We start from the raw sequence: 54,943 nt of genomic DNA on the forward strand, positions 1-54,943 counted from the left end.
GCTATGCATCCCTTTCTGGGCGCTTAGCTTCGATGAGCTAATGCGGGTGACGTTCGGAAGCCTCCCGCCCGATGGAAAAGCTCGCAACATCATCCTCGAGCAGATACTCGAGGCCAAGATCGCAAGCCTAACGGTGCAGCCGATCGCCGGTGTCGATTCCGCCAGCATCACCGCCGATAGCCCGGTACCTTTCTCGCTCAACAAGCTCTGGCATGACCTCTATTGCCGCGAGTTCGGAACCTATTTCAGCGCCGGCGGCGCAAATCCGTCAGATCAGGCGACTTGGGCCTACGAATGCGATCATTTGGGCGCGAAGATCGTGGGGGATGCGCAGGCCGCGGTTCCACCGCGCTTTCGCAAGGTCAAGAATGTCGCCTCTGATCCGGAAAAGATCAATTGGCTCCCGGACGTCCTCAACATCCGGGGGGCGCTTGAAGCGCTCGGCGCCCGGCTTCGGGTCGCGCGCTACGACTTCCTGCTGAAGGCTGGCGAATGGCATCCCGAGCTCGACGGCACGACGACCAAGACGCTTGCCGATCTCGTCGGTCAATGGCTCGGCAGTGACAAGCCGATCACGATCCTCGACCTGTCAGGCATTCCCTCGACGGTGACGAACGATATCATCGGCAACATCTTGCGCGTCCTTTACGATGGTCTCTTCTGGGCGCGTAACCTCTCGGAGGGCGGGCGCGAACGCCCGCTGCTCGTCGTGATGGAGGAAGCGCACAGCTATCTTGGCGACAATGGCAGCAGCGCCGCCTCGATCGCCACCCAGCGCATCGTCAAAGAAGGGCGCAAATATGGGATCGGCGCGATGATCGTCAGCCAGCGCCCGGCAGAGATCAATCCCACGATCCTGTCACAATGCGGGACCTTCTTTGCGATGCGGTTGAGCAACGCCACCGATCGCTCACATGTGACCAGCGCGCTCTCCGACAACCTTGAAGGTTTGACGAGCATGTTGCCGGTGCTGCGCACCGGCGAGGCTATCATTCTCGGCGAAGCAGTGAGGCTCCCGATGCGGACAATGATCCAAGCGCCGCCTCGCGATCGTCGCCCCGACAGTCAAGATCCGCTGATCTGTGACGAAACCGCGCCCGAGAACTCGATGACGCCAGGCGGTTGGAACCTGAAAATGCACATCGCCGCAGACTATCGCTATTTTGTCGAAACCTGGCTCCAGCAGAACCCGGTCCCCACCCCACCCAACAAGGAATAACACATATGGCCTGGCACGATTTCGCTCCCTTCACCTCGTCAAACATCGCCGCAATCCGCTACGATGAAGAGCACCTGCTTCTTGAGGTCGAGTTTCTCAATAGCACCCGCTATCATTATTATGAGGTGCCGCCGCAAATTGCCCTGGCCTTCGATCAAGCCGGATCGAAGGGGACTTTCCTCGCGTCGACCATAAAGGGTCATTATCGCTATAGTCGGGTCTGATATGCCACTTGTCGGCCTCGATCAGAAAAATTCTCGCGTTCAGTTTGGTGCCTTCGAGGTCGATAACAAGATATTATTCGAGTTCTTCAACAAGGTTCCAGTAGCCGATCGCGACGAGCAGCTTCACAAAGCTCTCTATATCGGCGTCCTGGCGCTAATGGAGGACCGACTCTCGAGCTTCCTTTCGAGAACCGCGAACGAGCTCGGCACCGAGCTCGAAAGTCTGAAGCTCATCTTCGACATGAAGAAAGAGCTATTCTATCGGTCCGCGGTCAAGGGTGTGCTCGCTGAAACTGAAATCGCCGACTTCCTGTCCGAGTTTTTCGGTCGCCAGAAGATCGCTGACCGGATCGAGCTTACCGGCGATCGTGCGGGTGCGATCCGTCGGAATAAGACGGGCGACATCGTCTGCCATCTGGCCGGTGACAGCGGAAAACGGATCGCGATCGAGTGCAAGTTCGACAAGAGCATCCGCCTTGGCGACATTCAGACCAAGGACATCTTCACGAAGAAAGCGGACACGGCCTGGAGCCAACTCCTCGAAGCTCAGGCGAATCGCGAGAGCCAGGCTGGGATCATCGTGTTCGATGCCTCGCTCGTCGATAACAGCATCCTGGTTGCGGTGCAGGATCTGAAGTTCTTGCCCGGTATCGGGCTGATCGCGATCATCGATTCCCAAAAGGGTGATTATCGCAACCTCGCCATCGCCTACATGCTCGCGCGCGACATCGCTCTCAATGCAAAGACGATCGAGCTCGACACAGATGTCCTCAAGATCATCGTCAATCGGCTGATCAAGGATGCGCGCGACATGGCGCTGGTGAAGCACCTTGTCACCGCCAATATCGACAATATGAAGCAGATCCTCGCGCAGATCGAGAAAGGCATCCTCCTTGCCGAATTCAATCAGCGCTACCTCATCAAGTTTCTCGCCGAGGGGACACTCACAAAGGAGGATATGCTGGCCTTCTATGCGGGCGAAGAGATCAAGGAACGCTTCCGCTTGGTCGAGCGGGAAATAGGAGATCTTTGCTCTTGACGTGGAGAGCTCGCCTTATCGCGGACGCCCTCATCGAGGGGTTTCCGCCCCTCACGTCGATCCGAGGCCGGAAAAGCGGCGCAGTGAATGAACGGCTGCTTTTGCCCGACGCTGCAATCGCGCTGCCGCACATGCATCGGGCGGCTCTCCGCCCATTAATACTTCTTTGGCTTCATCTGCGGCCTCGCCGTCTCAGCTGCGAGGCTTTCCGCCTTGAGGTCCAAGACGAGCTTTTCCAGCGCTGCGATATCAGCCTCGAAATCCTCCGGCTTGGGAACCGGGACAGTATCCGCGGCGGGATTGTCGTGGCTGTGGGTGTTCGCCCGCGTCATGCCCTCATGGAACCGGATCGCGAGCTCATCCGACAAGGTGACGTAACGCAGCAGTTGCGTCTGGATGACGTCGGTGCCTCTACGCACGATGTCCCTGAAGATGACTTCTTCGACCACGCGCTCATAGGTGTCGCGCATCCGGCCATAGAGGTGCTTAACCTTATACTCGTAGTCGGCCGGACTACTCGCGAGCAACTTGGGCAGTGGCGCGAAGTCGCTCCTGATCTTGCCTATGCGCTTGGCGACGTTGAGACCCTTCCAGACCATGCCAGCGGCATCGATTTTTCCGGCTGCGTCTTTATCCCCGAAGAGCGCGATTGTCACCGGTTCGACACCCTGGCTCTCGGCAGCGCAGCACAATTCGTTGAAGAAAATAATATCATGGGTGAACACGATCACCTGCCGCTGGCAAGCCTCCGCGGCGAGCCGTTTTGCAACCCGCGCGCTCCGGTCACGGTCGAGCGATGATACCGGATCGTCGACGATGATCGGCCCGGATCCGTCGGTCAGCGCCACTTCAGTGAGGAAGCCCGCGAGCGCGAGCGCCCGCTGCTCGCCTTCACTGAGAATTTCTGAGGTGACCTTGGTGAGTTTTGTCTGCGGATCGACCTCGAATTCGGCCTTGGTCTGACCACTTTTTCGCGAGAGGCCGACCTTGAGGTGCATGATGTCGAACCCTTCGCGCTCAGCGTCGAAACGCGTCACCACCGCCGATGTGAGATGCGTATCAACCAGTTCATTTGCGCGCTGCGTGATCCCCTTGGTCTGCACTTCGGCGAGCGCTTTTGCATATGCCGCATCGGTTACGAGTAGATCCCGCCGGGTAACTAGCTTGGCACGATTGGAAGCAAGGATCTTCTTGTCTTCGAGTTCGGCCTTCTCACTGGCCAGCTTTTCGCGCTCGTGAGCCTCGCCAGCCTTGGCGAGCGCGTCCTTATCGTCCCTGAGTTTCTTCGCTAGTTCCTTCATCGAAGCATGCGGCGAATCGAGCGCCGGAACTGACGCGCTGTCTTCACCCGCCAACCTAGCAATAGCGTCGTTGCGCCGCTGCGTTGCCGACATTTGGAAACTCAATAAGACGTCGGCGAGCTTCGGGTCGCGCTGTCGAATCTGCTCGCCCCGATCAGCAAATCCTTCCGAGCTCAGCTGTGTCAACGCCGGAAGCGCGTCGAGGGCATCGGCGACCGCCTGCTCGGCCTTCGTCGCGGCGAGATCGAGCGTATCGTCCATGTATTTCTGGAAGCGTTGCATCCGCGCGGCGCCGTCGGGAAGCAGCGGTTGCTGACATAGCACGCAGGCCGCCGGACCGGCTTTGCTCGGCATGACTGGAAAGTCGGCACCGACATACGCCTCGCTCACCGAATAGTCGCGCGCTGCGGCCCATAACGCGCGCCAGCTCTCGCTTCCCACGCCGGGAAGTGGTTCGTCCGTGAACAAAGCGCCTGCCGACAATTGCGCCGTCTGGCGCGCGGTGACGGCACTCTTGCGCAAGGTCGAGAAACCGGACAAGGCGGTGTCCGAAAAGGCAGTCGCAGCGGTTTCGCATTCGCCTGCGATCGACTCGATCCATCCGATAAGTGCGGTCAGGTCGGCGACGACCGCGGCACCTGCCGACAGGATCGCCGTGACCTCGTCGAGGCGTTCCTGATCCGTTGCCGAGAATTTGGCTGCCTCGTCAAGCTTGGCGTCGGTTGTGGCCTTGTCGAGCGCGCGATCAAATAGCTGGGCCTTTGTGGCACGCGGGACTGGGAAGCTGATCGCCGTGAGACTGACCTTGTTCCCCACGGCCATCGCCCGCTCGGCTTCGAGGCTTTCTTTTAGCTTGAGACAGATGGCATTGAGCCGGTAGGGCAGCGCAAGGCCAAAGGGTAGGTAGCGTATTTGGTTACCGCCATCGACATAGAGCTGCGCGGAAAGTGTATCGAATACCGCGATCTGCATGAGTTCTGGTGCGGCTGTCATTCCAGTCGTCCAGGCTACCGGCGTGTCACCTTTGCCCGCATCGATGATGATATCGGCCGACTGCGGCTCTGTGCCGCCGCCATAAACGTCCGAGAGGACCTTTAGCTTGGCGGGATTTTCAATGCGGGTCCGGCACGCGGTGCGCAAGATGCGTACAAAGCCGCTTTTGCCACTGCCGTTGCGGCCATAGATTACGGTCAGCGCCTTGGGGCAAAAATCAAGTCCGGCGTTCGCGACGAGCCGATTAACATTCTGCACATTGGCAATGCCCTTTAGCACGATCGGCTTTTGCTTTCCTCCACCAAAATGCGCCTTGGCGAAAGGCACGGGCGCCGAAGCTGGCGTGGTGAGCTCAAAACCGGCCGCTTGCTTGATCATCGCCAGCAGTTCGTCGATATCTTTACCGGATAGTTCATTGCAGACGGCGAGCCGACGCAGGGCATCCTGCCGCCACGGCGCCAGCTTATTCGACCAAACTTCGACTTCGTCGATCGGTTCTGCTATCATGCTTCCCTCGCATCTTCAGACCGGTTTTTCTACTATTGGGTCGCTCGACGTTACATTGAAATACTAATCTTTCGAAATGGCAGAGTTTCGGTCAGACAGTTGCGCAATTTAGGATCATCAATTTCGCGGAAGATCCGGATCAGCTTTTCATCATGCGCTTAGATAACTGCCAGCCGGGAATCAGCCAAGACCTTACATTCGCAGGCTGAACAGCGAACGTCCACTGTCTGCCCTCTGCTACGGCGCTAGGCTTCGTGCTGCTCCACACACGATCGACAGCAAAGATTTGGGCGCAATCTCCATAGCACGCTCCAACGGCGGTATTGGCGGGGAGTGGTCGCGGCTTTCCGTTGGCCCAGATCACCCCTGCCGATCTGGCATTTCGCGCAGCCCCGGACCTTCGTGACAGCCGAAAGGGAGACGCTGTTACTGTCCCGAAGGGCGATCTTTTTCGACCGCCTCTAGACCCAGCTCTATCAACCGTCGGATTGCCTCGTTCTCAGACTGCAAACGTTGATCGAACCGGAAATCGGATATGCGTTTCGCTTGCTCGTCCGTGAGGTTGACAAGTTTTTTGACGGGGTATGCGGTTTCTCTAGCCATAAAAACCACATAGTCGATATGTCTCATATTGACAATACCGGGAATACCGCATATATCCGATATGCGGATCAAGGAGGCGCTACCAACACCTCCTCAATCCTGACCACAACTGATCTTACGAGGAGATCACTCATGGCTACCCATTTCCCTACCACGGCGCGCGCCGTGATGAAACCCGCAGCTGATCCGTCGCGGATCGCGCGGATGTTCCCCCGCTTCATCGTCGCTCTCGCGGCTTACATCGAGGCGGAGCGCGACGCCGAGAGCGATTGGGCCACCGACCCCGCCTGCCTGGAATGGCTGCGAGATGCCGAACGGGCGCGCAGCACCGTTCTGTGCCAGATCCAGAGTATCACGGATCAGACCCTGCATGGCCACGGGGATTTTGCGCTCAAGGCGATGGCGATGCTGGCGGGCATCCTGATCCGGGCCTCGTCCACCGCGGAATTTTTGCAGGCGTACGAACTGCTTGGCTCTTATCCCGGCGCGTTCGCGGCTCCGACGGGCAGTTCGGCACGGGTGCAACAGATGCTGCAAACCGCCCGCGAGAGGCTCGCCGATCTGGCAACGCTTTCCGCTTGCGTCGATCCCTATGAAGCTGCGTTCGAGGCGGAGATCGCCACGGCGAGCTGAGCGCCAACCCCGAACACATCTCTTCCCGTCTTCGGTTTTTCCGCCATGGCTCCGACGTGATGGCGCAGCGCGCAACCTGCGCGGCCGACAGCGCATGTTTCCCCGGCCTTTGGCCGGGGCCCATCCCATATTGCTGAGGTGACCGATGTCCCAAATGCTCCTTCCCGGGCTTCTGCCCGCCGTCGAACCGCCGCCGCTGCGTGCCTTCAGCGCGCCGACGGAGATGATCGACTATCCCGACATTCCGGGAACCATCCGCGCCACCCATGCAAAAAGGATCGGTGCCGCCGGGGAGCGGCTCACCGACTCCCTTCTGCTCCGCTGGGGATTTCACCCGCTCGAGGCGCCCGAGTCCGAGCCATATGATCGCCTGCTGTTCGTGGGGGATGACCCGATCAAGGTTCAGGTCAAGACCGTGACGCACCCGCGCGGCGGGTTCTTCACCTTCACCCTGGAACAGGGCTATCGGCGCAGTCCGGGCGGACGACACAGGTATCGGCACGGGGCCTATGACATCGCGGCCCTGGTCGTCCTAGCGGAGAACGTGATCTTTTTCAGTGCCGACCTCCGCCGTGTCCAGCGCGTGGCAACCACAGAGATCGCTTATCTCCGGCGAAAACCGCAGGCCAGTTTTCTCGACGCGATAGCGGCCCATCGGGAACGCCGCGCCCTCGGCGCCTGATCTCACGCTCCCAGTTCGCACAGCCATTCCCCGACCGCCGCGGTCGGGGCCAGTTTCCGCATGCCTCGAGGTGCGCCATGACCACCAGCCAGAACCACGCCATCCCGCCCGTCGCCGCTGACAAGATTACGGAATTTCTGAAGGTGTATTTGTCCCTGGATTTTCCTTCAGAAGACGATCTGCCCGAATTTCAACCCGCCGAGAGCGATTATCCGGATTTCACGGGCTCGCAAGGGCTGACAAATCCGGATATCTCGCCCGATCCGTTGCTCGAACTGATGCGCCAGGGCATCGCAGAGGCCGAGGCTGAGATCGCCCTGCGGGAGGCGGCAGAAGCTGGGACGCAACGGCGCCGCCCGAGCCGATCGGAGGCACCCGCGCTCCTGTCTCTCGCCGCGTTCGCCACCGCCCTGCCCGAGGACGCATGCCTGGACCGCCTCTATTGGCCGGGCACCGTGACTGTCCTGCAGACGCCGCCCGGCTATGAAACCGCCGTTGAGCAGGCCCTGTCAAAGCCGGTGTTGCGTCATTTGCGCGCCGCGGCTGCTGTCCGCCCCGATCGGGCCGATCCGAAATTGCGGGTTTTCACGTCAGGGGCCAGCGCATCCAGAGATCGCACGGCGGATCAGCGCAATTTCCGCGCGAAGCTGGAGCCAGCGCTGGAGCACGGCGCGTCGATCCTGCTCGTGACCGCCGACCGTGACGTGATCGACAGCGAGCTTGCCGAAGTTACCGTGCTGACTCTGGTGTTGCCGCGCCCCACGCCCGAGGCCGTGCTTGCCGTGTTGCACCTGACGCACCCCGAGGATTTTGACGCAACCGACCTCGCCACACTTCTGCCGTCGCCCGCCGATCTGGCGCGACTCTCCACCCGGTCGATCGGCGCGGCGTTCCATGCCGACACCGCCGCCGAAGTCGCGCGTCGTCTGACGGATCTCGCGCGGTCGTCCGCCGCGGCGACTGGCGTCACGCTCGATGACGTCTACGGCCAACCCGAGGCCGTGCGAACCCTGCGCCTGCTGGCAACCGATCTTTCGCGCTGGGAGCGGGGCAGCCTCGATTGGTCACAGGTGACGGCCTCGGCATTGCTGTTCGGGCCTCCGGGCACCGGCAAATCGATGATGGCCCAGGCACTTGCGGGCACGGCGGGCATCCCGCTGATCAGCACGTCGTATGCCGATTGCCAGCGCCACGGCCATCAGGGAGATATGCTCGCGGCCCTGAGCGCGAAGGTCACTGAGGCAATCAGGCGAGCGCCAGCCGTCTTTTTCCTTGATGAAATCGACTCGTTCGCGAAGCGCGGCGGCAACGGGCAAACGGATCGCTATCTCCGCGGTGTCGTCAACGGCTTGCTGACTGAACTCACCCGATTGGCGGAGACGCCCGGCGTGATTGTATTGGCGGCCACAAATTACCCAGACCAGGTCGATGACGCGGTCGTGCGCAGCGGCCGTATCGACCTGCGGATCAGCCTCACGGCGCCCGATCTTGCCGGGATTTCCGCACAAATCACAGCCTCGCTGGCAAAGCTGCAGCCGCGCCCCCGGATCTCGGCTCAATCAATTGGGGAGATCTCGCGCCAGATCCTCGGCTGTTCCGGCGCCGACGTCGCCGCCCTGTTGCGGGCCGCCGCAACGCGCGCCCGCGAGGCGGGGCGCAGGCTGTCTGCGGCGGATCTTCAGGCCGCGGCGGACAGAATTTCTCCGAAGCCCGATCTTGAGCAGGAAGAGCGCATCGCAATTCACGAGGCGGGGCATGTCGTGGCCGCCTGGGCGACGCGCCGTCCGGTGCCGCATCTTGTCCGCCTGACCCGGCAGGGCGGGTTCGTCGAGTCGCGGCGTACGCCATTCCACACGCTGCGGAGCGCGAATGACGAACTCGTGGCGCTTTTCGGAGGCAGGGTGGCGGAAAAGTTATTCTTCGGCAACGCATCCAGCGGGGCGGGCGAAGGGCGCCGAAGCGACCTTGCACTTGCAACCCGGCTCGCCCTGCAGATCGAACGGGAGTGGTGCCTGACCGACAGCGGACTCGCCTGGCACGACACCGAAAACACGCCGCTCCTGTTGGCCGATCCGCTTCTGAGAGATCGTGTGGAAGCCCGGCTGCATGCCGCCGAAGCCGAGGCCACGCACCTTCTGTCCCGGCGTCTGCCGTATGTGCAGCGCATTGCGCAAGCCCTGATGCGGGAGCGGGAACTCAATGCTGACGGGATCCTCAAAATGCTGGAGGGGACTGAATATGAGGACGCGCCCGATTCCGGTGCAGAAATCATTCCGTTTCCGATTTTGTCGGGGGAGTAACAGAACATGGTGGAAGGCATCAAAGAGTTTCTGTTGCGTCACGCAACGCACCAAAGCCTGTATGTGAAATTCTTTTTCGCAAACCAAGGAAATATGCGGGAAAATATTACCCGAAAGCCATTCCGGCAAAATAATACCCTCACATCTTTTCAAGAATTTATGGCAGCCGAATTTCCAGCAATACGGTTATCCACATACTTGGCAACCCGCAATTCCGATCGGGCATTTCAAAATTTCAGCTTAAAGATTATGTTTTGCGGGAAGGACGCGGATTTAAAACCCCACCCCTACCGAAAACAAATCGAAGCTGCGAATGATTTTTCGTTCGCGACAACGGAGAAACTCGGCCAATGGCGCGAGAACGAAAAAGGCATGTCAGCAAGGGGGCCGCCGCGGAGCCTCCTGATATCGGCACTGTTTCCGCGCTGCGGGTCGATTTTCTCGCGACAACGGCAACCGGCGCACTGATCACGCGACCGATTTCGCACGCCGAGAGGGAGATGCTGAGAGAACAGTATCTCCACTTCATCCGGATCTTGGCGCGGGAAGCCGCACGGTTGGACCATCAAAGCGCGATGACGGGCAACACATCCCACAGGGGCATTTCCACGAAGCTTGGGAGCCCGAAGCGGAGGCGGTAAGGACCGCGCTCTTCCCTGGCCGTATTTCTTTCTTGCGCGGGGGCCGCAGCCCGCGGATCATCGTGGCGTTCCTATGGGCGCCCTATTTTGGAGGAGACACCCATGACCCAGCCCCAGCGCGTTGCGCTCTATGCGCGGTTTTCAACGGACAAGCAGCGTGACGCCTCGATCGAGGACCAACTGGATTCGTGCCGCGAGCATGCGCTTCGGATGGGCTGGCAGATCGCTGGCGAATACAGCGACAAGGCGGTTTCCGGGGCGTCGATGTTCCGCACCGGCATCAAGGCGTTGCTGCGGGATGCAAAGGCAAGGAAGTTCGATATCGTTTTGTCGGAAGCGCTGGACCGACTGTCGCGCAAGCTGGCCGACATCGCAGGATTTCACGATGACCTCGAGTTCGGCAAGGTCGAACTTCACACCCTGACCGAGGGCAAGATCGACAAGATGCTGATCGGTATGAAGGGGACAATGAACGAGATCCAATTGCGCGACATCGCGCTGAAGACCCGCCGCGGCCAGAAGGGTCGGATCAAGGCGGGCAAGAACGCTGGCGGCAAGAGTTACGGCTACAAGGTGCTGCCCCCTGCAGAGGTGCTGGGGAAAGAGGAACGCGGCGATCTTGAGATCGATCCAATGGAAGCGGTGGTGGTGCGGCGGATCTTTGAGGATTACGCGATCAAAGGGCTCTCGCCGAAGAAGATCGCGGAGACCTTGAACCTAGAGGGGGTCCCTGCCCCGCGCGGCAAGTATTGGAGCGCCTCGACGCTGCACGGCAATCGGGAGCGCGGCACCGGGCTCCTGAACAACCCGCTCTATGCCGGGGTCAGGGTCTGGAACCGGCTCAATTACGCCAAGGATCCGGATACCGGCAAAAGAGTGTCGCGCCAGAACCCGGCAGAGATCGTCGAAAAGATCGACGTGCCGCACCTGCGGATCGTCGATGAGGCGCTTTGGGAAGCCGTCAGAACCCGTCAGGGGTCGCTGAAGTCGAAGGGAACCAATGTGCCGATCTATGATCGTCGTCGGCCGAAGTTTCTGCTTTCTTACCTGCTCAAATGCGGCTGCTGCGGCTCGGGATTTTCGAAGGTTGGTCAAGATGGGTTCGGCTGCACGTCGGCGCGCACGAAGGGCAAGGCAGTCTGCACGAACATGACGGTGATCAAGAAGGACGACATCGAGGGACGGGTTCTGCATGCGCTGGAGCATCATCTGATGGACGACGAGGCGGTGCGGGTCTTCTGCGAGGAATATGCGGCAGAACGGAACCGGCTGGAGAAGGCGGCGGACACCTTTCGGTCAACCAGAGAGGCGGAACTGCGCCAGGTGCAGCGCGACCACGACAAGCTGGTCGATGCTCTTCTGGAAGGCGTTCCTGCCGCACGGGTGAAGTCGAAGATGGATGCGCTTGCGGTGCGTCAGGCGGAGCTTGAGGCGTTGCTTGCGGCCTCCCCTGCCCCGTCGGTGGTGCGGTTTCACCCGTCGATGGCAGGGACGTATCGGAGGCGGATCCGGGAGCTGATCGCGGCGCTGACGGAGCCTGCGCATGCGAGCGAGGCGAAGGATGCGATCCGAGGCCTGATCGAGAAGATCGTGCTGCATCCTGTGCCGTCAGCGACGGCGAAGGGGGGCGTGGAACTTGTGGCAGATCTTCACGGGTCTCTGGCAGGGCTGTTGCGTCTGGCGACGGGTCAGCCCGTGCATGTGGTGACGCGCGTTGCCGCGGGAACTGGGGCCACGGAGATGCAACTTCTGTCGAACGGCGCGGCGGTGCGTTCGCAAGTTACTGATATTATGGAAGAATTAGTGTTGGTTGCGGGGGCAGGATTTGAACCTGCGGCCTTCAGGTTATGAGCCGAAATCGCAGCGATTCCAATAACTTAGAAAAACCAAGGCATTGCGCCGCAAGCGTTTGTTTTGGCGCAATTTTCATCTGCGCACACATCAACGTTCACACGGATTCACAAGCAAAAGCAGCGTCATGCGCGCAGTCGCAGGTTGATGTGGTGTTGACGTAGCCCACGCGCCTCTCCCGCAGATCATCATCGCAGACCGTCTTGTCGGCCTTCATTTCCGATGATCCTGGAGCCCGAGCTCAACCCACATCCAGCCAAAATCGTACTCGGCGATGGGCCCCTCGCCATGCCCGGCGCTGCGGTTTTCCAGCATCTTCAGCCAGTCGATCACCTTCTCGCGCCCAGCAGTCGTCCGGACAGCCTGACGTGGTGACTTTCCGCCCAGCGCCGGGATCGGCGCATCCAGCGTTTCGCGATAATGCTTGTCGAGATGATCCCGCATCAGTTGGCGCGCGATCTCTGGCGGGATTTCGTCGGCGGCTTCGCGTGGCCCGTCACGCCGTTGGTCGGCCCGCATCTGCTCCACCGTCCGGATCGTGGTCAACGGTGCCCTCAGCAGATCCCCGGCGGCCGCGCCGATCAACGTCTGGACCTTCGCCGCCCGCTCGGCCGAGTTGACGGTCACGAGCAGCGTCTTTCCCTTCAGTTCCACGGAGCCCAGAACCGTGGCCCCCTCCATCTGCGCGTCCAGCATGATGCCACCGCCTGCCTTGCCGCCGCGCCCCTTCCGCGCAGCCAGCCAGTTCCAGAACTTCGGTCCCTCAGGCATGAAGCCCTTCACCCGGTCAAGCCGCTCGGCCACCGCCTTCTGCGTGACGCCGCTGGCAAGCGGGTAGCGCAGGTCGTGGAACAGCACATCATCGCCGTCCGAATTGGTGAACTGCGGTTGCGCCGGGGTGAGGGCGCGGTCGATCTCGATGAATAGCCAGGCGGAGGTAAAGATGGGTGCGCAACCCAGAAGCTGGTCGCGGGTGAGCCGCAGCGCATCTCGCTTCTTCAGCTTCAAGGCATCCCGCAGCCCGGCAAACAGGAAATCCACCGCTTCGGTGCGGAAGGGCAGCAGCGCGCCGGAGATTACATGGTGATCGTGTTCGGGCACCACCCGCACAGCGATCCGGTCCCATTGTTTCAGCGTGCGCGTGGCGGATTTCTCGCGCACCGTGACCGGTGCGGCATCCGACAACATATCACGCAGCACCATCGATATGCCCGGCTGGACATCGCTGACCTCGTACAGGCTGACCGGCGCATCCCGCAGCGCGCTGAAGTAGGCCCGGTTCAAGGCCGTTTCCTTCCAACCGCGCCGCTTCAGATAGAGATCGACGATGTTGCCGTCCTCATAGTGCTGGCCAAGGAAATCCTCGAACCCGCACCCCCAGAGGACGCCCGACCACTGGTCGCCCAGCAGATCAGCCAAGCTGTCCTGGTCGATCTCGAATTCCTCCAGCGCGGGCATCAGGTGTTCGGCGACCACATCCTGCAGCCGGTCGCGCCAGCCCCCTTCCCGGCTGACGAAGGCCAGAAGGCCGGAAATATCGTTGCGTTCGGCCATTGCCCTTCACTCACCTGATCGCCCGGAACTAAGCCGCGGGACTCTGCCTAAGACGGGAATCCCGCAGCTTGGCATCCATGTCTAGGAAATACGCCGCTGGAGCGCCACACGGTAACTATCCACAGCTTCCTTTGTGCCCCCCTCTTGCGCCGAATCGGAAGTCCATGCAGCTTGCCTGTCCGAGGTGAGCAGCCCTCAGCCAAAAGCAAAAGAAACCATCGATACGGCATTCATGACACACCACCCAGCAGGGGCACGATCGGCTTGATTCCGCCGTATTGGTGACCCTCTCGCCCAGAACGAAGGTTGCCAGACGGTTTGGAGCTGATCCCCTCCCTTGATCTGATCGAGGATGGTGCATCATGGCCTTGCCGCCGCGTGTCTATTTTACCCTGCACGAAGTTTCAGCCCGCTGGGGCTGCAACATCGCGGACATTGCAGGCTGGTCAGACGCAGGCCGGTTCCGGATTCTGACAGGCATCTTCCCGGTGCGCTGCGGTCAGGACATCATCGCGGGCAAGGTCGCGCTGTCGCCCATGGACCTGCTCCCCTTGTTCCGCCGTTGCGGGACCGGGCCGACAGAGGGCATTGTCCGGCGCATTCTGCCCCTCGAAAAGAGCGATTGGCTGCTGATCACCGATCCCGCCGGTGGTATCCCGGTCGCGATTGCCGACATGATGATCCTCGCCGAGGAGGTGCACGCCTTCGAGGAAGAAAACGACATGGTGCGGCGCGTCGCAACAACTGCGGGCGCCTCGACCAATTACGACTGGGAGGGCATGACCATCGCCCTGATCGTGCGCATCCATGATCGCGGCCTGCCTGCCACGCAAGCCGAGTTGGTCGCCGAGATGCAGGACTGGTTCGCGGATCGGTCGGACGGCAAGAAGATGCCCGATGAGCGCAGCATTCGTCGAAAGGTTACGCCGATCTGGCGGGCGCTGCGGCGGGAGGACGCCTGAACTCGTTGCGCACGGGGAGGTGTCAGGCCGATTTCCACTCGGCCTGGTCTTCGGCATCATGAACCAGCCGGGGCTTCGGCCGGAAGGCGCTGGCCACGGCATCGACCCCGGCGCGCAGCGGCGAATCCATCAGGTGGGCATAGCGCAGGGTCGTCTGCATCTGGCTGTGGCCCAAGAGCTTGCCGATCATTTCGAGCGAGGCGCCGCCGCTGACTAGGAGCGAGGCGAAGGTGTGGCGCAGGTCATGGATGCGGACATCCTGCAGCCCGCATTGCTTCTGCACCCGCGCCCAGAACCGGCGCACCTCCTGCACGGGCTGGCCCGGCGTGTCGCCCGGAAACAGCCACGGCGAGCCCTTCGGCACGAGCAGCAGCCGCTGGCGCACGATCGCAGCAGTCTCATCCGAAATCGGCACGCGGTGGGCACGGCGCTGTTTCGTCATGGTGGGCGGCTTAGACCAGCTCAGGTGTTCGAGGTTGAACTGTTCAAACCGGGCCTGACGCACCTCGCCCAGCCGAGCGCCCGTCAGCATGCACATCCGGATGACATCGGCCGCGCGCCGATCCTCGGCCGCATCCAGCGCCGCAGCGAGGCTCGCGATCTCTTCCTTCGACAGGAAGCGCTCGCGCGGGGTTTCGGTGCGGCGGTAGAAGCGCTGGGCAGGATTGTCCTCGCACCAGCCCCACTGGACCGCCAGCGTGAACATCTTGCGCAGCATCTCCCCGATCCGGTTGGCGCGCACCGGGGTGGGTTTGGCGCCCTGCAACTTGCGCGCACGGTTGTTGGGCTTTTCCTTGTGCGGCCGCGCTCGACCTTCGGCAATTTGCGCCAGCAGCTTGTCGACGTCGCTCGGCGTGATTTCAGTTACAAGCTTGCGCGCCCAGACCGGTGCCACCAACTTCGTCAGCGACGACCGCTGATCCGCCGCATTGTGCGCCGAGAGTTTCGGCAGATGCTCGGCGCAGTAGCGTTCGACCAGATCGGCCACGCGCGGGGCTTCGCGCTTTGCGACGCGCTGGCCCAAGGGATCGCCCCCGGCGTCGATTTCGCGCCGGAGCTCCTTGGCCCGTTCCCGGGCGGCGGCCACCGACCATTCCGGCCAGCGGCCAAAGGTCATACGCCGTTGCCGCCCGGCATGGCGGTAGTCGATGGTGAAGGCCCGCCCCCCACCACGGTAGATGCAGACGGCAAAACCGCGCAGGTCGGTGTCGAAAATCTGGTAATCGCGGCCGGGCGTGGGCTCGGCCTCGCGAAGGACTTTTTCCGTGAGCTTGATGCGTTGCGGCATGCGTCTCGTCCTGGTTGCCACCGACATGAGGCGTGGTTTCGCCTGAATTGCAAGCCAAGCATGCGGGCCGGAGCGGCGCATAGGCGCTGACCGGCGTAGAGATCGCCAGATGCGTGCCACTCCTTGTTTTGTTGGTGTTCCCGCATCGCGTCGTCGCCCAGCGCGCAGAACCTTAGGCGCCTGATGCTCCCGATTTCCACGGGAATGACCGAGGCGACCTGAAACAACGCCGGTTCCCACGGGCGCAATTCTGAAAATCCCCAAGGAAATCAGAGGGTGGCAAGGGGCTCATGCCGGGTGCCGCCCCCTCTTTGCCCATCAATGCCGGTAAATCACCTGTAAATCCGACTGTTCGCAGCCGAATGCAGTTTCGACACCGTTCGGCCCCTTGCACGTATCTTCGCCGCTCTCCGCCGCTTCTTCGGCAAAATCCCGTTTCAGCCAATAAAACAAGGGGTGGCACGCGTGCGGCGGTTTCAACGCCGGTCAGCGCCTATGCGCCACCCTTCCGGCTCTGCCCTGATGGTTCTCGCAACCGGCCCCCACCCCGGGAGCCAGAAATGGGAGAGCCCGATGTCGCACCTCGGATCAATGCCAGACCCGAAGGAAAAGCCCCGCACGCTGCTGGTTGGCTGGATCAGCCGTCTCGACCTCGCGCTGGAACTCGGCCTTTCGGTCGATACCCTGCGCCGCTGGGAGGCGATGCGCACGGGGCCGCCCTGTGTCCGCGCTGGGCGCAAAGTCTATTACCGCCGCGCCGCCGTCGAGGAATGGCTGGAGGAACAGGAACAGGCCGCCCCGCGCCGCCGTCGCAGCGGGGGGCGCCGGTGATGACAACCCTCCCCCGCAATGCCGCCTGGCCCGCCGATCGCGTGGCCGAGGCCCGCGCCGTCATCGCCGATGTCGCGCATCACAGCGACCAGCTGCTCCGCCTCGCCTGCACGGTCCTTGCCACCCATGGCGAGAGCGCCAACGAACGGGCCGACGCCCGGCGCCTCCAGCTGGTGATCGACGCGCGGCGCCCCATCGCCCGCGCCCAGCGCGAAGATCAAGGGAGGGCCGCGCAATGAAACGCCGTGGCACCCCCGAGGCCGATCTGCAGCGTGCCGTCGTGCAGGCGCTGCGCATCGCCCTGCCCCGCTCGGCCATCATCCACCACTGCGCCAACGAGGTGACGGAGGCCGGGCCGCGCGGTGCGAAGCGCCAGGCGATCCTCGTCGGCATGGGCGTTCATGCCGGGTTCGCCGATCTGATGGTCCTTTCCGGCGGCCGCATCCTGTTCCTTGAACTGAAGGCGCCGAAGGGGTGGCTTCGGCCGGAACAGGAGGCTTTCCGCGACGCGGTGCAGGAGCAGGGGTTCGGTTGGGCGCTGGTCCGCAGCCTCGACGACGCGCTGGGCGCTCTGGCCGATCATGGCTTCACCACACGCATCGCCCCTGCCCCACGGAGGCCCGCGCCATGAGCCACGAGGCCACCAACTGGGCCATCCAGCAGCGCGGGCTGAAGCCGACGACCAAGATCGTGCTCTGGCACCTCTGCGACCGGTTCAACCCCGACTACGGCTGCTTCCCCTCGCAGGACCGGCTGGCGCATGACTGCGAGATCAGCCGCTCGACGCTGAACGATCACCTTGGCCGCCTCGAAGCGGTGGGCCTGCTGCGGCGCGTGCCGCGGCTGGATCCAGTGACCAAGCGCCAGCTGCCCACCCGCTACATTCTGGGGTTCGAGCCGGGCTTCACACCCGTGGCTGTGGTGCCGTGTCCGGAAATCGGACACGGAGAGGATGAGGGCAAAGAAAGGCTCGACGAAGCCGAGGGTTATGACGCCGACGGCATGGCCGCTGACCTACCGTGTCTGGATTTCGGACACGGGATTGGCGCGGAAGCCGTGTTCGATTTTCCGGCCGAGCCGTGTCCGGAAAATCCCGAAAGCCGTGTCCGAAATCCGGACACTAACCCTGTAAGAGAACCTTTAAGAGAACCAGTAAAGGAGGAGGAGGGCGCGCAAGCGCGCGCGGCGATTTCCGATGAGGTTTTCGGGGATCTGCTCGACGCGCTGGGCCTCGATCTCGCCGCCCTGCCCGGCTGGTGGCAAGGCTGGCCGCCGCGGCTGCACGTCCAGCGCTGGCGCGACGAGCTCGGGCTGACCGAGGCTGAGATCATCGCCACGGCCGAAGCCTCCCGCCAGGAGCACCCCGAACCGCCCGATGGCCCGAAGGCGCTCGACCGGGCGATGCAGCGCGCAGCAGGGCGCAAGGCCGAGAATGTTGGTCGGCAGCGGGGCAAGCCCAAGGCGCCCCCTGCCCCGCCCGCACCCCCGATCACCGATCCGGCCGCCTTCTACGCCGATCTGATCAACTCCAACCGCTATCTGCCGATCAGCGCGATCAGCAACACCATGCGCGACGCCATGCTGGCCCGAGGCCTGGTAACGCCCGAACGCCTGCGCGAACGGGGCGTGCGATGACCCTGCATCGACCGGTAGGCCACACAGGCGGCAAACGCGCGAAACGCGCGCTGGGCGTGCAGGCAGCACTGGAATGGGCATTCAGGATCGAGAAGGCCCAGTTGGAGCTTCCCCTGCCCAAGGACGTCACCGAGGAGGGCTTTGGCTTCGGCCTCGAATATGTCCTCCTCCAACGCGCCGCGCTGGGCTGCAAGATCGACGGCGGCCAGCACAAGATCGGCGGCTACACCCACGAGGATGCCGAGGTGATCGCCGCCACCGTCGCCGGGATCCCCGATAACCTCGGCGGCAAACGCATGGCGATCCGCGTCGCCGAACTGGCCCGCGCCGGGCTGACTCCCGACTGGATGCCCGGCGCCGTGCCCCGCTGCGTGCCGGTTGAGGTCAGGCGCAACCAACATGGCGAGCGCGCGACGACCATCGTGGTGGGCACCGAACGTGTCCTGACCCGCGGCAAATGGCGCACGGTCGAGGTGCTGGCATGCCGCGTAACCTTCTCGCCCCATCCGCAGCAGATCGCTTCGGCGCGACAGGCTTATGAGGACTGGCGGCAGGCGCTGGGCTGGGTGCGCGAGGGGTTGATCGTTGGCGGAATGCTGCGGGAAGTCGAAGTGACGGCGGCGCTGCCGAGGGAGAGACCTTGGGGCGCTGAGATGCCACGAGCAAAGGCTTCGATTGCTGTTGCCAAAGGCCGTTGAGACGGTTGTCGAGGCAGAGATCAAAGGGCCCCTTGGTGCGCATGCCCGTAACCGCGGTATGCGGCCCCAGCAGCACCACGACTACTCCCGATACCGCCGGTCTTGTACCGGTTAGCTTCAGCTAATCCAGAGCAGCAAACGTATGGCAAGAGGCGAGGATGGTCGAACGACGCCAGATGAAGGATTGCGTTTCGCGCCAGATACCAGCTATCGTGAAGGTGCCGCCTCGGTTTTCGTCCTGCCGAACCATTCATACAGCGTAAAGAATCATCGGAACAAAGACATGCCCTCGAAGCAAGCCGTTGCCCTTGTGCACTCTGACCACAACGATAGTGCCAAGATTCACCGCTTGGAACGGGATGCGAAAGCCGAAATCGCTTGCGAGCACAATCTTAAGTTCATGCGTCGTCTGCCTGACGAGTCCATGAGCTTGATCGTGACGTCACCGCCTTACAACATTGGAAAGTCTTACGAAAAGCGCACCTCGCAAGAAAAATATGTTGAGGATCAGGCTGCGTGCATTGCCGAAGCAGTACGTTTGCTCGCGCCAAACGGATCCATCTGCTGGCAAGTTGGCAACCACGTTGACTCAGGCGAGATATTCCCGCTAGACATCCTGCTATACCCGCTCTTCAAGCACCATGGCCTGCAGCTTCGCAATCGGGTTGTATGGACATTTGGTCATGGGCTGCACTGTCAGAAGCGCTTTTCAGGTCGGCACGAAACAATTCTTTGGTTCACCAAATCTGAGGACTATACGTTCAATCTAGATCCCGTCCGCATCCCCTCCAAGTATCCAGATAAAAAGCACTTCAAAGGTCCGAACAAGGGCGAGCTTTCCAGTAATCCTCTTGGCAAGAACCCTTCCGATGTTTGGGATATTCCCAACGTCAAATCCAACCACGTTGAAAAAACCGATCATCCCTGCCAGTTCCCTATCGGCCTGGTGGAGAGATTGGTGCTGGCTTTAACAAACGAAGGAGAGAGCGTCCTCGATCCATATCTTGGCGTTGGCTCTTCCGCGATTGCTGCGTTGAAGCACGGAAGACATGCCTACGGATGCGACCTGGATAAAGCCTATGTCGACATTGCATGGGATCGCATTCACCAACTCCGTGCAGGTACGCTCCGAACCCGCCCGATGAACAAACCCGTCTATGACCCCAATGCTTAGTAGTATCCATGAAGCTCGCATATACCTACGAAGATCATCACAGCGCGGGTGCCGAATGGAATCGGCGTGACCTGAAAGAATGGCTCACGGACGTTTTTGAGGCACCCGCAGTCAGGATCGCGCCGCGATGCACGACCGAAATTCGAAAGCATGTCGAAACCGAGTTCCTGAAGGAGGGTTGGGCGCTCAACGTCAACCTCGACCAAGCGCATGGCCTCAGTGTCTTCGCCATGCAAGACGATCTCGCGTTCCAGCTTCAAACGGGCAACATGAGCCGTGCGCCCTACGATCTCCTGAAGCTCCAATACCTATTTCAAAGCCAGAAGATCGAAGCCGCAGGAATAGCCCTGCCGACAAGAGAAGCTGCAAAAATCATTGGCGATAATATCGCCAACGCCGAGCGCGTCATCAAAGAGCTTGAGCTCTTCGACCGTGTTATCACCGTGCCCATCCTAGTGGTAGCGTTTGAGTAAGAAGGGGGACGCCAGTGACGTACAATATCAATCTGACACCCCGAGCGGAGCGCGAGGCCATGATCGCCAAGCGACGAGAAGCCTCGGATGAATTCGGCGAAACCATCTATGATTTTCGCAGCGACAAGTTCACGCCTAAAGTCATTTCTTTGCCGATAGACGTCCCTGTCTATCGCATGGAAAACTGCCGCACGTTCAGCGCGCAGCAGACAGAGATCGCCCGTGAAGGCCTGGCCAAGGACTTCTTCGAGAAGGGCCAGGAGCTGACCACCGCCCAGCAGGCGCAGCATGAAATCCTCGCGCGGCTCGCCAAGCAGGGCACCGACTCTGTAACCCCGATAATCTCTGTTCTGGAAAAGGACGGTCAGCGCGAGACGATCCTCATCACCAGCACAGGTGTTGTCGTCAACGGCAACCGACGACTTGCTGCTATGCGCGAGCTTGTGACGCGCAAGGATGGATCAGTCGATGATCGCTTCACCAACATCAAGTGTGCCGTTCTACCGCCAGACGTTACGCGAGACGAAATCGACGATATCGAAGCCGATCTGCAAGCGCGACCTCAAACGAAGCTCGACTATGACTGGATCGGCGATGCAAGGCTGATCCGCCGCCAAGTCGGGAAAAACAGATCCACAAAGGAGGTCGCAGACCGCCTTCGCCGCAGCAAGACCGACATCGAAAACGTCCTGCAAGCGCTCGATGAGGCAGACTTGTACCTCAGCGAGTGGGTCAAGAAGCCTGGCGAGTACGACTTGCTTCAGGACGGGCAGCAGATATTTGGGGATCTACCGAAGGCTATCGCCAAGAAGGACGCGAACCTTCAGAACGCAAGCCGCGCAATTGCATGGTCTCTCTACGAGAACCGCGACAGGATAAGTGGGCGTGTCTACCGCTTTAATGCGGCGTTCGGCAAGCTGGCACCCCAGGTGCTGGAAATTCTCGCAGATCAACTTGAGCTGCCCGCCGACGATTATGACCATCAGGTCGATGATGACGAATTCGCCATCGACATCGACATTGACGACGATAGCAAAGACTACACGCCAATCATCGAGGCACTACGGGACGAAGACACCAAGGACGAAGCGATCACCACTTTGATCGAGGCCTGCGAGAACGCTATCGAGCTGGACAAAGGTCAGAAGAACGAAGAAGCGGCGCTTAAGGCGCTGGCGCAGGTCAACTCCAAGATCACGGGCATCGACATCAGTTCCGCAGGAACGCCGACTTTGCCAGCTATCCTCAAGCAGATTGGATCGATCCGCAAAGGACTCGACAAGATCGAGGCCGCGATCCAAGCGCGCCAGGACGGTGTTTCGGCTGATGATAACGGGGAGGAGTAAGCCTGCGTGAGTGACACCCCGACAGCTGTAACCGTTCGATATAATCTTGATCACACAGGCACTTTCACAGTGCCCCACGATGCCCTGGAGACCCCCATCTGGTCGCGCCTGAAACTGGCGATCCGTACGAAGAAACTCGATCACACCGTTGCAGGTGGGGCGATCAATCTATCTTGGCCAGACACGCTTGGCGTAGTGAGAGAGCTTGGCAGCAAGACCAGTCAGATAAGCCTGAATTTCCGCTTCCGACCCGAGGGTGAGGCAGAGAGAAAATTGCGTGCGTTCGCTGCGCAAATACGCAAGACACGCGAGCTGCGCAGCCAGATCACCGAAGTCCTAACCACGGATGAGATCAAAGCGCGGCTCAAAGACGTGGGCTTTACAAAGCGGGAGCTCCGCGACTTCCAGCTTCGAGACCTTTCTCACCTTCTCGCACTAAGCAACGGTGCAAACTTTTCCGTTCCTGGCGCTGGGAAGACCACGGTCACATTCGCGCTGCATATGCTAACGCGGCAATTTGGACATCACATCATCGTCGTCGCGCCGAAGGCGGCCTTCCAGGCGTGGATGGACATTGTTGACGAGTGCATGGTTGAAGATGCTCCAAACGGTGGCTCCGAACCATTCACGCTCTTGGTCGGCTCTGAAGATGAGACCCGCAAAGCGCTTCGGTCGGGGGCAACGCGGTTCATCATCTCTTATGACTTGGTGATCCGTCAGCAGGGTTTGCTGGCTTCGCACTTCGCCACCACGCCGACCCACCTTGTTCTTGATGAAGCGCACCGCATGAAGGCGGGTTGGCAGTCTCAGCGCGGTGCGTTCTTTCTCCGAACGGCAGATGACCCTGTACGGCGCGATATCCTTACAGGAACGCCAATGCCGCAGGCGGCATCCGATATGGAGTCGCAGCTCGATTTTCTGTGGCCTGGACACGGCTACGGTCTCGAACTCTCGCATGGAAAATCTCCGCGTGAAGTTCTCAGTAATCTCTATGTTCGCACGACCAAGACCGAGCTAGGCCTTCCGCCAGCCGAGCGGCATTTCATCGACGTCAGTATGGATTCGGGGCAGCTCGCCCTTTACTCCATCGTGCGCAATGAATTCCTGCGCAACTATTCGAAACAGATATCGCGCGGCATGGGTGACGCGCAATTCCTGAAAGCACGGCGGTCTGTTATGCGCCTGCTTCAGCTCTCCGTTAATCCAACCCTTGCGCTTAGCGCCATGGCGAATGATGACGTTAAAGTGGACTCCGCTATTGTCGAACAGGTACTCGATGAAGGCCACTCCGCGAAGATGCGGGCAGTCATGGATCACGCCTATGCCCTGGCGAAGGACGGCAAGAAGTGCGTGATCTGGACGATATTCACCGACACGATCCACAGCTTCGTCTCCGCGCTTGCAGACCTTAACCCCGTCTATATCCATGGCGGAGTTCCGTCAGGCCTGCCAAGCGATCCTGAAACCAGAGAGGGACGCATTCGGCGCTTCCATAAAGACCCAGGATGCTTCGTCCTCGTGGCAAATCCAGCCGCAGCGGGTGAGGGCATAAGCCTGCACACCGTCTGCCACAATGCTATCTACGCCGACCGCAGCTATGTCTCGACTCATTACCTTCAGTCCATCGACCGCATTCACCGCCTCGGTCTGGCTCCCGACGAAGAAACCCACATTCATATTTATCGCTCCAAAGCACCGCCCGTCATCGGCAGCATCGACATGTCGGTCAGTCGCCGCCTTGTTGAGAAAATCCGGAACATGCAGCAGCTCCTGGACGATCCAGATCTCCACGAGATTGCATTTGACGAAGAAGAGGCCGCAGATCCGCTCGACTACGATGTCGAGCTAAAGGACATCATCGATCTCATCGCAGAGATGGAGGGTACAGCACCGGGCGTTCCGCCGGAGGTCGAATGACCGCGGCGATTTCTACCGAACGTGTCTTCTCGCTGCCGTGCTTCGAAGGGCTTCGCCTATTTCGCAAGTATCGGGCAAGTCATCCAGAACTTCCGCTCACCGATCTGCTTGCGCTGATCGAAAGAGTTGAAGCAGACGCACACAGCCTGGATATGGAGGCATCTGTCTACCTTTCCGGGCTCGTCGAGAAGGACTGCCCGCTCGACGGCCATCTTTTCTACCAGACCTGCATTAGGGGTGTCTTGATAAAGCACCAACCGATTTGGGCAAAGCTCATGCGCCAAGGCCGTAAGCGCTTTGTCAAAAGGCTTGACCGCAACGATCAAGATATCTTCGCTGCCGCCGGTCTGATGGAGAACCCGACGCCACTCCATGTTGTTACTTGGTGGGACTCGGTTTCAGGCTACGCACGCCTCCTCACAGATCACGAAAAGATGGAGCAGGGACGCGCTGCAGAAATCCTTTCGCTGGAACATGAGCGCAAGCGCCTTAAAGACATCGGCATCAATCTGGAACCAGAATGGCCAGGTTTTGATGACAACTTTGCAGGTTACGATGTGCTTTCCTACGACAACAGCAAGGGTAACATTGCGAACAGGCTCATTGAAGTCAAGTCCACTACGATCTCTCCCATGCGCTTCATTGTGACTCGCAATGAGTGGAACAAGGCAGTTCAGGCTGCCGACGCTTACATTTTTCATATTTGGGATATGAATCACGCACCACCAGTGTTGCACACCCGCACAGTCGCGCAGGTTGCCCCTCACATCCCGACAGATAGCGGAAAGGGAACGTGGAAGAACGCAGAAGTTCCTGTCCTCAACCAAACATAAATCATCCAGCACAGATCGAATACGGAAAGCACGGCATACAGACACTCTGAAACACATCACTTCCCGACATGTATTCAGTCTGTATCGGGCACACATCCCCCTTCTATGGTTCCTCCCCAGCCTACATCGTATGCGGGGGGGCGCAGCGCGGCGGTTCGCCAGCGTGGGGCATTTCCACCGGGGAAACCAGGCGGAAGCCACCTCGCGATCTGACGCCGGAATTTGTGAGTCAGATCAGCGGTTTGCGAAATCACGATCTGGCCGGGGTGGATTCCCAGCGGGAAGCCAGGGAAGCCACCTCCGGGGAAGCCAGATGGCGGGAAGCCACCCCTGGAAGCCAATTCGTCAGAAGCTGTTGAACCCACTTTACTTTTTTAGTTGACAGACCTGCCCCCATTGACCTACCCCTTGATCATCGAAGAATTGCGCCCGGAGGAACCCCCTCGCGGGCGCTTTTCATTTCCCCTCCCGCAAATCCCGAGCCCCACCCCATGGACCTCGTCTTCGCGCCGAGCCAGATCGAAACCTGGCCGATCGCCCGGCTGCGCCCCTACGCCCGCAATGCCAAGATGCACGGCGACGACCAGGTGGCGAAGATCGCCGCCAGCATGGCCAAGTTCGGCTGGACCGTCCCCTGCATGGTCGCTGACGACGGCGAACTGATCGCGGGCCATGGCCGGGTTCTGGCCGCGACGATGCTCGGCCTGACCGAGGTGCCGGTGATCCGGCTCAGCCATCTCGATGAGGCCGAGCGCCGCGCCTACCGGATCGCCGACAACAAGCTGACCGAACTGGGCGAATGGGACGAGGCGCTGTTGCGCGACGAGATCGCGGGGCTCTTGGCCGAGGATTTCGACCTGACGCTCTTGGGCATCAGCGACGACGATCTGGATGCGCTCCTGCGGGATCCCGAGGCGCTGGGCGGGGATGGCCCGGTCGAAGGCGAGGACGAGGTTCCGGACCTGCCGGTCACGGCGACCTCAGTGCCGGGCGACCTATGGCAGCTGGGTGCGCACCGGCTGATCTGCGGCGACAGCACCGCTCCCGATGTGGTCGGGCGGCTCTTGGGCGATGTGCGTCCCCTGCTGATGGTGACCGACCCGCCCTATGGCGTGGAGTATGATCCCTCCTGGCGTAACGCCGCAGGCGCGGCCAAGACCAAGCGCACCGGCAAGGTGCTGAACGACGACCGCGCCGACTGGCGCGAGGCATGGGCGCTGTTCCCCGGCGACGTCGCCTATGTCTGGCACGGCGCCCTGCATGCCGCGACTGTGGCCGACAGCCTCGTGGCCGCGGGGTTCGCGATCCGGTCACAGATCATCTGGGCCAAGGACCGACTGGTGCTGAGCCGCGGCGACTATCACTGGCAGCATGAACCCTGCTGGTATGCGGTGCGCGCCAAGGGCAAAGGCCATTGGGCCGGGGACCGCAAGCAGACGACGCTGTGGCAGATCGCCAACCGGGATCAGGACGCCGACACCGTCCACGGCACGCAAAAGCCGGTCGAGTGCATGCGGCGGCCGATCCTGAACAACTCGAGCCCCGGCCAAGCTGTCTACGAGCCCTTCATGGGATCCGGCACCACGCTGATTGCGGCAGAAACCACGGGCCGGATCTGCTTCGGCGTGGAACTGAACCCGGCCTATATCGATGTCGCCATCGAACGCTGGCAGTCGTTCACGGGCCAGGAGGCGGTGCTGACGGAAACCGGCGAAACCTTTGCCGCCCTCAAGGCACGGCGGCTCGCGGCGTGAACGCGCCCCTCCTGCCCGGCCAGATCGAGCACTGGCCCCTTGCACGCCTGAGTCCCTATGCCCGGAACGCCAAGACCCATGACGCCGACCAGGTGGCGAAGATCGCCGCGAGCATGGCCGAATTCGGCTGGACCGTTCCCTGCCTTGTCGCCGCAGACGGCGAGTTGATCGCGGGCCATGGGCGCATCCTGGCCGCAGCCCAGCTGGGGCTGGCCGAGGCGCCGGTGATCGTGCTGTGTCACTTGACCGAGGCCCAGCGCCGCGCCTACCGGATCGCCGACAACAAGCTGACCGAACTGGGCGGGTGGGACGAGGCCCTTCTGCTCGAGGAACTGCGGGGCCTGATGGCCGAGGATTTCGACCTCGGGCTGATCGGGATCCCCGAAGATGAACTGGATGCGCTCCTGCACGATGCCGACGATCGCGCGCCCATCGACAATGACACGGCCGATACCATCCCGGAGGCCCCGACCGACCCGATCACCCGGCCGGGAGACATCTGGCGGCTCGGGCATCACCGGCTGATTTGCGGCGATGCCACCGACCCGGCCGTGGTGGCGCGGCTGATGGGCGGGGCGCAGGCGTCGCTGTTGTTCACCTCCCCGCCCTACGCCCAGCAGCGCGACTATGGCGCGGCGAAGGAAAAGGTCGGCGATTGGGACGCGCTGATGCAGGGCGTCTTCGCCGCGGCGCCCGTCACCGCCGATGCTCAGCTGCTGGTGAACCTCGGCCTCGTGCATCGCGATGGCGAGTGGATCCCGTATTGGGAAGGCTGGGTCGACTGGATGCGCGCGCAGGGCTGGCGGCGCTTCGGCTGGTATGTCTGGGACCAGGGGCCGGGCCTGCCCGGCGACTGGAACGGACGTCTCGCCCCGTCGCACGAGTTCATCTTCCACTTCAACCGCCACCCGCGAAAGCCGAACAAAACGGTCGAAAGCAAACATGCGGGCGAAACCCTCGGCGGCGGGGGCTTGCGCGGGACCGACGGCACGGTCCATCGCAAGACCGGCTCCGGAAACGCGATCCAGAGCCACCGCATCCCCGACAGCGTCTTCCGCATCATGCGCCACAAGGGCGGGCTGGGCGCCGCCGGATCGCACCCGGCCGTGTTCCCGGTGGCGCTGGTCGAGGCGGCGCTGGAGGCATTCACCGATCCCAGCGACCTCGTGTTCGAACCCTTCTCCGGCTCCGGCACCCAGCTGATCGCAGCCGAACGCACCGAGCGTCGCTGCTTCGCGGTGGAACTGGACCCGGCCTATTGCGATGTTGCGGTGCGGCGGTGGGAGATGGCGACGGGGCGAAAGGCCATACGAGTTAACTTGAAAAATGGCTATTTCTGTGTTTAGCCCGCAGTCATTGATTGTTCGGCCGATACGTCCGGTTCATCTCCTATGATGTCCAAGCACATGCGGCAAAAGTCTTTGTCGTACCCACGGTTACCTTTTAGAATTGAAATCGCAATACGCCTTTGAGCACGAAGCAGGGCAATCATCTCGCGCGAATTTGCTTCAAGGTGCCCATTCGGAGTATCAGAAAGGCGGTTTGCGTTGTATGCATCGTGGGCGACATTCAAATGCATAAATGTCAGGTAGCGCAGTTGAAACTCCCCTTCGCTGCCCTGCCAGTCCTCAAAGGCCATTGCAGCTTGTCTAAAGCTGGTATCAGACACAACAAGGCTATTGTACTGTTGCCACTTTTCGTTCACCTGCCGAGAAGCGAGAGTTTTTCGCTTTTCTCTGACGCCAATCGAATTGACCGCGCGATAAGATAAGCAACGACTACCTGCGCGATTGTCGCAACCATCACAACCGCCGAAATAATTGTTCCCCAGATTTGGATGGTCTCAGAAACTGTGTAGCCGGGCCCAAACATGGTCAGGTCACCTCTTTGACGTGTGACGAATCTGTTTCTGAAGCACGGTAACACGTGCTCAACTGGAAACGTAAGGACCACGAACATTAATGATCCGATATACCGTCCCCCTGCCCTCGACCTTCTCGGCGGTGATGGGCAGGCCCAGCTTCTTCTTCAGCGCCCCCGAGATCGAGCCCCTGACCGTATGGGCCAACCATCCGGTAGCCTCGACCATATCGGCGACTGTCGCACCCTCGGGTCGCTGAAGCATCGCGATGATCTGCGCCTGCTTGGTTCCAGCGCGGATGGCGACGTGTTTTGCCGTTTCGGTGTCGTCGGGCGTCTGTTGCGCTTCCTGCTTCGGCTTCGCCTTCCGCGCGCTGGCGACGGCGCTGGCCACCAGCGGCTCGATGCCGATGGCCTCCAGCCCGGACTCGGTGGCGATCAGCGTGGTGCCGTGGCAGTCGCCGGTCTCGCGCCACATAGGCTCGCCGCGGCGCAGGTTAGCCTCGACCTCCTCGAGCCAGCCGCGGGCGATCATCTTGCCGACCACCATCTTGGCGGCAGCGCCCACCAGCCCATTGGGCAGCGGCAGGGCGAGGTTCCCCGGCCGGGTCGCGGCGCGGGACAGGATCAGGGATTGGGTGTCGAACGGGGTGGTCATCGGGGCCTCCGGGCGCTTAGGCGCGCGCAGTGCGCGCCTTCTACGGAGGCAAGCCCCGTCGTTGGACGGGGCGGCCGTCGCGCCACGTGGGCGCGTCAGGCGGCGTGTTCGCCTTCCTTGAAGGCGCTGTCGGTGACCTGGCGCAGCAGGCCCGCGTAGTGCTTCAGCGTGCCCACATGCCCCCAATGGACCTCGTCGGGGTGGGTCTCGAAGTGGTCGTCGCTGAGGGCCGTCAGGCGCTCCAGCATCACGTCGATCTCGGCCTTGGCGGCGATGAAGGCGTCGAGGGCTTTGTCGGTGTTGCAGCGGTTGGTCATCGCGCAGCCCTCGCTCAGCGGCGGGCCGCGGCGAGGCCCGCGGCATAGGCTTCAGCGAGCGCCGCGCGCATCGCCCAGACGGCAACGTCGTGGAAATCAAGTCCATCGCTCATGCGCGTATCCAGTGTCTCGACGAAGAAGTGGCGCTTGGCGATGTCGAGAAGGAGCGCTTCGGGGGCGGTGTGGGGGAGGGTCTGGGTCATGATCCGGTCTCCGATCCGGGGTGAAGTCCTGATCCGAGAGTCGCTCTTGCGGGAAGTATAATCAACGAAAACCGCACAGCATTCCCATTTATATTCAATATCTTGATCAGGATTCCCGCGCCATGAAGGGCATGAGCGAACGCGAGTATGCGGCGCATTCCGGCCTCTCGCGCGGCGGGGTGCAGAAGGCGCGCAAGAACGGGCGGCTGGTGGTTTATGACGACGGGTCGATCAACGCGGCGGCCTCGGATGTGCGGCGGGCGGAGATGACGGATCCCGACCAGCAGCGCCGGTCGCTTGGTGGTGACGGGTTGGCCAGCGGCCCCGGCGACACGACATCCTACATCAAGGCCCGCACGGCGCTCACGGTCTATGCAGCACAGGAACGCCAGCTGGCCGTGCAGAAGAAGAAGGGCACGCTGGTCGACCGCGCACGGGCGGAAACGCTGGTGTTTCGGCTGGCGCGGCAGGAACGGGACGCGTGGGTGACCTGGCCCGGACGGGTGGCGGCGCTGATGGCGGCGCAGATCATGGCGGAGGTGGAACGACAATCCGGGGCATCGGTGATGATCGAGACCGCGATCCTGCAGAGGGTGCTGGAAGCCCATGTCAGAGAGCAGCTCGACGCCCTCGCCGATCTTCGGGTCTCGCTCGGATGATGACAACGACCTGACGGAGGGTCTCGACCTCGGCTTCGACGGCGCCGAGGATCTGCTCCGGGTCTGGCGGCAGGGGTTGCGTCCCGATCCGGACCTGACGGTGTCGGAATGGGCGGATGCGCATCGCTGGCTCGGCTCGCGCGCGTCGGCCGAACCGGGGCGGTATCGCACCGCGCGCACACCCTATCTGCGCGAGATCATGGATGCGCTGTCGCCCAGCCATCCCGCACAGCGCATCAGCTTCATGAAAGCGGCGCAGGTGGGCGCGACCGAGGCCGGGAACAACTGGATCGGCTTCGTGATCCACCATGCGCCGGGGCCGATGCTGGCGGTGCTCCCCACGGTCGAGATGGCAAAGCGGTCGTCGCGCGGCAGGATCGACCCGCTGATCGCGGAAAGCCCGGCGCTCCGCGAACGGGTCAGCCCTGCCCGGTCGCGGGACGCCGGGAACTCGATGCTCTCAAAAGAGTTCCCGGGCGGCATCCTCGTGCTGACCGGGGCGAATTCGGCGACGGGCCTGCGCTCGATGCCCGCGCGCTATGTGTTTCTCGACGAGGTCGATGCCTATCCGGCCTCGGCTGACGAGGAAGGCGACCCGGTTACGCTGGCCGAGGCCCGGACCACCACCTTCGCGCACCGGCGCAAGGTGTTCATGGTCTCGACCCCCACGATCCGAGGGCTGAGCCGGATCGAGCGGGAGTTCGAGGCCTCCGACCAGCGGCGTTACTTCGTGCCCTGCCCGCATTGCGGCGCGATGCAGTGGCTGCAGTTCGACCGGCTGCGCTGGGCGAAGGGGAAGCCTGAAACCGCTGCCTACCACTGCGAGGGGTGTGAACGGCCCATCGCCGAGCACCACAAGACGGAGATGCTGGCCAAGGGCGAATGGCGCGCGACAGCGGTTTCCAAGGATCCGAAGGCCATCGGCTTCCACCTGTCGGCGCTCTATTCGCCCTTGGGCTGGAAAAGCTGGTCCGACGTCGCACGGGAATGGCTGGCGGCCCAAGGTTCGGACGAGACGCTGCGCGCGGCGCGCAACACGCTTCTGGGCGAGACATGGGTAGAGTCTGGTGATGCGCCGGAATGGCAGCGACTGGCGGATCGGCGCGAGGCCTGGAAGCCGGGCACCGTGCCGATGGCCGGGCTGTTCCTGACCGCGGGCGCTGACGTCCAGAGGGACCGGATCGAGGTCGATGTCTGGGCCTGGGGCCGAGGCCTCGAGTCCTGGCTCGTCGATCATATCGTCATTCCGGGCGGGCCCGACGATCCGGCGGCCTGGGACAAGCTGACGGCGTTACTTGGCCGGTCGTGGCAACATGCCAACGGCGCCTTCATGACAGTGGCGCGGCTCGGCATCGACACCGGCTACGAGGCGGCAGCGGTCTATGCCTGGTCGCGCAAGGTCGGGTTCGAACAGGTCGCGCCCCTGAAGGGGCTTGAGGGCTTCAACCGGGCGGCCCCAGTCTCTGGCCCGACCTTCGTCGATGCGACGATCGGTGGCAAACGCCTGCGCCGCGGCGCGCGGCTTTGGTCGGTGGCCACGGCGACGTTCAAGACGGAGACCTATCGCTTCCTGCGGATCGAGCGGCCGTCGGACGAGGACCGCGCGGCCGGGGTTCCGGATGCCCCCGGCACGATCCACCTGCCCGGCTGGGCCGACACCGAATGGCTGAAGCAGCTGGTGGCCGAGCAGCTGGTCACGATCCGCAACAAGCGCGGCTATGCCCATCAGGAATGGCAGAAGATGCGCGAACGGAACGAGGCGCTCGACTGCCGGGTCTATGCCCGCGCCGCCGCGTGGATCCTCGGCGCAGATCGCTGGGACGAGGCGACCTGGCGGCGGCTTGAGGCTCAGGCAGGCGTGGAAACGCGCCTGCCGGTGGCCGTGGCGGCCGAAACCGCACAGGACCCGGCCCAGCCCAAGGCTGGAACCCTGACCGCGCCGCGCCGGAAACGGCGGGCCTACACGCCCAACTTCATGAGGGACTGATGGATCTCGACCGCATGCAGGCCCTGCTCACGGCACTGCAGGAGGCCCGCTTCGCCGGGCTGCGCAGCGTCAGCTACGACGGCAAGACCGTGACCTATGGCTCAGACGCCGAACTGGCGGCGGCCATCCGCGATCTGGAAGCCCGAATTGCCACCGCCGCAGCCACGCCACGGCGTCGTCGCTGGGGCACCGTCGCGACCAAGGGGCTTTGACCATGGTCTTCGACGCCTTCCGCACGCGGCTCGGCTCGATCATCGGCGGGTTTGATGCGGCACAGTCCCATCGGCGCATGCGCGGGTTCCGCGCCACCCGCGCCCATGTGAACACGCTGATCGCAGCCTCGGGCGAAACCATCACCGCCCGAGCGCGCTGGCTCGTGCGCAACAACGGCTATGCCGCGAACGCCGTCGATGCCTTCGCGAACCATGTCGTCGGCGACGGGATCAAGCCCTCGTCGAAGATTGCGGACGCGGCGAAGAAGGAGGAGCTGCAAAAGCTCTGGCTCGCTTGGACGGATGAAGCCGATGCAGAGGGGCTGACCGACTTCTTCGGTCTGCAGCGCCGGGCGGCGCGCGAGGTGTTTCTGGCAGGCGAGGTCTTCCTGCGGATCCGCATGCGGCGGGTGGAGGACGGGCTGACCGTGCCACTGCAGCTGCAGATGCTGCCGTCAGAAATGCTGCCCCAGGACATGACCCGCGTCCTGCCCGGGGCGGGATCGATCCGGCAGGGCATCGAGTTCGACGGCATCGGGCGGCGCGTGGCCTACCACTTCCTGCGCCGCCATCCGGGCGACATGACCGACCCGGGACTGGCGGGAGAAACCGTGCGCGTGCCCGCATCGGAGGTGATCCACATTCTCGACCCGGTCGAGGCGGGCCAGCTGCGGGGCGTGTCGCGCTTCGCCGCCGCCGTGGTGAAGCTCTTCACGCTGGACCTCTACGACGACGCGGAACTGGAGCGCAAAAAGACCGCGGCGATGTTCGCGATGTTCATCACCTCCCCTGCCCCGGAAACCGCCCTCGATCCGGCCGAGGACGATCTGGAGGTGGAACCCGGCCAGGTGGTGCGACTGGATCCGGGTGAAGACGTCACGACGCCATCGACGCCGGATTCCGGGTCCACCTATGAGCCGTTCCAGTACCGCACGCTCCTGCAGATCGGCGCGGCGCTGGGCGTGCCCTATGGCTACCTGACGGGCGACACGGCGAAGGGGAACTTCTCGAACACGCGGATCGCCTTGGTCGACTTCCGCCGCCGCATCTCTGCCTTCCAGCACTCGGTGATGGTCTATCAGCTCTGCCGCGCGATCTGGATGCGCTGGATGGACATGGCGGTGCTGGCGGGGGCCATTGATCTGCCGGGCTATGCTACCGACCGGCGCGCATACCTTGCCTGTGACTGGCTCCCCACCAAGTGGGACTGGATCGATCCGGCCAAGGATGCTGCGGCCGAGATCCTGCAGATCGAGGCGGGCCTGAAATCCCGCACGCAGGCCATCGCCGAACGCGGCTATGACGCTGAACAGGTCGACCGCGAGATCGCTGCCGAACGCAAACGCGAGGCGGAGCTGGGTCTGGACTTCCGGCGGCCCGGGTCGCCTGCGCAGGCGGCGGGTGGCAGCGCAGGACAGAGCGAAGCCGAAAACCCGCAGCAGGATCAGCAGAATGCCAGTGATCAGGAAGATGATGGCGAGGACCGGCCCCCCCGGCCCGCGGAGGAGGGATGATGCACCACACCCAGATCGCGCAGCGCGTGTTCAACACTCCCCTGATGGTCGATCCCGCCAAGGCGCTGGCCTTCCTGACCGGGCTGGGGCCCCGGATCACCGGGCGGGAGATCAGCATCGAGGGGCTGGCTGTGGATCCCGACGATCAGGCCACCGCCACCCTGCCCGCCCGCGCCTCGCTCTTCGGCGATGACCTGACCAGCCGCCAGGCTCGGAACGGCGGCCAGCCCTTCGCCGTGGTGGATGGGATCGCGGTCATCGAAATCGCCGGAACCCTTGTGCATCGCGGCGCCTGGATCGGGCAATCCTCGGGGCTGACCTCCTACGAGGGGATCGCCGCCCAGCTGCAAGCAGCGCTTGCCGATCCGGCCATCCGCGGCATTGCCCTCGACATCGACAGCTTCGGTGGCGAGGTCGCAGGCGCCTTTGACCTCGCCGACCGCATCCGGGCGGCGCGTCAGGTCAAACCCGTGCAGGCTTTCGTCGCCGATCATGCCCTCTCGGCCGCCTATGCGCTGGCCTCGCAGGCCGACCGGATCGTCTTGCCGCGCACTGGCGCCGTCGGAAGCATCGGCGTGGTCGCCATGCACAGCGACATGAGCGGGGCGCTGGACCAGAAGGGGATTGCTGTCACGCTGATCCACGCCGGGGCCCGCAAGGTCGATGCGAACCCCTATCAGCCCCTGCCCGAGGCGGTCCGCGACCGGATCGCGGGTGAACTCGAGGATTTGCGCCAGCTCTTCGCCGAAACCGTTGCCGAAGGGCGCGGCCGCCGCCTCGACACAAGCCAGGCGCTCGCCACCGAGGCGGCCGTGTTCCGTGGCGAGGCGGCGGTCTTCGCCGGTCTTGCCGACGAGGTGGCCGATCCGGTCACCGCCTTCCGCGCTTTCGCCGCCGCACCCCGCGGCACAACCACCCCCAGAGGAAAGGGCCCGATGATGACCACCGCCCCCGAAGATCATGCGCAGCCTGCGGCCGCACCTGCCGCCAGCACCCCGCCGGAACCGGCCCCGCCCACGGCAGTCGCACCGCCGCAGATGGCGGCGCCCTCCGTCGAGGCCATCCGTGCCGAAGCGGCCGAAGTTGCGCAGGTCTGCGCGCAGGCCGCCCGGCTTGGTGTGCAGATCGACGCCGCCGATGCCGTCGCCAAGGGGGTGAAGCCCGAGGCTCTGCGCGCCAAGGTGCTCGCCGATCTCGCCGCCCGCAGCGATGCCGCGGGAATCATCGCCACCGCCCCGGCGGCGGGCGCGAAGGAAAGCCCCATCGTGGCGGCCGCGAAGAAATCGGCCGCCGCCTCGCGCTGACGCGCACCGCCCTGACCGGGCGCCCCCATCCCCCGAAACCGTGGAGACTGAACCATGCCCGTCCTGACGGATCCGCCCAGCATGGGCGACGTTCTCAAATATGAGGTCAACCCGAACTACACCCGCGAAACCGTGACGCTGCTGATGGGCATGCCCTATCCGGTCGGCTCGGTGCTGGGCAAAATCACCGTGAACAGCAAATACAAGCTCGCGACGGCCAGCGGCTCAGACGGGGCGCAGGTCGCAACCGCCGTACTCCTTTATGCCGTCGATGCGACGCTCGCCGATGCGGTGGGGGTCATCCTCACCCGCGGCCCGGCCATCGTCTCGCGTGCAGGCCTCGCCTATGACGCCAGCGTCGATGACGCCGCCAAGATCACCACGAAGCTCACCCAGCTCGCCGCCGTCGGCATCATCGCCCGCGACGGCGTCTGATCCTCGTCCGCCCCCGTCCCCTCACCCCCGGAGCATCCCATGACTCTCGTGCGCAATCCTTTCGACGCTGGCGGCTATTCGCTGGCCGAGATGACGCAGGCCATCAACATCCTGCCCAACCTCTACACCCGCCTCGGCCAGATCGGCCTCTTCCGCTTCGAAGGGGTCAGCCAGCGGGCGGTGATCATCGAGCAATACGAAGGTGTGCTGAGCCTTCTGCCCTCCGTCCCCCTCGGCGGCCCCGCCACTGTGGGCACCCGCGAGGGCCGCTCGATGCGCTCCTTCGCCCTGCCTTGGATCCCGCATGACGACGTGATCCTGCCCGCCGACATCCAGGGGCAACCTGCGCTCGGCGCTTTCGACGCGGCCGATCCGCTCGTCGAGGTGATGAACCGCAAGCTGCTGCTCATGCGCCGCAAGCATGCCCAGACGCGGGAATATATGGAGATGAACGCGCTGCGCGGCATCGTGAAGGATGGGGCCGGAACCACCCTCTACAACTACTTCACCGAATTTGGCCTCGCCCAGATCTCGGTCGACTTCGTGCTGGGCACCGCGGGCACGAACGTGCAGGCCAAGGTCCGCGAGGTGCTGCGCGCCATCGAGGACAACCTGCTGGGCGAGGCGATGACCTCGGTCCATGCGCTGGTCAGCCGCGAGTTCTTCGACAAGCTGATCGCGCATCCCAAGACCGAAGATGCCTACAAGTTCTACGCTGCCACCGGCGCCCAGCCGCTGCGCGAGGATGTGCGGCGCAACTTCCCCTTCGGCGGGATCCTGTTCGAGGAATATTCCGGCACCGTCACCCTCTCGACCAAGGCGACCGAACGGCTGGTCCCGGCAAACGAAGGCATCGCCTTCCCGCTCGGCACCATGGACACCTTCACCACCTATGGCGGCCCCGCGAATCTGCTCGAAACCGCCAACACCATCGGCCTGCCGCTTTATGCCCGCCAGCATCTCGACGAGAAGGGCCGCTGGATCGACGTGATGACCGAAGCCTCGATCCTGCCGGTGAACAAGCGCCCCCGCCTCGCCGTCCGGATCCACAGCTCGAACTGAGGTCGCCATGCCCAGCCTGACCCGGCAGATCACCCTCTCCCCCGACACCTACACCGCGATCGCCACCGGCGTGGCGCAGTGCCGGATCGCGCCGATCGGGGTGGGCGCCTTCCGGCTCCATGTGGGCTCCGCCCAGCCTGCCCCCGGCACGCCCGACCATGTCGCGGCCCGGATCGAGCCCCTGTGTCTCACAAATCTTGCGCGTGCCGACATCGTCTATGCCCGCGCCGAGACCGAGCCGGTGGTGATCGCCGTTCTCACCGGCAGCGGTGGCGCCCTGGAACTTGCGGGCTATGACGCGCTCGACGACATGCTCAAGGTGAAGTCGGTGCAAAAGAAGATGCGCGACAGCTTCACCCGGCCGCTGGCCGATCTGTGGCAGGTCACGGCGGCCGATGGTGCCAGCGCCACCATCGCGGGCGGCACGCTGACCATCGCCTCGGGCACCACGGCGGGCGCGGTCGTGGAACTTCTGTCGAAAGACAGCTTCACCATCCCGTTTCGCGCCATGGCCGGGGTGGTGAACACGCGCCATGCGAACAACCACCAGATCCTTGAAGCCGTCTCGATCGATGCGCTCACCGGCCTGCCCGATGGCAAGCACTGCTTTGGCATCGACATCGGCGGCGCGGCCAGCACCACCGCCACGCTGATGCGATACTTCAGCCAGAACGGCGGCCTGACGCCGCTTGAAAGTGCCACGGTGACAATCCTTACCACCGCGAGCGCCAGCATTCTGGAGATCGAACCCTTCTCGGACGAGGCCTATGTGCATTCCCGTGCGCTCGATGCGACCTCGGGGCGGGCCAATTCCTATGTCCGTCACCAGCAGATCCCGGACCCCTCGGCGCTTTACAAGCTGCGGCTGCGCAGCCTGAACCATGCTGCCTGGAAGGCTGTGACCGGGGCGGTTGCGGGCACGGGCGGGGTGATCCGGCTCGCCGTCGCCGCGCATGGGCTTGCGACCGGCAACCTTGTCTGGGTCGAATATCTGAACGGGGTGAGCAATGCCGGGGCGGAGCTGCGCGGCAACTTTACCGTGACGGTGATCGACGCGAACCAGATCGACCTGCAGGGCACGGTCTTCGCAGGGGCCTACATCGCGGGCTCGGGCCGGGTTGCGCTCGCCGCTGCGCCGACGGCGGTCAGCCTGCAGATGTCCTTCATCAACTGCCAGGACTATGCCGAGCTTACCGCGGAAATCACCGCCGGGCGCGGCCAGATCGTCGAGGGACAGGCGATTGCCGCGCGCACGGTCGCGGGATCGGTGGTGACGGCAACGGCGGTCGGCCCCGTCGCCCATGACGGCGCGCGCGGTTCGACCGCACCGGTGATCGTCGCCGCCCGCGCGGTGACGGCGGCCTATGCGAGCGTCGCCAGCGGCGATGTGGCCGATCTGATCACCACGGTGCAGGGCGTGCAGGTGGTGCGCCCCTGGCAGATCCCCGAACTGGAATGGAGCTCGGCCGCCGCGGCGGGCGGGATCACCAACACCACCGATGTGGTTCTGGGCGCCGCAGCCGGGGCCGGGCTGCGGCGGTTCGTGACCGCGTTGCAGCTGAAGAATGCGGGGACGGTGGCGACGGAAGTCGTGCTGAAGGATGGCTCCACTGTGATCTGGCGCGGGCATCTTGGCGCTTCGATGACGCTTTCGGAAAGCCACCAGTTCGCCGATCCGCTGCGCACGACGGCCAACACGGCGCTGAACGTCGCCTGCATCACCACCGGGGCGCAGGTCTATGTGAATGCGCAGGGCTTCATCGCGCCATGACGGTCTTTGCAGCGGCCGTCGATCGGCTCTTCGAGCACCCTGCCCTTGCGGCATCGGCGCTCTGGATCTCAGCCACGAGCGCCGAAGAGCGCCAGATCAGGGTCATCGCCCGAGCGCCCGACCGGTTGACCGACTTCGGCGCGGGGCGGTTTGTCAGCGACACGACCGTGGTAGATGTGCGGGTGAGCGATCTGCCCGCGCCGCGGCCCGGCGATCTGATCGTGATCGGCGCCGAGCGGTTCGTGATCCAGGGCGAGCCGCTGCGCGACCGCGAGCGGCTGATCTGGACGCTGGACCTGCGGCCGGAGTGAGCCCGATGAAACTGAAACTCGACATCCGGCCCGATCTGGTCGCGCTGATGCAGGAGGAAATCCGCGCGGGCGAAACGGCGGTGAGCGCGGCGATGCACGACGCAGGCGCCCGCCTGAAATCAGCCTGGCGCGGGCAGATCGTGCAAGCGGGGCTTGGTACAAGGCTTGGCAATTCGATCCGGCTTGCGACCTATCCGAAGGGCAGCGAGAGCCTGAACGCGGCAGCGCTCGTATGGTCGAACGCCCCGATAATCATCGGCGCGCATGACACGGGTCCACTGATCCGCTCGAAAGACGGGTTCTGGCTCGCGATCCCCACCCCGGCCGCGGGCAAATCCACCCGCGGCGGACGCATTACCCCGGGCGAATGGGAACGCCGCACCGGGCTGCGGCTGCGGTTCATCTATCGCCGCAGCGGCCCGAGCCTGCTCGTGGCCGAGGGTCGGTTGAACTCCAAGGGGCGCGCCGTTGCGTCGCGCTCGAAAACCGGTCGTGGGATGGCGACGATGCCGGTGTTCCTCCTCGTGCCGCAGGTCAGGCTCCGCAAGCGGCTCGATCTGGCGCGGGAGGCCAAGCGGGTGATGGAGGGCGTGGAGGGGCGGATCGTGGCGGGGTGGGTGAAGGCGAAACTCTAATGGTTATCAAGGAGGTACAATCTTCGAAGCCAAATCCCGAAAGAAATCACAGTAGGCAATGAAGTGGGTCTTGTTTTGCTGAATCGCTTGTTGTCCGAAGTGCCGCTGCACAGGCGCTTGCAGGAGGGAAGCAGCACCGTAGCCTTGCTTTAGCTGCCCATTGGCTGGTTGAATGAAATGGACCGCTGTCGCCTTGAAATCGACCTTGCACTTCTTTGAGTCGTGCGCAACGCGATTTCTGATGGCGTTCGCGTGCTTTACCAGATCCGATGTGTTCTGGAGAGCTGAGAAAGAGTGCGCTGAGAAATAGAAGTCTGCGACCTTGCGAACCCACTTTGGATCTGAAACCTTCAAGTATGACCTGTCTGGTTTGTAGTCTGGATCGAGAGAGAGAAGCTCGTAGGCGTGTTGGATGGTATCCGCCTTACCTGCCTTGAGCGTCGGTCTGTAACCATTGTTTGTCCTCGCCCCTGTCAGAAACCTGACGAGAGAGCGTTCAATGAACTCCTCCCAGCTTGCCACGACGCCCATAAATGCCAGTTCAACGACCTGGCCGACGTACTTTGGGTGTATTCCAGGGTTGTTTGATGGACGGACTTTCGTTGGCAATGCTTGCATGGCAGCGACAAGAGAAGTCGCCGCTGCGATTTCTGAAAGAAACGCATCTCGGACGTGATCAACCTTGGCAGGACGGCCGCTTGGCACCTGAACCTCTCCTTCTGGTCCGCCATTTCTCACTTTGTAACGCCAGTAGGTCTAGTATTTTCTCGATTCTCGCAGAGTAGAGTTCAATGCCCACCACCCGCGAAACCATCCTCACCGCGCTGCACGCGCGGCTCTCGCCTCTTGCCGCCCTCACCCTGCGCGACGAGGTTCTGCCCGAACGGATCCCCGCAGCCGGGCTGATCATCCTGCGCGATGGTGAACCCGGCGAGCCCGAGGTGACGCTCTCGCCGCTGCGCTACCACTACCAGCACCGGGCCGAGCTGGAGGTCGTCGTTCAGGCTGGCCCCGGCCGGGCGAGCGCCTTCGACGATCTGATCGCCGCCATCGGCGCGGCGCTGGCCGCCGACCGGACGCTCGGCGACCTGTGCGACTGGGTCGAACCCGAGGCCCCGAGCCCGGTCGATCTGCCCGTCGAGGGTGCCGCGGCGCTGAAGGCGGCGGTGATCGCTGTCGTTCTGCACTACACTACCGCCGATCCCCTCGGCTGACACCACTCACCACAGGAGAACACGATGGCACGAGCCCAAGGGGCGCGGGCGCAGATGGCGCTTGCGTTCGAATCCGTCTATGGCACCGCCCCCGCCACCGGCTTTCGCACGGTGCCTTTCGCCAGCACCTCGCTGGGCTCCGAACAGCCGCTGCTTGCCTCGGAGTTGCTGGGCCAGGGGCGCGACCCGGTGGCGCCGATCAAGGATGCCCTCACCGCCGATGGCGATGTCGTGGTGCCGATCGACGTCGAGAACTTCGGCCTTTGGCTGAAGGGCACCTTCGGGGCGCCGACCACCACCGGCACCACGCCCAAGACCCACACGTTTCAGTCGGGCAACTGGACCCTGCCCTCGATGGCGATCGAAGTGGCGATGCCCGAAGTGCCGCGCTACGCGATGTACACCGGCTGCATGGTCGACCAACTGAGCTGGCAGATGAGCCGCTCCGGGCTGCTCACCGCTACCGCCCGGCTGATCGCGCAGGGCGAGGCCATCGACACGGTCACGGCCGCGGGCACGCCGACCACGCTCGCCCTGCAGCGGTTTGGCCATTTCAACGGCGCGGTGAAGCGCAACGGGGCGGCGCTTGGCAATGTCGTCTCGGCCGAGGTCACCTATGCCAACGGCCTCGACCGGATCGAGACGATCCGCAACGACGGCAAGATCGAGGGCGCCGATCCCGGCATGGCGGCGCTGACCGGCAAGATCGAGGTGCGCTTTGCCGACAGCACGCTGGTGACCCAAGCCATCGACGGCACGCCTTGCGAGCTCGAATTCGCCTGGAGCCTTGGCGCGAATGCGAGCTTCACCTTCACCGCCCATGCCGTCTATCTGCCGCGGCCGCGCATCGAAATCCCCGGCCCGCAGGGCATTCATGCGAGCTTCGAGTGGCGGGCGGCGAAGGCCACGAGCCCGGCCCGCATGTGCACCGCCGTCCTTGTCAACACTGTCACGGGATACTGACGATGATCCGTCTGAACCTCTCGAGCCAGCCCGAATGGCTGGACCTTGCCCCGGGCCTGCGGCTGAAGCTTGCGCCGTTGACCACAGCTCTGATGGTGGCCGCCCGCGCCGATCCCGACCTTGCCGCTCTGCCCGAGGGCGCCGCGCAGGAAGAGCTGGCGCTGGCCATGGCGAAAGCCGTGGCGCGTCTGGCCATTCTCGACTGGGAGGGCGTGGGTGACGCTGAAGGCACTCCGCTGCCGGTGACGCCCGAGGGCATCGACGCCCTTCTCGACATCTGGCCGGTGTTCGAGGCGTTGCAGACCCGCTACGTCGCGCGCGGCCTGATACTAGATGCGGAAAAAAACGCCTTTGCGCCCTCGCCGACTGGTCCTTCGGTGGGGGCGAAGGCTATTGCGCCGCCTGCCAAGGCTCCTGCCCCGACTGCCCCGCAAGAGTGAACCGACCGCAAACGGTCGAGGGTGCGCAGGTCTGGGATCTGGTGCAACGCCTTGGCGGGCAGCTGCGCCTCGTCCCCGGCGCGGTGCTCGGCTGGGACATGGGCGCGGCCTTGTCGCTCGCCGAGGCGCTGGGCGTGAACAGGCTCATCGCCGCCGAAACCCTCCCCGAGATCGAGGCGGTGATGGTGCGCAGGCTCAACGAACAGATCGCCGCTCGGGCGGGCCCCTGAACGCCCCGCAGGGTTCAGGGCGCCAGCGTCCGCTGGACGATGTCGGGATCCTTGTCGATCAGCGCAAGCAGCACCCGCGCCGGACCTTCCGGGCTGCGGCGGCGCTGCTCCCAGTTCAGGAGCGTGCCCTTCTTCACCCCGATGCTGCGCGCGAAATCGGTTTGCGACAGCCCCGTGCGCGACCGGATCGATTGCACATCAGGCTCGGGCAAGTCGATCTCATGCACCCGTCCCCGCCCTTCGCCGCGGGCCTGCGCAAGCGCCTCCTTCAAGCCCTGTTCGATGCTCGCAAATGCCTCGGTCATCTCGTCCTCCTGTAACTCGCCGCCAGCGCAGCCCCGAGTTCGCGCACGATGGCCGTTTCCGAAGCCGTCAGGTTTGCCTTATCGTTCTTGGCAAAGACGGTGATCAGGAAAATCGGCGTCCCGTCGTCGGGGCTGTAGAAATGGATCACGCGATAGCCGCCGCTCTTGCCTCCGCCGGGGCGGGCGAAGCGGAATTTCCGCACCCCGCCGCCAATCGCAACGCCGGTCATCGGGTTGCGGGCGACGAAATCGATCACCTCAAGCCGCTCCGCTTCCGACATGAGGCTGCGGGCGCGACGCTCGAATTCCGGGGTTTCGACGACTGTAACGATGGCCATGGCACAATATGTGCGCCATTGGCGCATAAGTCAATGACGCATTTCCTTTGGGAGTCACACGATGGCTGAAAAACGCGTTTCCGTCCGCCTTGTGGCGGAGGGCGGCCGCCAGGTGCGCGCCGAGCTGGAAGGGATCGGCGCGGCCGGGGCCTGTGGCTTCGGGCGGCTTTCGTCGGAGATGGAGCTTGCCAACACGCGGCTCGCGGGCTTCGCGCGCAAGGCCGGGGTGGCGCTCGCGGCGGTGACGGCTGCGGCCGCCGCTGCGGGCGTGGCGATGGTGCGCTCGGGGCTGGAGACGATCGGCGCGCAGGCGGACCTGGCCGCGTCGCTCAAGACCACGGTCGAGAGCCTGCAGGTGCTGACCTGGGCGGGCGAATTGGCCGGGGTCTCGATGGGCGAGATCGAGCAGGCGACGAAGAAGCTCACGACGCGGCTGTCCGAAGCGGCGGCAGGATCGGGAACGGCGGTCAGCGCGCTGGCACGGCTGCACCTGACGGCGTCCGCGTTGCAGGCGCTGCCGCTCGATCAGCGCATCATCGCCATCCAGGACGCACTCAATCGCTTCGTGCCCGAGGCCGAGCGCGCGGCTGTGGCCTCGGACCTCTTTGGCGATCGGGCGGTGATTGCCTTTCTGCGGATCGACAGCGCGACGCTGCGCGATGCCGCAACGGACGTGCGCGATTTCGGGGTGGCGGTCAGCGCGGCCGATGCGGCGCAGATCGAACGCACCGGCGATGCGCTGGATCGGCTGAGCCTGATCTGGCTTGGCCTGACGAACCGGCTGACCGCCGCCGTCGCTCCCGCGCTTGAGACCGTGGCGACTGCGCTCGCAGATGCCGCGCGCGCCAGCGGCCCACTTGGACGGGCGATCGACCTCGTCTTCGACAACCTCGGGCGGCTCGCCACCACTGCCGCGACCTTCGCGGCCTTCATGGGCGCGCGCTGGGTCGCGGGCCTTGCCGCAGCAGCGCTTTCCGTGCGCGGCCTTGCCACCGCGCTCGTCGTCCTACGCGGCGCGCTGATCCGCACCAGCATCGGGGCGATGATCGTCGGCGTGGGCGAGCTTGTCTATCAGTTCTCCGAATTCGCGGCCCGGGTCGGCGGCGTGGGCGAGGCGTTCCGGCTGCTTGCCGATCTGGCGCGCGAAGTCTGGTCGCGCATCGGCCTCGCGTTCGATGCGGCGCTCGCCCGGATGGCGGCAGGCTGGCAGGACCTGAAGGCCGACAGCCTTGTGGCACTGGAAGGGGTGATTTCCGGCGTCGTCAGCTTTGGCGACCGCACGGCAGCGGTGTTTAAGGGCGCCTATGACGCGGCGGTGGCGATCTGGGGCAAGCTGCCGGGGGCGATCGGCGATTTTGCGTTTCAGGCGGCGAACGGGCTGATCTCGGGCGTCGAGGCGATGCTGAACGGCGTCGTCACCCGCATCAACCGCTTCATCACCGCGCTGAACGCCGCCCTGGACCTTCTGCCCGATTGGGCGGTGGGCGAAGGCGGGGTGACGATCGGCACGCTCGATCCGGTGGAATTGGGGCGCATCGGCAATCCGTTCGAAGGCGCGGCATCCGCTGCGGGGACGGCGGCGGCCGATGCGTTTTCGGCAGCGCTTGGGCGGAGTTACATCGAACCGCCCGGTCTTGGCCTCGGCGCCGTGGCCGACGACGCCCGCACCCGCGCCGAAGCCTATCGCGAGGCCTCGGGCATGCTTTCTGACGCGGCCGGGCGCCCGCTCGCTTCCTGGCAGGCACTGAAGGATGCCGTGACGCGCACCGGCACCGATGCGGAAACGGCGCTGACCGGAGCAACCGGTGCCGCTGACGGGCTGGCCTCCGGCCTCGACGAGACCGCCGAGGCAGCGCGGGGCGCGGGCGAGGCCGCGCGCGCAGCAGGCGCTGCCGCCGCTGAAGGGGCGGAGCGCGCCGTGCCGCTCTGGCGTGCTGCGAGTGATGCGCTCGCCGATTATGCCGCCAAGGCGCGCGACATCGGCGGCGATATCGGCAACGCCCTCGTCGGCGCCTTCTCCTCGGCCGAGGAAGCCGTGGGCAGCTTCGTGAAGACCGGCAAGCTCGATTTCCGCGATCTCGTCACCTCGATGATCGCCGATCTCGCCAAACTCGCGGCGCGGCGCTTCGTCCTTGGCCCCCTCGCCTATGTGCTCTCCGGTGCGCTGGGCGGTGCGGGCGGGATATTCTCCAGCATCCTGCACGCGGGCGGCACTGTCGGCGCCGCGGGCCCGGGCCGGTTGGTTCCGGCGCTCGCATTTGCCAATGCCCCTCGGATGCATTCCGGCGGCTGGGCCGGTCTGCGCCCCGACGAGGTGCCTACAATCCTGCAGCGCGGCGAGCGGGTGTTGTCTCGGCGCGAGGCGGCGGCGACCGGCAGCGCCGCCGCACCAACCGTCAACGTCACGATCATGGCGCGCGACGCGGAGAGCTTCCGCCAATCGCGCACACAGGTCGCCGCCGATATCGCCCGGGCCGTCTCGCTTGGGCGACGGGGCATGTGAGGATCAACCATGGCCTTTCACGACGTCCGGTTTCCGGACAACATCAGCCGCGGGGCGCGGGGCGGCCCGGAGCGGCGCACGCAGATCGTCGAACTTGCCTCGGGCGCCGAGGAGCGCAATGCCAGCTGGGCCAATTCGCGCCGCCGCTATGACGTCGCCTACGGCATCCGCCGCGCCGATGATCTGGCGGCGGTCGTGGCGTTTTTCGAAGCGCGGAACGGCCGTCTTTACGGCTTCCGCTTCAAGGATTGGGCCGATTTCAAGTCCTGCCTGCCCTCGCAAATCCCGGGCCCGACCGATCAGCTGATCGGCACCGGCGACGGCAGCACGACACAGTTTCAGCTGACGAAGCGCTACACCTCCGGCGCGCAAAGCTGGACGCGCGCGATCACCAAGCCCGTCGCCGGGACCGTGACCCTTGCCCTGAACGGCACCCCGCAGCCCTCCGGCTGGTCGGTCTCACCCGCAACCGGCCTTGTCACTTTCGCCACCGCACCCGCCGCAGGCGTCGCCCTCACCGCGGGCTTCGACTTCGACGTCCCCGTCCGCTTCGACACCGACACGCTCGACATCACCCTCGATCTCGAGCGGCTCGGCTCGATCCCCTCCATTCCCCTCACGGAGATCCGCCCATGAATGACGACACGAGCTTTGTCGGCGCCGCGCTGCGCGATCTGCTCACCTCGACGGCGGTGATCCTCGCCGCCTGGGGGGCGCTCGGCGGCGCCACGAACGCGCTGACCACGCGCATGCGCCTGCGCGACGCGCTGCGCCACATCCTGCTGGGCGGGCTGATCGCCGCGGGCATGGGAAGCCTCTCGATGGCGCTCATCACCGCCTGGCTTGCCCTGCCGCCCGAGGCGATCCCGGCAGGGGGCGCAGCAGGCTCGGCGGCCTATCTCGTCGGCGTCTTCGGCCCGGCCTTCATCGAGGTCGCCCTCGCCCGGCTGCGCGCCCGGAAGGGAGACGACGCCGATGCATGAGCTCCTCCGCCGCGCCCGCGTTCTTCGCTGCGATGCCGCCGATCCGGGCCAGGCCTTTCGCCATCGCCTGCGCATCGGCGTGATCGTCGCGGCGCTGATCTTCCTCGTCTCCACACTCGGGTGATCCCATGCACATGACCAACCGGGGGCTTCTGGCCCTCGCCCGGCACGAGGGCATCGTGCCCGGGCCCTATCTCGATGTCCGCAAGATCTGGACCTTCGGCATCGGCCACACCACCGCGGCGGGCCCGCCCGACCCAGCACAGATGCCGCGCGGCCTGCCCGCGGATGTCACCGCCGCGATCCGCGAGGCGTTTCGGCTCTTCCGCACCGACATCACAACCTACGAGGCCGCGGTCTTACGCGCGGTGCAGGTGCCGCTTGCCCCGCATGAGTTCGATGCGCTGGTCAGCTTCCACTACAACACCGGCGGCATCGCCAAGGCGGCTCTCACCCGCCATCTGAACGCGGGCAATCGCGGCGCCGCGGCCGAAGCCTTCATGGGCTGGCTGCGACCCGCCGCGATCCGGCCCCGGCGCGAGGCCGAACGCGATCTCTTCGGCGACGGCCGCTATCCCACCGGCGCGCTCACCGTCTGGTCCGTCGATCGCAACGGAAGGGTGGATTTCGCCCGCCCGCTGCGACGGTTGAGCGAGGTGGACGCCCTCGCGCTGCTTTCCCCCCTCTGACCCAAGGAGACCTCCGATGCGTTACCTTCGCCCCAAATCCCTGACCTGGTGGGCGGGCTGTCTCGCCCTTGCCACCGGCACCGGTGCCCTCTTTCTGCCCGATCAGGGCCAGCTGGCCGCTCTGGCCCGCCTCGTCGCCCTGCTCTCGGGCTCGGGCGATGCCGCGCCGATGACGCTGATCAGCCTCGGTCTCGGCCTCATCGGCCTGCGCGACCGGATCGAGCGCGGCTTTTCCGGGCAGGACAAATGAAGTCCCTCCCGCCAGACCTCCAGTCTCACCTCGACGAGGGCACGACGACCCTCGCCTGGTGCTGGCGCATCACCCGCGCCGATGGCGTAAGTTTCGGCTTCACCGACCACGACCGGAGCCTGTGGTTCGACGGCACCGCGTTCGAGCCCGAAAGCGGACTGTCGGCGTCTGAGGTGCGATCCGGCTCTGACCTTTCCGTCGACGCGCAGGACGCGCAAGGGGTGCTGACCTCCGACCGGATCACCGAGACCGACATTCTCGATGGCCGTTGGGACAATGCCACCGTCGAAGTCTGGCGGGTGAACTGGTCGGCGCCCGCGCAGCGCGTGCTTTTGCGCCGCGGCGCCATCGGCCAGATCCGGCGTGGGCGGCTGGCTTTCGTCGCTGAGGTTCGGAGCCTTGCCCATGTCCTCGGCCAGACGGTCGGGCGCACGTTTCAGGCGAATTGCGATGCTGCACTGGGCGATACGCGCTGTGGCATCAATGCCGAAACGCCGATCTACACCGGTACCGGCACGGTGGTCGCGCGGCAGCGCGATCGCGCCTTTGCGACCGAGGGGCTGCAAGCCTATGCCGCGGGCTGGTTTTCCTATGGACGGATCCAATGGACGAGCGGTGCCAATGCCGGGCGGCAGGTTGAGGTGCTGTCGCATGTCATCGTCGATGGGGTAGTAATCCTGACCCTGCTCGAAGCCCCGGTGCGGCCGATCACGGAAACGGACGCGTTCACGGTGCGCGCGGGCTGCGACAAGAGCCTCGCAACCTGCCGGACAAAGTTCGCCAATGTCGCGAACTTCCGGGGCTTCCCGCATATCCCCGGCCAGGACGCGGTCCTGCGTTACGCAACCAAGGACGGTGGCCACGCGGGAACGGTGCTGTGATGAACGCGTCGGACGAGAAACAAGCGTTATCCCTCTGCCCGGCCGCCGAGCTACCGCAAGGGAAACTTGATGTCTTTTCCGAAAGTCAAACTCGACATCTCACAGGTTTTGCGCAGTGCCAGCTTCAGTTGGCCTTGGCTTATATTCTTGCTGAGCCACCAGCCGGAAGCGCTCCGAAGCACTGGCAGATGTGGGCTGTAAGGATGGATCTGATGAGGATCCTTGGAAACGAGCCGCCGTCCGCGAGTGCGGATTTCGGAAAGCGAGACCAAGACCTCCGGCGCGACATCCGCCATCATGTCCACCACCCGGCAAAACACCTCCGCAAGCGTGGCTGCCGCGAAACGAACACCGAGAAACTCTGCAGCGTACTTCCCGCGGTCATTGACCGCAAAACTTGGCGAAGGCGGGTTCAACGGAGGCGCGATCCGCGTTCGAGCGTCTGCGAGGCTTTTCGCGAGGGCCGAGGCAACATCTTGATCAAGCGAGGATCGCAACGAAATGATTGTCTCAATGAAGGTAATGGGCAAGGAGACAACCACCTCATTGGCACGGCAATCGTTGCTCATGACAATCTCCCACTTTTCCTGCTCTGGGCCCGAGCCGCTCTCCTGTCAGAGTGGTAGATCGTTACGAAGCTTTCGCCCTCAAGGATGACCTTGGTGCCGCGCAGACGTTCAAGCTGCTGAATTTCATGGCGACGACGCTCGATTTCGCGGGAGGCGTCCTTGTCACTGAGAAAGAACGCGTCCTCCGCCACACGGGTCGCGACACTGAGGACGAAGCCAATGTCCGCGTCACGATAGCCGCGCTGCCGCATCCTTGCCTCGGCATGCGCCGTGAAACGAAGGTCATTCATCGTCATTCTCCTTTGCTTCATCAATCCCGAGTGCCGCCAAGACGGAGTCCAGGTCGCCGAGTGAGGAAAGACGTGCCGCACGTTCCGACCTGCGTTTTTCAAGTTCAGCCTCCGGAATTCGACCGACAATCCAGGTGATCCGATCGGCCAAATGGTCCTCGCCGAGCAAGTCGGTCGGGATATCCTTGACCTTGGTGTGCCCTCGCAACAGGGCGTACTCGGCATCAGGATCGTCTCCCGTCAGATCGCTGATCAATTCAGCTCCGATCCGATACTCGGGCATGCCCTCGCTGGTTTTCCAGCCGGTCGTTGACCAGTCGCCGTTGAAGGAGACAATCTGCGCTCCAACCTTGCGCGCGAAGTGCTTGAGGAAATCCGCAAAAGGATTGTTGCGCGACGGGTCGTATCCGAGGTCATACACGTCGTCTGGGATATCATCGCCAAACAGATCACGCTTTTCGATGCATTTCCGCTCCTGCTTAGCGCCGTCCACCGCCCTGTAAGCGGAATTCGCGAAAGCAAAATGGCCACCGCCAAGCGACATCAGCCTGCCTGCCGCTTCCTCGATCTCGGCAACCCGCTCACGGCGCCAGGCAAGGCTGCCCTCAGCGAGAAGCGCAGCAAACAGCGGTGCCATCACAATCTGCGAATGAACGGGTATGCCGTAGATGTGCTGGACCATGTTGAAGGCCAAGGCGGTCTCTGCATCCACCATGGTGCGCAACGGTCGATAGCCAAACTGCTTGAGCGATGCCTCGCGTTCTGCCTCGTTGGTAGGTGGCTTCGAGAGAGCATCAACCGTGACACCGAGGGCTTTCGCCAAACCTTCAGCAATACGACCTTCGGCGCGATAGAAGGCACTCTTGGTGCTTTCTATCCGCTTGATCGTCGGAAGACTGACTCGGTTCTTGCCTTTGGTCGCTTCGGCAAGCTGCTCCTGCGTCCAGCGATTTTTGTCTCGGTAGTGCTTGAGCGCAGCGGGATGGATTTTCGTGGTCATTGGCAACCTCCTGGATCACGCGGCCAAAATGATACCTTGGGCAGATCAAATCTAGGATCATCTTTGGTCAATGATACTCACGAACAGACGGGCTCTCGCTCGCCACCTCAGGCGGGATAGGACTGAAAGGATACTATTGATGCCAAGTTCGCGCGCATTGAATGGGCGACGGCAACCCGGTGATGCTTCTGGGTATCACTCGGCCGAATCATCGAGCGAAGTGACTGTGTCCGATCCTGCCCGCGTCATCGCCGTCGCGCGGTCGTGGCTGGGCACGCCGTACCACGACCAGGCCAGTTTGCGCGGGGTCGGCTGCGACTGCCTCGGCCTTGCGCGCGGCGTCTGGCGCGATGTCGTCGGGCCGGAGCCGTTCCCGATCCCGCCCTACAGCCGGGATTGGGGCGAGATTGGCCCGCGCGAGGCGCTGGCCGAGGGCGCAAGGGCGATGATGCCAGAGATTGCAGCCGTCAACGCCCCGCCCGGCGCGCTCGTCCTGTTTCGCATGAGGCCGCGCGCCATAGCCAAGCATGTGGGCATCCTCACCAGCCCGGACACCTTCCTCCACGCCTATGAACGCCTCGGCGTGATTGAGGAACCGCTGACGTCGACATGGCGGCGGCGCATCGCGTTCGCTTTCCTGTTCCCGGCACCCTGACTCTTCCCTCGAACCCAGAGATTTCGTCATGGCAACGCTTGTCCTCGGCGCCGTCGGCTCCGCCATCGGCGGGGCTTTCGGCGGCACGATCCTCGGCCTTTCCGGCGCCGTCATCGGCGGCTTCGTCGGCTCGACCGTGGGCTCGGTCGTCGACAGCTGGATCGTCTCCCTCGCTCGCGCCCGCGCAACGGATCGAGGGTCAGCGGCTCGACACGCTGCGCATCACCTCCTCCACCGAAGGCGCCGCGATCCCCCGCCTTTACGGGCGGATGCGGATCGGCGGCAACATCCTCTGGGCCACCGATTTCCGCGAAGAGACGAAGACCACGACGCAGGGGGGCGGAAAGGGGGGCGGGGGTGGCAAGGTCAAGACCACCGAGTATCTGTACTATGCGTCCTTTGCCGTGGCGCTCTGCGAAGGCCCGATCACCGGCATTGGTCGCATCTGGGCTGATGGGAAGCCGCTCGACACGACTGGTCTCTCCTGGCGCTGGTATCCGGGCAGCGAGACCCAGACCGCCGATCCGTTCATCGCCGCGAAGATGGGTGCGGCCAACACCCCCGCCTATCGCGGCATGGCCTATGTCGTCTTCGAGGAGCTGCCGCTTGCCACCTTCGGCAACCGCCTGCCGCAGCTCAGCTTCGAGGTGTTCCGGCCCCTGGCCGATGCCGACACCGCGGAGGGTCTGGTGAAAGCGGTGACGATGATCCCCGCCTCGGGCGAGTTCGCCTATGCGACCGAGGCGATCCGCAAGGGCGCGACCGGGGCGCAATTGGCCGAGAACCTGAACGCGGTTTCCGACACCGCCGACATGGTGGTGGCGCTCGACCGGCTGCAGGCCCTAGCGCCTGCGGTCGAAAGCGTCAGCCTCGTCGTCGCCTGGTTCGGCAATGACCTGCGCGCCGGGAACTGCGCGATCAAACCCGGCGTCGAGGTGGCGACCAAGACGACCAGCCCGAAGGTCTGGACGGTCAATGGGGTCTCCCGCGCGGCGGCTCATCTGGTCAGCCGCGATACTGAGGATCGCCCGGTCTATGGCGGCACGCCCGCGGATTTCGCGGTGGTTGAGGCAATCCGCGAGATGAAAGCGCGCGGGCTGCGGGTCACCTTCTATCCGTTCCTGCTGTTGGATGCGCCGCCCGGAAACACGCTGCCCGATCCCTATTCCGACAACGCCGCAACGCTCGGCCAGCCGAGCTTCCCTTGGCGCGGCCGGATCACCTGCTCCCCGGCCGCAGGTTCTGCGGGAACCGTGGACAAGACCGCGGCTGCGGCCACGCATGTTTCCGCTTTCTTTGGCCCGGCCACCCCGGCACAGTTTTCTATTTCCGGAGACGCGGTAACCTTCACCGGCGCGCCCGGTGATTGGGGCCTGCGCCGGATGGTGCTGCATTACGCCCATCTCTGCGCCGCCGCGGGCGGGGTCGATGCCTTCCTGATCGGCTCGGAGATGCGTGGGGTGACCACCATCCGCTCGGGCGCCAGCACCTATCCGGCCGTGACGGCCTTCAAGGCACTGGCGGCCGACGTGCGATCCATCCTCGGGCTGGGCACGAAGATCGGCTACGCCGCCGACTGGTCGGAATACTTCGGCCACCAGCCCTCTGACGGCACGGGGGACGTGTTCTTCCATCTTGACCCGCTCTGGTCGGACGCCAACATCGACTTCATCGGCATCGACAATTACATGCCGCTCTCGGACTGGCGCGACGGGTTTGACCATGCCGATGCCCTCCAAGGCTGGCCCGCGATTTATGACCGGGGCTACCTGCAATCGAACATCGCTGCTGGCGAGGGTTTTGAGTGGTTCTATGCCTCGGCCTCCGACAGGTCGGCGCAGGTCCGCACGCCGATCACCGACGGAGCCGCTGGCAAGCCGTGGGTCTTCCGCTTCAAGGATCTCCGCGCCTGGTGGTCGAACCCGCATGTCAACCGCCCGGGCGGGATCGAGAGCGGCACGCCCACTGCATGGGTGCCGCAATCCAAACCCATCTGGTTCAACGAACTCGGCTGTCCCGCCATCGACCGGGGCACGAACCAGCCGAACGTCTTCTTCGACCCGAAGTCGTCCGAGAGCGCCACGCCCCATTTTTCCCGCGGCTGGCGCGACGATGCCATCCAGCGCGCCTATCTCGAAGCGAGCTATCTCTGGTGGGGAACCCCGGCCAACAACCCGACGTCGTCCGTCTTCGGTGGCCGGATGGTGCATGTGCCGGAATGCGCTGCCTGGACCTGGGACGCGCGGCCTTATCCGTTCTTTCCCGAACTGACCGGCGTCTGGACCGATGGCGCGAACTGGCGACTCGGGCACTGGCTCACCGGACGGCTCGGTGCGGTCTCGCTCGCCGCCCTCGTGCGCCACCTCTGCCTGCGCGCCGGGCTCGCGGAAAGCCTGATCGACGTCTCGGACCTCTGGGGCGCGGTCGAGGGCTATGTGATCGGGGCGCTGGAAAGCCCGCGGGCCTCGATTTCCACGCTGGCCCGGCATTTCGGGTTCGACGCCATCGAGACGGAGGGCGTGATCCGCTTTGTCATGCGCGGCCGCGCGTCGGTAGCCACGCTGGCCATCGACGATCTGGTCGCGAGCCGCGAGGGCGAGGCGTTCGAACTGACGCGTGGTCAGGAGACCGAACTGCCGCAGGCCCTGAAGTGGCAGGTCGCCCGCGCAGATGAGGATTACGACGCAGCACAGGTCGAGGCCCGCCGCATCACCGTCGACACCACCCGCATCGCCTCGGAAAGCTTCCCGATGGCAATCCCGCCCGAGGAGGCCGAACGCCGTTGCCGCCGCGCGCTGATGGAGGCGTGGATCGGTCGCGAGAGCGCCACTTTCCGCCTGCCGCCGTCAAAGCTGGTCCTCGATCCGGCCGACGTGATCCGCCTCGCACATGACGGCCGCGAGATGGAATTCCGCCTCACATCCATCGCCGATGCCGAAGCGCGCGGCATCGAGGCGGTGCGCCAGGACCGCGCGGCCTATGACCTGCCGCCGGGCGATCCCCGCCCGGCTTCGCTCGCCAGCCCCGTCGTCTTTGGCACACCGGACGTGGTGATGCTGGATCTGCCGCAGATCAGCGAGGATGTGGCCACGCATCGCCCCTGGATCGCGGCCCATGCCAGCCCCTGGCCGGGCGAGATCGCCGTGTTCCGCAGTGCCTCGATGGACGGGTTTAACCTCCTGACGACCTTCGGCAGTCGCGCGCAGATCGGCTCGCTGGCCTTCGATTTCTTTCCGGGGCCGACCTCCCGCTTCGATCTAGGCAACGCGCTGGTGGTCGATCTCCTCTCTGGGACGCTGGAAAGCGTGACGGATGTCGCCCTGTTTGGCGGCGCAAACGCTCTGGCGATCGAGACCGCAGTGGGCGTCTGGGAGATCGTCCAAGCTGGCCAAGCCGAGCTGATCGCCCCCGGCCGCTATCGCCTGACCCGCCTCTTGCGCGGCCAGCGCGGGACGGAACACGCGATGGGCAACCCCACCCCGGCCGGAGCGCGAGTGGTGGTGCTCGACGCGGCGCTGACATCGCTGCCGATCGCCGAGGCGGACCTTGGCCTGCCCTGGAACTGGGGGGTTGGCCCGGCCGCGCGTGCCGTCAGCGACGATAGCTACACCGCGCTGGGCTTCACGCCCGAAGGTCGGGGCCTCATGCCCTTTGCTCCGGTGCATGTCGAACAGCCATGGCGAGCGGCACGCAGCCCGGGCGATCTGACGATCCGCTGGACGCGCCGGTCCCGTGCGCTGGTCGCCGATGCCTGGGAACAGGTCGAAGTGCCACTCGCCGAAGACCTGGAAAGCTACGATGTGCTGATCCTCGACGGGACGACCGTCAAGCGCACGCTGACGAGCTCCACGACCTCCGTCCTTTACACCGCCGCCCAGCAGACCGCGGATTGGGGCGCGCTGCTCGGCCCCGGTCAGACGCTGGCGCTGCGCATCTACCAGCTTTCGAACCGCCTCGGCCGCGGAACGCCCGCCGCGGTCACGCTGCAATTCTGATCCCAATCCACGGGAATTCCCATGTCCGACACATCGACCCATCTGGGCCTGCCGTATCTCCTGGCAGCCCAAGCCCAGAAGCACGTCACCCACAACGAGGCGCTGCGCCTGCTCGATGCCATGGTGCAGCTCTCGGTTCTCGATCGCACGCGCACCGCACCGCCCGCGAGCCCAGCTGACGGTAATCGGCATCTGGTCGCCTCCGGCGCGACCGGCCCCTGGGCCGGGTGGGATCTGAATGTGGCCTTCTGG

At 64.0% G+C, this 54,943-nt stretch carries 57 protein-coding genes and 1 pseudogene (2 of these 58 running past the window's edge); 45 read left to right on the plus strand and 13 right to left on the minus strand.

Going from position 1 to position 54,943, the window contains the following annotated elements; genetic code table 11:
- The 3 genes in view from ACTTAI_RS14515 to ACTTAI_RS14525 are tightly spaced (at most 5 nt apart) and all read left to right on the plus strand, a layout consistent with a single transcriptional unit that may run on beyond the window.
- On the plus strand, positions 1-1,219 hold the 3' portion of the coding sequence (locus ACTTAI_RS14515; RefSeq protein WP_444452237.1) for an ATP-binding protein. 686 nt of this gene lie to the left of the window's left edge; only the last 1,219 of its 1,905 coding nucleotides appear in the window; the start codon falls outside the window, past its left edge; the stop codon is at positions 1,217-1,219.
- A gap of 5 nt (positions 1,220-1,224) precedes the next feature.
- Positions 1,225-1,443: a KTSC domain-containing protein gene (locus ACTTAI_RS14520; RefSeq protein WP_444452238.1), complete on the plus strand. Its 219-nt coding sequence runs from the start codon at positions 1,225-1,227 to the stop codon at positions 1,441-1,443.
- Position 1,444: 1 nt separating this feature from the next.
- Entirely contained in the window at positions 1,445-2,482 is a 1,038-nt protein-coding gene (locus ACTTAI_RS14525; protein WP_444452239.1) for a hypothetical protein, read from the plus strand.
- A gap of 155 nt (positions 2,483-2,637) precedes the next feature.
- Here the strand turns inward: ACTTAI_RS14525 and ACTTAI_RS14530 are convergent, their stop codons facing one another.
- Positions 2,638-5,283, minus strand: a complete 2,646-nt coding sequence (locus tag ACTTAI_RS14530) for an AAA family ATPase (RefSeq protein WP_444452240.1) — start codon at positions 5,281-5,283, stop codon at positions 2,638-2,640.
- Between the two features lie 735 nt (positions 5,284-6,018).
- Between ACTTAI_RS14530 and ACTTAI_RS14535 the strand changes: the two genes are divergently transcribed.
- The 5 genes from ACTTAI_RS14535 (at position 6,019) to ACTTAI_RS14555 (ending at position 11,993) form a co-directional block, all read left to right on the plus strand.
- Positions 6,019-6,519: a hypothetical protein gene (locus ACTTAI_RS14535; protein ID WP_444452241.1), complete on the plus strand. Its 501-nt coding sequence runs from the start codon at positions 6,019-6,021 to the stop codon at positions 6,517-6,519.
- Positions 6,520-6,664: 145 nt separating this feature from the next.
- Complete coding sequence (locus ACTTAI_RS14540) at positions 6,665-7,201, plus strand: hypothetical protein (protein ID WP_444452242.1); 537 nt, start codon at positions 6,665-6,667, stop codon at positions 7,199-7,201.
- A 77-nt stretch (positions 7,202-7,278) separates the two neighbouring features.
- Entirely contained in the window at positions 7,279-9,501 is a 2,223-nt protein-coding gene (locus ACTTAI_RS14545; protein ID WP_444452243.1) for an AAA family ATPase, read from the plus strand.
- Between the two features lie 6 nt (positions 9,502-9,507).
- Positions 9,508-9,969: a hypothetical protein gene (locus ACTTAI_RS14550; protein WP_444452244.1), complete on the plus strand. Its 462-nt coding sequence runs from the start codon at positions 9,508-9,510 to the stop codon at positions 9,967-9,969.
- 275 nt (positions 9,970-10,244) lie between these two features.
- Positions 10,245-11,993 carry a recombinase family protein gene (locus tag ACTTAI_RS14555; RefSeq protein ID WP_444452245.1) on the plus strand — a complete coding sequence of 583 codons (1,749 nt, stop codon included), beginning with the start codon at positions 10,245-10,247 and terminating at the stop codon, positions 11,991-11,993.
- Positions 11,994-12,206: 213 nt separating this feature from the next.
- Here the strand turns inward: ACTTAI_RS14555 and ACTTAI_RS14560 are convergent, their stop codons facing one another.
- Entirely contained in the window at positions 12,207-13,547 is a 1,341-nt protein-coding gene (locus tag ACTTAI_RS14560; RefSeq protein ID WP_444452246.1) for a hypothetical protein, read from the minus strand.
- Positions 13,548-13,909: 362 nt separating this feature from the next.
- Between ACTTAI_RS14560 and ACTTAI_RS14565 the strand changes: the two genes are divergently transcribed.
- The gene (locus ACTTAI_RS14565; RefSeq protein WP_444452247.1) at positions 13,910-14,509 is read left to right on the plus strand and encodes a hypothetical protein; all 600 of its coding nucleotides are present in this window, start codon (positions 13,910-13,912) and stop codon (positions 14,507-14,509) included.
- Positions 14,510-14,531: 22 nt separating this feature from the next.
- On the opposite strand, the gene ACTTAI_RS14570 is transcribed toward ACTTAI_RS14565, so the two are convergent.
- Positions 14,532-15,797, minus strand: coding sequence for a tyrosine-type recombinase/integrase (locus tag ACTTAI_RS14570; protein ID WP_444452248.1), 1,266 nt, complete (start codon positions 15,795-15,797; stop codon positions 14,532-14,534).
- Between the two features lie 573 nt (positions 15,798-16,370).
- Between ACTTAI_RS14570 and ACTTAI_RS14575 the strand changes: the two genes are divergently transcribed.
- The 12 genes from ACTTAI_RS14575 (at position 16,371) to ACTTAI_RS14630 (ending at position 27,804) form a co-directional block, all read left to right on the plus strand.
- Positions 16,371-16,628 carry a helix-turn-helix transcriptional regulator gene (locus ACTTAI_RS14575; RefSeq protein WP_444452249.1) on the plus strand — a complete coding sequence of 86 codons (258 nt, stop codon included), beginning with the start codon at positions 16,371-16,373 and terminating at the stop codon, positions 16,626-16,628.
- Entirely contained in the window at positions 16,628-16,867 is a 240-nt protein-coding gene (locus ACTTAI_RS14580) for a hypothetical protein (RefSeq protein WP_444452250.1), read from the plus strand. The genes ACTTAI_RS14575 and ACTTAI_RS14580 overlap by 1 nt, the downstream gene beginning before the upstream one ends.
- On the plus strand, positions 16,864-17,259 hold the full coding sequence (locus ACTTAI_RS14585) for a VRR-NUC domain-containing protein (protein WP_444452251.1): 396 nt from the start codon (positions 16,864-16,866) through the stop codon (positions 17,257-17,259). The genes ACTTAI_RS14580 and ACTTAI_RS14585 overlap by 4 nt, the downstream gene beginning before the upstream one ends.
- Positions 17,256-18,263: a helix-turn-helix domain-containing protein gene (locus ACTTAI_RS14590; protein ID WP_444452252.1), complete on the plus strand. Its 1,008-nt coding sequence runs from the start codon at positions 17,256-17,258 to the stop codon at positions 18,261-18,263. The genes ACTTAI_RS14585 and ACTTAI_RS14590 overlap by 4 nt, the downstream gene beginning before the upstream one ends.
- Positions 18,260-18,961: a hypothetical protein gene (locus tag ACTTAI_RS14595; RefSeq protein ID WP_444452253.1), complete on the plus strand. Its 702-nt coding sequence runs from the start codon at positions 18,260-18,262 to the stop codon at positions 18,959-18,961. Before ACTTAI_RS14590 ends, ACTTAI_RS14595 begins: the two co-directional genes overlap by 4 nt.
- A gap of 142 nt (positions 18,962-19,103) precedes the next feature.
- Complete coding sequence (locus ACTTAI_RS14600; protein WP_444452254.1) at positions 19,104-20,135, plus strand: DNA-methyltransferase; 1,032 nt, start codon at positions 19,104-19,106, stop codon at positions 20,133-20,135.
- Between the two features lie 8 nt (positions 20,136-20,143).
- The gene (locus tag ACTTAI_RS14605) at positions 20,144-20,608 is read left to right on the plus strand and encodes a restriction endonuclease (protein WP_444452255.1); all 465 of its coding nucleotides are present in this window, start codon (positions 20,144-20,146) and stop codon (positions 20,606-20,608) included.
- A gap of 14 nt (positions 20,609-20,622) precedes the next feature.
- On the plus strand, positions 20,623-21,954 hold the full coding sequence (locus tag ACTTAI_RS14610; RefSeq protein ID WP_444452256.1) for a hypothetical protein: 1,332 nt from the start codon (positions 20,623-20,625) through the stop codon (positions 21,952-21,954).
- Between the two features lie 6 nt (positions 21,955-21,960).
- The gene (locus ACTTAI_RS14615) at positions 21,961-23,871 is read left to right on the plus strand and encodes an SNF2-related protein (protein ID WP_444452257.1); all 1,911 of its coding nucleotides are present in this window, start codon (positions 21,961-21,963) and stop codon (positions 23,869-23,871) included.
- Complete coding sequence (locus tag ACTTAI_RS14620; RefSeq protein ID WP_444452258.1) at positions 23,868-24,704, plus strand: DUF3883 domain-containing protein; 837 nt, start codon at positions 23,868-23,870, stop codon at positions 24,702-24,704. The genes ACTTAI_RS14615 and ACTTAI_RS14620 overlap by 4 nt, the downstream gene beginning before the upstream one ends.
- 491 nt (positions 24,705-25,195) lie before the next feature.
- Positions 25,196-26,458 (plus strand): site-specific DNA-methyltransferase, encoded by a 1,263-nt coding sequence (locus tag ACTTAI_RS14625; RefSeq protein ID WP_444452259.1) that lies wholly within the window; start codon positions 25,196-25,198, stop codon positions 26,456-26,458.
- Complete coding sequence (locus ACTTAI_RS14630) at positions 26,455-27,804, plus strand: site-specific DNA-methyltransferase (protein ID WP_444452260.1); 1,350 nt, start codon at positions 26,455-26,457, stop codon at positions 27,802-27,804. The genes ACTTAI_RS14625 and ACTTAI_RS14630 overlap by 4 nt, the downstream gene beginning before the upstream one ends.
- On the opposite strand, the gene ACTTAI_RS14635 is transcribed toward ACTTAI_RS14630, so the two are convergent.
- The 4 genes from ACTTAI_RS14635 to ACTTAI_RS14650 all read right to left on the minus strand — a co-directional run bounded on the left by ACTTAI_RS14635 (position 27,801) and on the right by ACTTAI_RS14650 (position 29,496).
- The gene (locus tag ACTTAI_RS14635; protein ID WP_444452261.1) at positions 27,801-28,097 is read right to left on the minus strand and encodes a hypothetical protein; all 297 of its coding nucleotides are present in this window, start codon (positions 28,095-28,097) and stop codon (positions 27,801-27,803) included. The two genes, ACTTAI_RS14630 and ACTTAI_RS14635, sit on opposite strands and share 4 nt — an antisense overlap.
- Before the next feature lie 291 nt (positions 28,098-28,388).
- Entirely contained in the window at positions 28,389-28,976 is a 588-nt protein-coding gene (locus ACTTAI_RS14640) for a DUF3489 domain-containing protein (protein WP_444452262.1), read from the minus strand.
- Between the two features lie 95 nt (positions 28,977-29,071).
- Positions 29,072-29,293 carry a hypothetical protein gene (locus ACTTAI_RS14645; RefSeq protein WP_444452263.1) on the minus strand — a complete coding sequence of 74 codons (222 nt, stop codon included), beginning with the start codon at positions 29,291-29,293 and terminating at the stop codon, positions 29,072-29,074.
- Between the two features lie 14 nt (positions 29,294-29,307).
- Complete coding sequence (locus ACTTAI_RS14650) at positions 29,308-29,496, minus strand: DUF6900 domain-containing protein (RefSeq protein ID WP_444452264.1); 189 nt, start codon at positions 29,494-29,496, stop codon at positions 29,308-29,310.
- Between the two features lie 122 nt (positions 29,497-29,618).
- Here ACTTAI_RS14650 and ACTTAI_RS14655 point away from each other — a divergent pair, with 122 nt between their 5' ends.
- Genes ACTTAI_RS14655 through ACTTAI_RS14700 form a run of 10 tightly spaced genes read left to right on the plus strand, consistent with a single transcriptional unit; the run spans position 29,619 to position 39,386 of the window.
- Complete coding sequence (locus ACTTAI_RS14655; protein WP_444452265.1) at positions 29,619-30,155, plus strand: hypothetical protein; 537 nt, start codon at positions 29,619-29,621, stop codon at positions 30,153-30,155.
- Positions 30,103-32,142, plus strand: a complete 2,040-nt coding sequence (locus tag ACTTAI_RS14660) for a phage terminase large subunit family protein (RefSeq protein ID WP_444452266.1) — start codon at positions 30,103-30,105, stop codon at positions 32,140-32,142. Before ACTTAI_RS14655 ends, ACTTAI_RS14660 begins: the two co-directional genes overlap by 53 nt.
- Positions 32,142-32,354 carry a phage head-tail joining protein gene (locus ACTTAI_RS14665; protein ID WP_444452267.1) on the plus strand — a complete coding sequence of 71 codons (213 nt, stop codon included), beginning with the start codon at positions 32,142-32,144 and terminating at the stop codon, positions 32,352-32,354. Before ACTTAI_RS14660 ends, ACTTAI_RS14665 begins: the two co-directional genes overlap by 1 nt.
- A 2-nt stretch (positions 32,355-32,356) precedes the next feature.
- Positions 32,357-33,868 carry a phage portal protein gene (locus tag ACTTAI_RS14670; protein WP_444452268.1) on the plus strand — a complete coding sequence of 504 codons (1,512 nt, stop codon included), beginning with the start codon at positions 32,357-32,359 and terminating at the stop codon, positions 33,866-33,868.
- Positions 33,868-35,172: a S49 family peptidase gene (locus tag ACTTAI_RS14675; RefSeq protein WP_444455779.1), complete on the plus strand. Its 1,305-nt coding sequence runs from the start codon at positions 33,868-33,870 to the stop codon at positions 35,170-35,172. Before ACTTAI_RS14670 ends, ACTTAI_RS14675 begins: the two co-directional genes overlap by 1 nt.
- A gap of 54 nt (positions 35,173-35,226) precedes the next feature.
- Positions 35,227-35,607 carry a head decoration protein gene (locus tag ACTTAI_RS14680; RefSeq protein WP_444452269.1) on the plus strand — a complete coding sequence of 127 codons (381 nt, stop codon included), beginning with the start codon at positions 35,227-35,229 and terminating at the stop codon, positions 35,605-35,607.
- Positions 35,608-35,646: 39 nt separating this feature from the next.
- Complete coding sequence (locus ACTTAI_RS14685) at positions 35,647-36,669, plus strand: major capsid protein (RefSeq protein ID WP_444452270.1); 1,023 nt, start codon at positions 35,647-35,649, stop codon at positions 36,667-36,669.
- 7 nt (positions 36,670-36,676) lie between these two features.
- Positions 36,677-38,440 carry a hypothetical protein gene (locus ACTTAI_RS14690; RefSeq protein ID WP_444452271.1) on the plus strand — a complete coding sequence of 588 codons (1,764 nt, stop codon included), beginning with the start codon at positions 36,677-36,679 and terminating at the stop codon, positions 38,438-38,440.
- A complete protein-coding gene (locus ACTTAI_RS14695; protein WP_444452272.1) occupies positions 38,437-38,751 on the plus strand; it encodes a head-tail joining protein in 315 nt (104 codons plus the stop codon). The genes ACTTAI_RS14690 and ACTTAI_RS14695 overlap by 4 nt, the downstream gene beginning before the upstream one ends.
- Before the next feature lie 5 nt (positions 38,752-38,756).
- On the plus strand, positions 38,757-39,386 hold the full coding sequence (locus ACTTAI_RS14700) for a DUF6441 family protein (protein WP_444452273.1): 630 nt from the start codon (positions 38,757-38,759) through the stop codon (positions 39,384-39,386).
- 6 nt (positions 39,387-39,392) lie between these two features.
- Here ACTTAI_RS14700 and ACTTAI_RS14705 read toward each other — a convergent pair whose 3' ends face one another.
- Entirely contained in the window at positions 39,393-40,091 is a 699-nt protein-coding gene (locus ACTTAI_RS14705) for a hypothetical protein (protein ID WP_444452274.1), read from the minus strand.
- 86 nt (positions 40,092-40,177) lie between these two features.
- On the opposite strand from ACTTAI_RS14705, the gene ACTTAI_RS14710 reads away from it, so the two are divergent.
- The 4 genes from ACTTAI_RS14710 to ACTTAI_RS14725 are packed head-to-tail and all read left to right on the plus strand — an operon-like array spanning position 40,178 to position 42,233.
- Positions 40,178-40,600 (plus strand): acyl-CoA transferase, encoded by a 423-nt coding sequence (locus ACTTAI_RS14710; protein ID WP_444452275.1) that lies wholly within the window; start codon positions 40,178-40,180, stop codon positions 40,598-40,600.
- A gap of 24 nt (positions 40,601-40,624) precedes the next feature.
- Positions 40,625-41,563 carry a phage tail tube protein gene (locus ACTTAI_RS14715; RefSeq protein WP_444452276.1) on the plus strand — a complete coding sequence of 313 codons (939 nt, stop codon included), beginning with the start codon at positions 40,625-40,627 and terminating at the stop codon, positions 41,561-41,563.
- Positions 41,564-41,565: 2 nt separating this feature from the next.
- Entirely contained in the window at positions 41,566-42,003 is a 438-nt protein-coding gene (locus ACTTAI_RS14720) for a hypothetical protein (protein ID WP_444452277.1), read from the plus strand.
- Positions 42,000-42,233 carry a DUF7697 family protein gene (locus ACTTAI_RS14725; protein WP_444452278.1) on the plus strand — a complete coding sequence of 78 codons (234 nt, stop codon included), beginning with the start codon at positions 42,000-42,002 and terminating at the stop codon, positions 42,231-42,233. The genes ACTTAI_RS14720 and ACTTAI_RS14725 overlap by 4 nt, the downstream gene beginning before the upstream one ends.
- Positions 42,234-42,247: 14 nt before the next feature.
- On the opposite strand, the gene ACTTAI_RS14730 is transcribed toward ACTTAI_RS14725, so the two are convergent.
- On the minus strand, positions 42,248-42,538 hold the full coding sequence (locus tag ACTTAI_RS14730) for a helix-turn-helix domain-containing protein (RefSeq protein ID WP_076367822.1): 291 nt from the start codon (positions 42,536-42,538) through the stop codon (positions 42,248-42,250).
- A complete protein-coding gene (locus ACTTAI_RS14735) occupies positions 42,535-42,876 on the minus strand; it encodes a type II toxin-antitoxin system RelE/ParE family toxin (RefSeq protein WP_444452279.1) in 342 nt (113 codons plus the stop codon). Before ACTTAI_RS14735 ends, ACTTAI_RS14730 begins: the two co-directional genes overlap by 4 nt.
- Before the next feature lie 61 nt (positions 42,877-42,937).
- Between ACTTAI_RS14735 and ACTTAI_RS14740 the strand changes: the two genes are divergently transcribed.
- Genes ACTTAI_RS14740 through ACTTAI_RS14770 form a run of 7 tightly spaced genes read left to right on the plus strand, consistent with a single transcriptional unit; the run spans position 42,938 to position 48,182 of the window.
- Positions 42,938-45,379 (plus strand): phage tail tape measure C-terminal domain-containing protein, encoded by a 2,442-nt coding sequence (locus ACTTAI_RS14740; RefSeq protein ID WP_444452280.1) that lies wholly within the window; start codon positions 42,938-42,940, stop codon positions 45,377-45,379.
- 9 nt (positions 45,380-45,388) lie between these two features.
- Positions 45,389-46,015 carry a phage distal tail protein, Rcc01695 family gene (locus ACTTAI_RS14745; RefSeq protein ID WP_444452281.1) on the plus strand — a complete coding sequence of 209 codons (627 nt, stop codon included), beginning with the start codon at positions 45,389-45,391 and terminating at the stop codon, positions 46,013-46,015.
- Positions 46,012-46,362 carry a hypothetical protein gene (locus tag ACTTAI_RS14750; protein ID WP_013067133.1) on the plus strand — a complete coding sequence of 117 codons (351 nt, stop codon included), beginning with the start codon at positions 46,012-46,014 and terminating at the stop codon, positions 46,360-46,362. The genes ACTTAI_RS14745 and ACTTAI_RS14750 overlap by 4 nt, the downstream gene beginning before the upstream one ends.
- Complete coding sequence (locus tag ACTTAI_RS14755; protein ID WP_444452282.1) at positions 46,355-46,486, plus strand: hypothetical protein; 132 nt, start codon at positions 46,355-46,357, stop codon at positions 46,484-46,486. Before ACTTAI_RS14750 ends, ACTTAI_RS14755 begins: the two co-directional genes overlap by 8 nt.
- A 4-nt stretch (positions 46,487-46,490) precedes the next feature.
- Positions 46,491-47,051, plus strand: coding sequence for a lysozyme (locus ACTTAI_RS14760; protein ID WP_444452283.1), 561 nt, complete (start codon positions 46,491-46,493; stop codon positions 47,049-47,051).
- A gap of 16 nt (positions 47,052-47,067) precedes the next feature.
- Positions 47,068-47,301 carry a hypothetical protein gene (locus ACTTAI_RS14765; RefSeq protein ID WP_444452284.1) on the plus strand — a complete coding sequence of 78 codons (234 nt, stop codon included), beginning with the start codon at positions 47,068-47,070 and terminating at the stop codon, positions 47,299-47,301.
- The gene (locus ACTTAI_RS14770; RefSeq protein WP_444452285.1) at positions 47,298-48,182 is read left to right on the plus strand and encodes a DUF2163 domain-containing protein; all 885 of its coding nucleotides are present in this window, start codon (positions 47,298-47,300) and stop codon (positions 48,180-48,182) included. Before ACTTAI_RS14765 ends, ACTTAI_RS14770 begins: the two co-directional genes overlap by 4 nt.
- Before the next feature lie 50 nt (positions 48,183-48,232).
- On the opposite strand, the gene ACTTAI_RS14775 is transcribed toward ACTTAI_RS14770, so the two are convergent.
- Genes ACTTAI_RS14775 through ACTTAI_RS14785 form a run of 3 tightly spaced genes read right to left on the minus strand, consistent with a single transcriptional unit; the run spans position 48,233 to position 50,041 of the window.
- Positions 48,233-48,751, minus strand: coding sequence for a hypothetical protein (locus tag ACTTAI_RS14775; protein WP_444452286.1), 519 nt, complete (start codon positions 48,749-48,751; stop codon positions 48,233-48,235).
- Positions 48,748-49,041: a hypothetical protein gene (locus tag ACTTAI_RS14780; protein WP_444452287.1), complete on the minus strand. Its 294-nt coding sequence runs from the start codon at positions 49,039-49,041 to the stop codon at positions 48,748-48,750. The genes ACTTAI_RS14775 and ACTTAI_RS14780 overlap by 4 nt, the downstream gene beginning before the upstream one ends.
- Entirely contained in the window at positions 49,034-50,041 is a 1,008-nt protein-coding gene (locus ACTTAI_RS14785) for a helix-turn-helix domain-containing protein (protein ID WP_444452288.1), read from the minus strand. The genes ACTTAI_RS14780 and ACTTAI_RS14785 overlap by 8 nt, the downstream gene beginning before the upstream one ends.
- 220 nt (positions 50,042-50,261) lie before the next feature.
- On the opposite strand from ACTTAI_RS14785, the gene ACTTAI_RS14790 reads away from it, so the two are divergent.
- The 3 genes and pseudogenes from ACTTAI_RS14790 to ACTTAI_RS14800 form a co-directional block, all read left to right on the plus strand.
- The gene (locus tag ACTTAI_RS14790) at positions 50,262-50,696 is read left to right on the plus strand and encodes an NlpC/P60 family protein (RefSeq protein WP_444455781.1); all 435 of its coding nucleotides are present in this window, start codon (positions 50,262-50,264) and stop codon (positions 50,694-50,696) included.
- A 28-nt stretch (positions 50,697-50,724) separates the two neighbouring features.
- A pseudogene (locus ACTTAI_RS14795) lies at positions 50,725-54,691 on the plus strand (baseplate multidomain protein megatron).
- 21 nt (positions 54,692-54,712) lie between these two features.
- Positions 54,713-54,943 carry the 5' portion of a DUF2793 domain-containing protein gene (locus tag ACTTAI_RS14800; RefSeq protein ID WP_444452289.1) on the plus strand. It continues 1,692 nt past the right edge of the window, so 231 of the gene's 1,923 nt are visible here — the first part of the coding sequence; its start codon is at positions 54,713-54,715; its stop codon lies beyond the right edge, outside the window.

Origin of the sequence: Rhodobacter capsulatus (assembly GCF_052363175.1) — a bacterium.
Lineage (GTDB): Bacteria > Pseudomonadota > Alphaproteobacteria > Rhodobacterales > Rhodobacteraceae > Rhodobacter > Rhodobacter capsulatus_D.

Excerpts from the sequence above, each read along its gene's own strand:
- ACTTAI_RS14520 (WP_444452238.1), top strand. The coding sequence starts at position 1,225 with ATGGCCTGGCACGATTTCGCTCCCTTCACCTCGTCAAACATCGCCGCA.
- ACTTAI_RS14525 (WP_444452239.1), top strand. The coding sequence starts at position 1,445 with ATGCCACTTGTCGGCCTCGATCAGAAAAATTCTCGCGTTCAGTTTGGT.
- ACTTAI_RS14530 (WP_444452240.1), bottom strand. The coding sequence starts at position 5,283 with ATGATAGCAGAACCGATCGACGAAGTCGAAGTTTGGTCGAATAAGCTG.
- ACTTAI_RS14535 (WP_444452241.1), top strand. The coding sequence starts at position 6,019 with ATGGCTACCCATTTCCCTACCACGGCGCGCGCCGTGATGAAACCCGCA.
- ACTTAI_RS14540 (WP_444452242.1), top strand. The coding sequence starts at position 6,665 with ATGTCCCAAATGCTCCTTCCCGGGCTTCTGCCCGCCGTCGAACCGCCG.
- ACTTAI_RS14545 (WP_444452243.1), top strand. The coding sequence starts at position 7,279 with ATGACCACCAGCCAGAACCACGCCATCCCGCCCGTCGCCGCTGACAAG.
- ACTTAI_RS14550 (WP_444452244.1), top strand. The coding sequence starts at position 9,508 with ATGGTGGAAGGCATCAAAGAGTTTCTGTTGCGTCACGCAACGCACCAA.
- ACTTAI_RS14555 (WP_444452245.1), top strand. The coding sequence starts at position 10,245 with ATGACCCAGCCCCAGCGCGTTGCGCTCTATGCGCGGTTTTCAACGGAC.
- ACTTAI_RS14560 (WP_444452246.1), bottom strand. The coding sequence starts at position 13,547 with ATGGCCGAACGCAACGATATTTCCGGCCTTCTGGCCTTCGTCAGCCGG.
- ACTTAI_RS14565 (WP_444452247.1), top strand. The coding sequence starts at position 13,910 with ATGGCCTTGCCGCCGCGTGTCTATTTTACCCTGCACGAAGTTTCAGCC.
- ACTTAI_RS14570 (WP_444452248.1), bottom strand. The coding sequence starts at position 15,797 with ATGCCGCAACGCATCAAGCTCACGGAAAAAGTCCTTCGCGAGGCCGAG.
- ACTTAI_RS14575 (WP_444452249.1), top strand. The coding sequence starts at position 16,371 with ATGTCGCACCTCGGATCAATGCCAGACCCGAAGGAAAAGCCCCGCACG.
- ACTTAI_RS14580 (WP_444452250.1), top strand. The coding sequence starts at position 16,628 with ATGACAACCCTCCCCCGCAATGCCGCCTGGCCCGCCGATCGCGTGGCC.
- ACTTAI_RS14585 (WP_444452251.1), top strand. The coding sequence starts at position 16,864 with ATGAAACGCCGTGGCACCCCCGAGGCCGATCTGCAGCGTGCCGTCGTG.
- ACTTAI_RS14590 (WP_444452252.1), top strand. The coding sequence starts at position 17,256 with ATGAGCCACGAGGCCACCAACTGGGCCATCCAGCAGCGCGGGCTGAAG.
- ACTTAI_RS14595 (WP_444452253.1), top strand. The coding sequence starts at position 18,260 with ATGACCCTGCATCGACCGGTAGGCCACACAGGCGGCAAACGCGCGAAA.
- ACTTAI_RS14600 (WP_444452254.1), top strand. The coding sequence starts at position 19,104 with ATGGCAAGAGGCGAGGATGGTCGAACGACGCCAGATGAAGGATTGCGT.
- ACTTAI_RS14605 (WP_444452255.1), top strand. The coding sequence starts at position 20,144 with ATGAAGCTCGCATATACCTACGAAGATCATCACAGCGCGGGTGCCGAA.
- ACTTAI_RS14620 (WP_444452258.1), top strand. The coding sequence starts at position 23,868 with ATGACCGCGGCGATTTCTACCGAACGTGTCTTCTCGCTGCCGTGCTTC.
- ACTTAI_RS14625 (WP_444452259.1), top strand. The coding sequence starts at position 25,196 with ATGGACCTCGTCTTCGCGCCGAGCCAGATCGAAACCTGGCCGATCGCC.
- ACTTAI_RS14635 (WP_444452261.1), bottom strand. The coding sequence starts at position 28,097 with ATGGCCTTTGAGGACTGGCAGGGCAGCGAAGGGGAGTTTCAACTGCGC.
- ACTTAI_RS14640 (WP_444452262.1), bottom strand. The coding sequence starts at position 28,976 with ATGACCACCCCGTTCGACACCCAATCCCTGATCCTGTCCCGCGCCGCG.
- ACTTAI_RS14645 (WP_444452263.1), bottom strand. The coding sequence starts at position 29,293 with ATGACCAACCGCTGCAACACCGACAAAGCCCTCGACGCCTTCATCGCC.
- ACTTAI_RS14650 (WP_444452264.1), bottom strand. The coding sequence starts at position 29,496 with ATGACCCAGACCCTCCCCCACACCGCCCCCGAAGCGCTCCTTCTCGAC.
- ACTTAI_RS14655 (WP_444452265.1), top strand. The coding sequence starts at position 29,619 with ATGAAGGGCATGAGCGAACGCGAGTATGCGGCGCATTCCGGCCTCTCG.
- ACTTAI_RS14660 (WP_444452266.1), top strand. The coding sequence starts at position 30,103 with ATGTCAGAGAGCAGCTCGACGCCCTCGCCGATCTTCGGGTCTCGCTCG.
- ACTTAI_RS14665 (WP_444452267.1), top strand. The coding sequence starts at position 32,142 with ATGGATCTCGACCGCATGCAGGCCCTGCTCACGGCACTGCAGGAGGCC.
- ACTTAI_RS14670 (WP_444452268.1), top strand. The coding sequence starts at position 32,357 with ATGGTCTTCGACGCCTTCCGCACGCGGCTCGGCTCGATCATCGGCGGG.
- ACTTAI_RS14675 (WP_444455779.1), top strand. The coding sequence starts at position 33,868 with ATGCACCACACCCAGATCGCGCAGCGCGTGTTCAACACTCCCCTGATG.
- ACTTAI_RS14680 (WP_444452269.1), top strand. The coding sequence starts at position 35,227 with ATGCCCGTCCTGACGGATCCGCCCAGCATGGGCGACGTTCTCAAATAT.
- ACTTAI_RS14685 (WP_444452270.1), top strand. The coding sequence starts at position 35,647 with ATGACTCTCGTGCGCAATCCTTTCGACGCTGGCGGCTATTCGCTGGCC.
- ACTTAI_RS14690 (WP_444452271.1), top strand. The coding sequence starts at position 36,677 with ATGCCCAGCCTGACCCGGCAGATCACCCTCTCCCCCGACACCTACACC.
- ACTTAI_RS14695 (WP_444452272.1), top strand. The coding sequence starts at position 38,437 with ATGACGGTCTTTGCAGCGGCCGTCGATCGGCTCTTCGAGCACCCTGCC.
- ACTTAI_RS14700 (WP_444452273.1), top strand. The coding sequence starts at position 38,757 with ATGAAACTGAAACTCGACATCCGGCCCGATCTGGTCGCGCTGATGCAG.
- ACTTAI_RS14710 (WP_444452275.1), top strand. The coding sequence starts at position 40,178 with ATGCCCACCACCCGCGAAACCATCCTCACCGCGCTGCACGCGCGGCTC.
- ACTTAI_RS14715 (WP_444452276.1), top strand. The coding sequence starts at position 40,625 with ATGGCACGAGCCCAAGGGGCGCGGGCGCAGATGGCGCTTGCGTTCGAA.
- ACTTAI_RS14720 (WP_444452277.1), top strand. The coding sequence starts at position 41,566 with ATGATCCGTCTGAACCTCTCGAGCCAGCCCGAATGGCTGGACCTTGCC.
- ACTTAI_RS14730 (WP_076367822.1), bottom strand. The coding sequence starts at position 42,538 with ATGACCGAGGCATTTGCGAGCATCGAACAGGGCTTGAAGGAGGCGCTT.
- ACTTAI_RS14735 (WP_444452279.1), bottom strand. The coding sequence starts at position 42,876 with ATGGCCATCGTTACAGTCGTCGAAACCCCGGAATTCGAGCGTCGCGCC.
- ACTTAI_RS14740 (WP_444452280.1), top strand. The coding sequence starts at position 42,938 with ATGGCTGAAAAACGCGTTTCCGTCCGCCTTGTGGCGGAGGGCGGCCGC.
- ACTTAI_RS14745 (WP_444452281.1), top strand. The coding sequence starts at position 45,389 with ATGGCCTTTCACGACGTCCGGTTTCCGGACAACATCAGCCGCGGGGCG.
- ACTTAI_RS14750 (WP_013067133.1), top strand. The coding sequence starts at position 46,012 with ATGAATGACGACACGAGCTTTGTCGGCGCCGCGCTGCGCGATCTGCTC.
- ACTTAI_RS14755 (WP_444452282.1), top strand. The coding sequence starts at position 46,355 with ATGCATGAGCTCCTCCGCCGCGCCCGCGTTCTTCGCTGCGATGCCGCC.
- ACTTAI_RS14760 (WP_444452283.1), top strand. The coding sequence starts at position 46,491 with ATGCACATGACCAACCGGGGGCTTCTGGCCCTCGCCCGGCACGAGGGC.
- ACTTAI_RS14765 (WP_444452284.1), top strand. The coding sequence starts at position 47,068 with ATGCGTTACCTTCGCCCCAAATCCCTGACCTGGTGGGCGGGCTGTCTC.
- ACTTAI_RS14770 (WP_444452285.1), top strand. The coding sequence starts at position 47,298 with ATGAAGTCCCTCCCGCCAGACCTCCAGTCTCACCTCGACGAGGGCACG.
- ACTTAI_RS14775 (WP_444452286.1), bottom strand. The coding sequence starts at position 48,751 with ATGAGCAACGATTGCCGTGCCAATGAGGTGGTTGTCTCCTTGCCCATT.
- ACTTAI_RS14780 (WP_444452287.1), bottom strand. The coding sequence starts at position 49,041 with ATGAATGACCTTCGTTTCACGGCGCATGCCGAGGCAAGGATGCGGCAG.
- ACTTAI_RS14785 (WP_444452288.1), bottom strand. The coding sequence starts at position 50,041 with ATGACCACGAAAATCCATCCCGCTGCGCTCAAGCACTACCGAGACAAA.